Source organism: Actinoplanes sp. NPDC024001, from assembly GCF_040638955.1.
Lineage (GTDB): Bacteria > Actinomycetota > Actinomycetes > Mycobacteriales > Micromonosporaceae > Actinoplanes.
In genome coordinates this window covers 1-56,602 of the sequence record NZ_JBEZZB010000049.1, presented here as the reverse complement: position 1 = coordinate 56,602, position 56,602 = coordinate 1, and the positions used below count along the sequence as shown (strand labels likewise).

General features: G+C 71.9%; 50 protein-coding genes and 3 tRNA genes (1 of these 53 cut by a window edge). 26 read left to right on the top strand and 27 right to left on the bottom strand.

All coding sequences use genetic code 11. The annotated features are described in order from the left end of the window. Window positions 1-2,197, top strand: the end of a protein-coding gene (locus AB0F81_RS20665) for a hypothetical protein (protein ID WP_360199518.1). Its footprint begins 2,288 nt before the window's first position; the window shows 2,197 of its 4,485 coding nt (coding positions 2,289-4,485); the start codon falls outside the window, past its left edge; it ends in the stop codon at window positions 2,195-2,197. Here the strand turns inward: AB0F81_RS20665 and AB0F81_RS20660 are convergent. From AB0F81_RS20660 to AB0F81_RS20650, 3 genes are all read right to left on the bottom strand, one after another. After that, on the bottom strand, window positions 2,186-2,398 hold the full coding sequence (locus AB0F81_RS20660; RefSeq protein WP_360199516.1) for a hypothetical protein: 213 nt from the start codon (window positions 2,396-2,398) through the stop codon (window positions 2,186-2,188). The genes AB0F81_RS20665 and AB0F81_RS20660 overlap by 12 nt on opposite strands. Beyond that, window positions 2,395-3,057: a 4'-phosphopantetheinyl transferase superfamily protein gene (locus tag AB0F81_RS20655; RefSeq protein WP_360199514.1), complete on the bottom strand. Its 663-nt coding sequence runs from the start codon at window positions 3,055-3,057 to the stop codon at window positions 2,395-2,397. Before AB0F81_RS20655 ends, AB0F81_RS20660 begins: the two co-directional genes overlap by 4 nt. Window positions 3,058-3,119: 62 nt before the next feature. Then, the gene (locus tag AB0F81_RS20650) at window positions 3,120-3,941 is read right to left on the bottom strand and encodes a methyltransferase domain-containing protein (RefSeq protein ID WP_360199512.1); all 822 of its coding nucleotides are present in this window, start codon (window positions 3,939-3,941) and stop codon (window positions 3,120-3,122) included. Between the two features lie 100 nt (window positions 3,942-4,041). Here AB0F81_RS20650 and AB0F81_RS20645 point away from each other — a divergent pair, with 100 nt between their 5' ends. Beyond that, window positions 4,042-6,972, top strand: a complete 2,931-nt coding sequence (locus tag AB0F81_RS20645; RefSeq protein WP_360199510.1) for an AAA family ATPase — start codon at window positions 4,042-4,044, stop codon at window positions 6,970-6,972. 193 nt (window positions 6,973-7,165) lie between these two features. Beyond that, window positions 7,166-9,604 carry a glycogen/starch/alpha-glucan phosphorylase gene (locus tag AB0F81_RS20640; RefSeq protein WP_360199508.1) on the top strand — a complete coding sequence of 813 codons (2,439 nt, stop codon included), beginning with the start codon at window positions 7,166-7,168 and terminating at the stop codon, window positions 9,602-9,604. A 42-nt stretch (window positions 9,605-9,646) separates the two neighbouring features. Here the strand turns inward: AB0F81_RS20640 and AB0F81_RS20635 are convergent, their stop codons facing one another. Then, the gene (locus AB0F81_RS20635) at window positions 9,647-10,897 is read right to left on the bottom strand and encodes a hypothetical protein (protein ID WP_360199526.1); all 1,251 of its coding nucleotides are present in this window, start codon (window positions 10,895-10,897) and stop codon (window positions 9,647-9,649) included. A gap of 156 nt (window positions 10,898-11,053) precedes the next feature. Here AB0F81_RS20635 and AB0F81_RS20630 point away from each other — a divergent pair, with 156 nt between their 5' ends. Together AB0F81_RS20630 and AB0F81_RS20625 are read left to right on the top strand one after the other, a co-directional pair. Continuing rightward, complete coding sequence (locus AB0F81_RS20630; RefSeq protein WP_360199506.1) at window positions 11,054-11,560, top strand: SigE family RNA polymerase sigma factor; 507 nt, start codon at window positions 11,054-11,056, stop codon at window positions 11,558-11,560. Then, window positions 11,557-12,378: a hypothetical protein gene (locus AB0F81_RS20625; RefSeq protein ID WP_360199504.1), complete on the top strand. Its 822-nt coding sequence runs from the start codon at window positions 11,557-11,559 to the stop codon at window positions 12,376-12,378. Before AB0F81_RS20630 ends, AB0F81_RS20625 begins: the two co-directional genes overlap by 4 nt. A gap of 373 nt (window positions 12,379-12,751) precedes the next feature. On the opposite strand, the gene AB0F81_RS20620 is transcribed toward AB0F81_RS20625, so the two are convergent. From AB0F81_RS20620 to AB0F81_RS20590, 7 genes are all read right to left on the bottom strand, one after another. Then, complete coding sequence (locus tag AB0F81_RS20620; RefSeq protein ID WP_360199502.1) at window positions 12,752-13,660, bottom strand: DUF6282 family protein; 909 nt, start codon at window positions 13,658-13,660, stop codon at window positions 12,752-12,754. A gap of 24 nt (window positions 13,661-13,684) precedes the next feature. Then, a complete protein-coding gene (locus AB0F81_RS20615; protein ID WP_360199500.1) occupies window positions 13,685-15,187 on the bottom strand; it encodes a ricin-type beta-trefoil lectin domain protein in 1,503 nt (500 codons plus the stop codon). Beyond that, complete coding sequence (locus AB0F81_RS20610) at window positions 15,184-15,873, bottom strand: prepilin-type N-terminal cleavage/methylation domain-containing protein (RefSeq protein ID WP_360199498.1); 690 nt, start codon at window positions 15,871-15,873, stop codon at window positions 15,184-15,186. Before AB0F81_RS20610 ends, AB0F81_RS20615 begins: the two co-directional genes overlap by 4 nt. A 17-nt stretch (window positions 15,874-15,890) precedes the next feature. After that, entirely contained in the window at window positions 15,891-17,624 is a 1,734-nt protein-coding gene (locus AB0F81_RS20605; RefSeq protein ID WP_360199496.1) for a putative Ig domain-containing protein, read from the bottom strand. 76 nt (window positions 17,625-17,700) lie between these two features. Continuing rightward, window positions 17,701-18,612, bottom strand: a complete 912-nt coding sequence (locus tag AB0F81_RS20600; RefSeq protein WP_360199494.1) for a sensor histidine kinase — start codon at window positions 18,610-18,612, stop codon at window positions 17,701-17,703. Beyond that, window positions 18,609-19,433: an MEDS domain-containing protein gene (locus tag AB0F81_RS20595; RefSeq protein WP_360199492.1), complete on the bottom strand. Its 825-nt coding sequence runs from the start codon at window positions 19,431-19,433 to the stop codon at window positions 18,609-18,611. Before AB0F81_RS20595 ends, AB0F81_RS20600 begins: the two co-directional genes overlap by 4 nt. A 64-nt stretch (window positions 19,434-19,497) precedes the next feature. Then, on the bottom strand, window positions 19,498-20,487 hold the full coding sequence (locus AB0F81_RS20590) for a polyprenyl synthetase family protein (protein ID WP_360199490.1): 990 nt from the start codon (window positions 20,485-20,487) through the stop codon (window positions 19,498-19,500). 58 nt (window positions 20,488-20,545) lie between these two features. Between AB0F81_RS20590 and AB0F81_RS20585 the strand changes: the two genes are divergently transcribed. The 4 genes from AB0F81_RS20585 (at window position 20,546) to AB0F81_RS20570 (ending at window position 24,213) form a co-directional block, all read left to right on the top strand. Further along, on the top strand, window positions 20,546-21,010 hold the full coding sequence (locus AB0F81_RS20585) for a CoA transferase (protein ID WP_360199488.1): 465 nt from the start codon (window positions 20,546-20,548) through the stop codon (window positions 21,008-21,010). Beyond that, window positions 21,007-22,167: an acyl-CoA dehydrogenase family protein gene (locus AB0F81_RS20580; RefSeq protein WP_360199486.1), complete on the top strand. Its 1,161-nt coding sequence runs from the start codon at window positions 21,007-21,009 to the stop codon at window positions 22,165-22,167. The genes AB0F81_RS20585 and AB0F81_RS20580 overlap by 4 nt, the downstream gene beginning before the upstream one ends. Window positions 22,168-22,255: 88 nt before the next feature. After that, a complete protein-coding gene (locus AB0F81_RS20575) occupies window positions 22,256-23,467 on the top strand; it encodes a VWA domain-containing protein (RefSeq protein ID WP_360199524.1) in 1,212 nt (403 codons plus the stop codon). After that, window positions 23,437-24,213 carry a peptidase gene (locus AB0F81_RS20570; RefSeq protein ID WP_360199522.1) on the top strand — a complete coding sequence of 259 codons (777 nt, stop codon included), beginning with the start codon at window positions 23,437-23,439 and terminating at the stop codon, window positions 24,211-24,213. Before AB0F81_RS20575 ends, AB0F81_RS20570 begins: the two co-directional genes overlap by 31 nt. A gap of 101 nt (window positions 24,214-24,314) precedes the next feature. Here AB0F81_RS20570 and AB0F81_RS20565 read toward each other — a convergent pair whose 3' ends face one another. Both AB0F81_RS20565 and AB0F81_RS20560 read right to left on the bottom strand, forming a co-directional pair. Continuing rightward, window positions 24,315-26,273 (bottom strand): DUF6596 domain-containing protein, encoded by a 1,959-nt coding sequence (locus tag AB0F81_RS20565; RefSeq protein WP_360199484.1) that lies wholly within the window; start codon window positions 26,271-26,273, stop codon window positions 24,315-24,317. Next, window positions 26,270-26,593, bottom strand: a complete 324-nt coding sequence (locus AB0F81_RS20560; RefSeq protein ID WP_360199482.1) for a YciI family protein — start codon at window positions 26,591-26,593, stop codon at window positions 26,270-26,272. The genes AB0F81_RS20565 and AB0F81_RS20560 overlap by 4 nt, the downstream gene beginning before the upstream one ends. A 138-nt stretch (window positions 26,594-26,731) precedes the next feature. Here AB0F81_RS20560 and AB0F81_RS20555 point away from each other — a divergent pair, with 138 nt between their 5' ends. Beyond that, entirely contained in the window at window positions 26,732-27,349 is a 618-nt protein-coding gene (locus tag AB0F81_RS20555) for a DUF998 domain-containing protein (RefSeq protein WP_360199480.1), read from the top strand. 38 nt (window positions 27,350-27,387) lie between these two features. Here the strand turns inward: AB0F81_RS20555 and AB0F81_RS20550 are convergent, their stop codons facing one another. Both AB0F81_RS20550 and AB0F81_RS20545 read right to left on the bottom strand, forming a co-directional pair. Next, on the bottom strand, window positions 27,388-28,776 hold the full coding sequence (locus tag AB0F81_RS20550) for an Nramp family divalent metal transporter (protein ID WP_360199478.1): 1,389 nt from the start codon (window positions 28,774-28,776) through the stop codon (window positions 27,388-27,390). Further along, window positions 28,770-29,603, bottom strand: a complete 834-nt coding sequence (locus tag AB0F81_RS20545) for a shikimate dehydrogenase (RefSeq protein WP_360199476.1) — start codon at window positions 29,601-29,603, stop codon at window positions 28,770-28,772. The genes AB0F81_RS20550 and AB0F81_RS20545 overlap by 7 nt, the downstream gene beginning before the upstream one ends. A gap of 88 nt (window positions 29,604-29,691) precedes the next feature. On the opposite strand from AB0F81_RS20545, the gene AB0F81_RS20540 reads away from it, so the two are divergent. Then, window positions 29,692-30,345, top strand: coding sequence for a TetR/AcrR family transcriptional regulator (locus AB0F81_RS20540; RefSeq protein ID WP_360199474.1), 654 nt, complete (start codon window positions 29,692-29,694; stop codon window positions 30,343-30,345). Between the two features lie 12 nt (window positions 30,346-30,357). Continuing rightward, entirely contained in the window at window positions 30,358-32,136 is a 1,779-nt protein-coding gene (locus AB0F81_RS20535) for a TIM barrel protein (protein ID WP_360199472.1), read from the top strand. A gap of 15 nt (window positions 32,137-32,151) precedes the next feature. Here AB0F81_RS20535 and AB0F81_RS20530 read toward each other — a convergent pair whose 3' ends face one another. From AB0F81_RS20530 to AB0F81_RS20510, 5 genes are read right to left on the bottom strand one after another with little or no spacing between them, the layout of a single operon-like run. Continuing rightward, entirely contained in the window at window positions 32,152-33,225 is a 1,074-nt protein-coding gene (locus AB0F81_RS20530; RefSeq protein WP_360199470.1) for a VWA domain-containing protein, read from the bottom strand. Beyond that, complete coding sequence (locus AB0F81_RS20525) at window positions 33,225-34,190, bottom strand: VWA domain-containing protein (RefSeq protein ID WP_360199468.1); 966 nt, start codon at window positions 34,188-34,190, stop codon at window positions 33,225-33,227. The genes AB0F81_RS20530 and AB0F81_RS20525 overlap by 1 nt, the downstream gene beginning before the upstream one ends. Beyond that, a complete protein-coding gene (locus AB0F81_RS20520) occupies window positions 34,187-35,065 on the bottom strand; it encodes a DUF58 domain-containing protein (RefSeq protein WP_360199466.1) in 879 nt (292 codons plus the stop codon). The genes AB0F81_RS20525 and AB0F81_RS20520 overlap by 4 nt, the downstream gene beginning before the upstream one ends. 3 nt (window positions 35,066-35,068) lie before the next feature. Then, entirely contained in the window at window positions 35,069-36,061 is a 993-nt protein-coding gene (locus AB0F81_RS20515; RefSeq protein WP_360199464.1) for a MoxR family ATPase, read from the bottom strand. A 28-nt stretch (window positions 36,062-36,089) separates the two neighbouring features. After that, window positions 36,090-36,923, bottom strand: coding sequence for a trypsin-like peptidase domain-containing protein (locus AB0F81_RS20510; RefSeq protein WP_360199462.1), 834 nt, complete (start codon window positions 36,921-36,923; stop codon window positions 36,090-36,092). A 179-nt stretch (window positions 36,924-37,102) separates the two neighbouring features. On the opposite strand from AB0F81_RS20510, the gene AB0F81_RS20505 reads away from it, so the two are divergent. The 3 genes from AB0F81_RS20505 (at window position 37,103) to AB0F81_RS20495 (ending at window position 40,690) form a co-directional block, all read left to right on the top strand. Beyond that, on the top strand, window positions 37,103-37,681 hold the full coding sequence (locus AB0F81_RS20505; RefSeq protein WP_360199460.1) for a hypothetical protein: 579 nt from the start codon (window positions 37,103-37,105) through the stop codon (window positions 37,679-37,681). Between the two features lie 113 nt (window positions 37,682-37,794). After that, a complete protein-coding gene (locus AB0F81_RS20500) occupies window positions 37,795-39,747 on the top strand; it encodes an endo-1,4-beta-xylanase (protein ID WP_360199458.1) in 1,953 nt (650 codons plus the stop codon). 172 nt (window positions 39,748-39,919) lie between these two features. Beyond that, complete coding sequence (locus AB0F81_RS20495) at window positions 39,920-40,690, top strand: alpha/beta hydrolase-fold protein (protein WP_360199456.1); 771 nt, start codon at window positions 39,920-39,922, stop codon at window positions 40,688-40,690. Here AB0F81_RS20495 and AB0F81_RS20490 read toward each other — a convergent pair. Then, window positions 40,633-41,829 (bottom strand): oxygenase MpaB family protein, encoded by a 1,197-nt coding sequence (locus AB0F81_RS20490; RefSeq protein ID WP_360199454.1) that lies wholly within the window; start codon window positions 41,827-41,829, stop codon window positions 40,633-40,635. The two genes, AB0F81_RS20495 and AB0F81_RS20490, sit on opposite strands and share 58 nt — an antisense overlap. A gap of 156 nt (window positions 41,830-41,985) precedes the next feature. Here AB0F81_RS20490 and AB0F81_RS20485 point away from each other — a divergent pair, with 156 nt between their 5' ends. Beyond that, a complete protein-coding gene (locus tag AB0F81_RS20485; protein WP_360199452.1) occupies window positions 41,986-44,157 on the top strand; it encodes a tetratricopeptide repeat protein in 2,172 nt (723 codons plus the stop codon). A gap of 96 nt (window positions 44,158-44,253) precedes the next feature. Here AB0F81_RS20485 and AB0F81_RS20480 read toward each other — a convergent pair whose 3' ends face one another. Further along, a complete protein-coding gene (locus tag AB0F81_RS20480; protein ID WP_360199450.1) occupies window positions 44,254-45,405 on the bottom strand; it encodes an acyltransferase in 1,152 nt (383 codons plus the stop codon). Between the two features lie 233 nt (window positions 45,406-45,638). On the opposite strand from AB0F81_RS20480, the gene AB0F81_RS20475 reads away from it, so the two are divergent. Continuing rightward, window positions 45,639-47,540, top strand: a complete 1,902-nt coding sequence (locus AB0F81_RS20475; RefSeq protein WP_360199448.1) for a glycosyltransferase family 2 protein — start codon at window positions 45,639-45,641, stop codon at window positions 47,538-47,540. Window positions 47,541-47,640: 100 nt separating this feature from the next. Here the strand turns inward: AB0F81_RS20475 and AB0F81_RS20470 are convergent. The 4 genes from AB0F81_RS20470 to AB0F81_RS20455 form a co-directional block, all read right to left on the bottom strand. Next, window positions 47,641-47,715 (bottom strand) — tRNA-Val (locus tag AB0F81_RS20470). A gap of 11 nt (window positions 47,716-47,726) precedes the next feature. Further along, window positions 47,727-47,797, bottom strand: a tRNA-Cys gene (locus AB0F81_RS20465). 38 nt (window positions 47,798-47,835) lie between these two features. Next, a tRNA-Gly gene (locus AB0F81_RS20460) sits at window positions 47,836-47,908 on the bottom strand. A gap of 104 nt (window positions 47,909-48,012) precedes the next feature. After that, window positions 48,013-48,201: a hypothetical protein gene (locus AB0F81_RS20455; protein WP_360199446.1), complete on the bottom strand. Its 189-nt coding sequence runs from the start codon at window positions 48,199-48,201 to the stop codon at window positions 48,013-48,015. Window positions 48,202-48,341: 140 nt separating this feature from the next. Here AB0F81_RS20455 and AB0F81_RS20450 point away from each other — a divergent pair, with 140 nt between their 5' ends. From AB0F81_RS20450 to AB0F81_RS20440, 3 genes are read left to right on the top strand one after another with little or no spacing between them, the layout of a single operon-like run. Continuing rightward, entirely contained in the window at window positions 48,342-49,187 is an 846-nt protein-coding gene (locus tag AB0F81_RS20450; protein ID WP_360199444.1) for an alpha/beta hydrolase, read from the top strand. After that, window positions 49,184-49,813, top strand: coding sequence for a class I SAM-dependent methyltransferase (locus AB0F81_RS20445; protein ID WP_360199442.1), 630 nt, complete (start codon window positions 49,184-49,186; stop codon window positions 49,811-49,813). The genes AB0F81_RS20450 and AB0F81_RS20445 overlap by 4 nt, the downstream gene beginning before the upstream one ends. A gap of 6 nt (window positions 49,814-49,819) precedes the next feature. Then, entirely contained in the window at window positions 49,820-51,370 is a 1,551-nt protein-coding gene (locus AB0F81_RS20440; RefSeq protein ID WP_360199440.1) for an alpha/beta fold hydrolase, read from the top strand. Window positions 51,371-51,384: 14 nt separating this feature from the next. On the opposite strand, the gene AB0F81_RS20435 is transcribed toward AB0F81_RS20440, so the two are convergent. After that, window positions 51,385-51,813, bottom strand: a complete 429-nt coding sequence (locus AB0F81_RS20435) for an acyl-CoA thioesterase (protein ID WP_360199438.1) — start codon at window positions 51,811-51,813, stop codon at window positions 51,385-51,387. A gap of 106 nt (window positions 51,814-51,919) precedes the next feature. On the opposite strand from AB0F81_RS20435, the gene AB0F81_RS20430 reads away from it, so the two are divergent. The 6 genes from AB0F81_RS20430 (at window position 51,920) to AB0F81_RS20405 (ending at window position 55,748) form a co-directional block, all read left to right on the top strand. Then, entirely contained in the window at window positions 51,920-52,282 is a 363-nt protein-coding gene (locus AB0F81_RS20430; protein WP_360199436.1) for a YbaB/EbfC family nucleoid-associated protein, read from the top strand. Beyond that, window positions 52,283-52,594 (top strand): hypothetical protein, encoded by a 312-nt coding sequence (locus AB0F81_RS20425; RefSeq protein ID WP_360199434.1) that lies wholly within the window; start codon window positions 52,283-52,285, stop codon window positions 52,592-52,594. Next, window positions 52,594-53,238, top strand: a complete 645-nt coding sequence (locus AB0F81_RS20420) for a hypothetical protein (protein WP_360199432.1) — start codon at window positions 52,594-52,596, stop codon at window positions 53,236-53,238. The genes AB0F81_RS20425 and AB0F81_RS20420 overlap by 1 nt, the downstream gene beginning before the upstream one ends. Window positions 53,239-53,471: 233 nt before the next feature. After that, the gene (locus AB0F81_RS20415) at window positions 53,472-53,876 is read left to right on the top strand and encodes a hypothetical protein (protein ID WP_360199520.1); all 405 of its coding nucleotides are present in this window, start codon (window positions 53,472-53,474) and stop codon (window positions 53,874-53,876) included. A 3-nt stretch (window positions 53,877-53,879) separates the two neighbouring features. Beyond that, a complete protein-coding gene (locus tag AB0F81_RS20410) occupies window positions 53,880-54,329 on the top strand; it encodes a SitI3 family protein (protein ID WP_360199430.1) in 450 nt (149 codons plus the stop codon). A gap of 42 nt (window positions 54,330-54,371) precedes the next feature. After that, on the top strand, window positions 54,372-55,748 hold the full coding sequence (locus AB0F81_RS20405) for an MFS transporter (RefSeq protein ID WP_360199428.1): 1,377 nt from the start codon (window positions 54,372-54,374) through the stop codon (window positions 55,746-55,748). The last annotated feature ends 854 nt before the right edge of the window (window positions 55,749-56,602 follow it).

Below are 56,602 nucleotides of genomic sequence, written 5' to 3'. Positions count from 1 at the left end.
CCTGGCGGCGGGCTGGGCGGCCGCCGAGCGCGCGGAGGAGGCGAAGCGCCGCGGCACCCGGCGGCTGCGCCGGCTGGTCGCCGGGCTGGCGGTGGCGCTGCTGCTGGCGGTGGGTGGCGGAGTGTTCGCGCTGCAGCAGCAGGAGCGGGCGGAGGCGCGCGGGCGGGAGTCGCTGTCCCGGCAGTACGCGGCCGAGTCGGTGAACGCCCTGCTGTGGGACGACACGCAGGCGGTCCGGCGCGCCCTTCAGGCCTGGCAGGAGGCGCCGACCACGGAGGCTCGGGGCGCGGTGCTCTCGGCCCGGATGGTGAGCCTCCGGGGCCGGCTCGGCACCGCGAACGGCGGGTCCGCCGCGTCGGTCAGCCCGGACGGTGCGCTGATCGCCATCGGCCATCTGGACGGGACGATCCGATTGTGGGACACCGCCACGTTGCGCGAGACGGGCGAACCCCTGTACGCCGGCGACCCGTCGCTCGTGGCATCGCTGGAGTTCTCACCGGACGGCCGGTTCCTGGCGTCCGGCGTGTTCACGGCCGACGGCGTGAAGGTGTGGGACGTGGCCACACGGCGTGCGCTGCACACGTTGAAGGCGAGCGGCGCGGTCGGCTGGCTGCCCGGCACCGCCACGCTGGTGGCCAGCCGGAGCGAGCCGGCCGATGATCAGTTCCAGCTGGGTTTCTGGGACGCCGCCCGGGGCCGGCTGCTCCGGTCGATGCCCGTCGGCGACTATCTCGGCTTCGACCTGGCGATCAGCCCGGACGGCAGCCACGTGGCGATGGCCAAGGGCCGCGACACCCCGGTCCGGGTCTGGCGGCTCGCCGACAGCCGGGCGGTGACCGACGTCCCGGACACCATGAGCGTGGCGTTCGCGCCGGACGGCTCCCTGGTCGGCGTGAACCGCCACGGTCTGCTCACCCACTGGGCGATCCCGTCCGGCCGGAAACTGCGCGCGCTGAACTCCACGGCGGATCTGTCGGGTTCCGGCCGGATCACCGTCACCAGCGACGGCGTCGTCATCGGCAAGAGCGGCGCCACCACGGTGAGCCTGTGGTCCTTGACGAGCGAGACGATCGGCACGATGCAGCACGGGGAGGGCAACGTGGACGCCTCCGCGGCTTCCGCCGACGGCCAGCTCATCGTGGTGACCGGCCACAACCAGCCGACGACTGTCTTCCGGCGCGGAACGAACTGGCTGCGGAACGAGAGCAAGGTCCGCGACGTGGCCTTCTCGCCGGACGGCCGCCGGCTGGCCGCGGCCGGGGACGACGGCCGGGTTCGCGTCTGGGACGCCAGATCCCGGCGGTTGATCAGCTCGTTCGAGACCGGCGGGACACCGCGCGCGCTGGGCTACACGCCGGACAGCATGCTGATCGTGGCGACCGGCAGCAGCCAGGACGGCACCGGTTCGCGGGCCGTGCAACTGCGCGAGCCCGACGGGCGGCTGACCGCCACCGTGCCCCTGACCGGTGATCCCACGGACCTGGCGATCTCCCCCGACGGGACCGTGCTCGCCGTGCCGACCGGGGAAGGCATGGCGGATCTCCTCGCCGACCGGACCGGTATCCCGGAGGAACTCGTGGTCTACGACCTGCGGCAGCGCCGGATGATCAAGAAGATCCGGTTGCCGCACAGTGCCTTCGCGGTGGCCTTCTCCGCGGACGGGGCCACAGTGCTGGCCGCGCTCACGAGAGTCGACACCGCCCGGTCCGAGTTGTGGTCGTGGCGTACCGCGGACCTGGCCCCGGCCGGCCGGCACGACCTCGGCGAGCACCAGGTCCTCGACCTCGCGACCGCCCCGGACGGCCGGTTCCTCGCGGTCGCCGGGACGAGCCGGGCCGTCGACGTACGCACCCCGGACGGCGCCCGCTCGCTGTGGTCCACTCCGGCCCAGCTCGGCAAGATCGACCGGATCGCCTTCGCGCCGGACGGGCGCACGATCGCCGCGACCGCCACCGGCGGGCCGGTCCAGCTGTGGGACGTCGGCACCCACGAGTTGACGGCGGTGCTGAGCGGGCACGCCGACAGCTCGATCAGCGTCGCCTTCTCGCCGGACGGCCGGCTGCTGGCCAGTTCCGGCAGCGACGAGACGACCGCGGTGTGGCAGCTGGACACCGGTGCGGCGGTCCGGGAGCTCTGCGTTCTGGCCGAGCTGGCGAGCCGGCAGGACAGTGTCGCGCCGCCCGAGCTATGCCGCTGACCGCAGCAGGCCGGCCAGGGCGTCGCCGAGCCGTTCCCGCCGGCAGAGCCGGTCGTGCCCGCCGGCGAACTCGGCGTAGGTGAGCGGACAGCCCCGCGCGGTCAGCACGTCGCGCAGGTGCCGGTTGGGGCGCAGGGTCACGGGACTGTCCACGATCACCGGTGGGACGGTGCGCGGGGTCCGCGGCGGAACGGAGGTCACCGGCACGGTACCCATACCGCGGTTACCACCAGACCGCGTTCGACGAGGTAGCGGCCGTGCAGGGCGGTGAGCGGCGGCCCGCCGTCGATCCGGGCGCCGTCGACGCGCAGCCGCGCGGTGAACGCGCCGGCCGCCGGATCGACGGTCAGGTTCGCCTCGTCGAAGCCGAGCCATCGCCGGGTCAGCGGGTACCAGGCCTTGTAGACGGCCTCCTTGGCGCTGAAGAGCAGCCGGTCCCAGTGCACGGCCGGTTCGGCGCGCGACAGGCGCGCCAGGTGCTCGGCGTCGCCCGGCGCGGTCACCGCGCCCAGCACGCGCGGCGGCAGCGGTGCGTGCGGCTCGGCGTCGATGCCCACGCTCGCCACCTCTTCGGTACGGGTGACAGCCGCCGCCCGGTATCCGGCGCAGTGGGTGATGCTCCCCGCCAGACCGGCCGGCCAGACCGGTTCACGGCGTGGTCCGGGCCGGATCGCCACCGGCGGATGCCCGAGCCCGGCCAGGGCCTCCCGCGCACAGCGCCGCGCGGTGACGAACTCGCGCCGCCGCCCCGGTGCCGCGGTCGCGACCAGGTCCTCCTCGCCGGGGAAGGATCCTTCGGCCTCGTCGTCCGCGAACGCCTCGGCGGTGACCACCGACGACGGCAGCAACGAGCCCAGCACCGGCTTCCCTCCCCCTCCCGCGGGTCGGTCCCACGGGAAGAGGAGTGTCCCACCCGCCTCGGCTATCGACGAGCCTTGGCCCGGTAGGCGCCGATCATCAACGGCCACATCGCGGTGTGCCCGCCCTGCTCCACCACGGCCCGCTCCATGTCGGTCAGCCAGGCGTCACGCTGCGCCTCGGTGGCCACGCCGAGCGAGATCGCGGCCGGCGCCACACTGCGGTAGGTGGCGGTGAGCATCCCGCCGGCCCGCGCCAGGGGTTCCATCCGGCCGGCCACCTCGATCCCGTCCGGCTCACCGATCCCGGCCTCGGCGAACAGCGCCGGCAACCGGTGGCCCATCCGGATCTCCCGGCCGGCCGTGGTGAACGTGCCGAGGAAGACCCGCCGCCACTCGTCGACCAGCGGCAGATCCGGGTAGACGCCGACGGTGCGCAGGTCGTAGTCCTGCACGACGAGGTGCCCGCCGGGCGCGGTCCACTCCCACATCCGGCGCAGCACGGTCACCGGGTCGGTGACGTGCATCAGCAGTAACCGTGCGAAGACCAGGTCGTATCCGCCGGGCGGCGGCTCGTCGCGGATCGCGTCGCCGGCCACGAACCGGCACTGCCGGTGGCCCGCGTCGTGCAGCATCCGCACCGCGGCCGTGCCGAGCGTCGCGTCGACGTCCATCCCGGTGACCGTGCCGCCCGGGCCGGTCCGCTCGGCCATCAGCCGCATCGTCTCGCCCGGCCCGCAGCCGACGTCCAGGCAGCGGGCCCCGGCGCTGAGCCCGGCCCGGTCGAACAGCGTCGCGGTCGCGTCCTGCCAGATCCTCGCCTGGACGCGTAGTCGCTCGTACTCGGCATCGGTGCGCCCGAGCACGTACGCATCGGTGGTGGTCATCGTCGCCTCCCGGCTGTCGTGTTGTGTTCGCCAGGCTGGCGCGTGGCGCCGCGCGGGCTCATCGTGGAACGACTACTGAGGTTTCACCGGGAGCAGGACGATGACCGGGACGCCATGGGGGCGTGAGGCGGAGCTGTCGGTGCTGGCCGGCGGCCTGGCCGCCGCCGCGTCCGGCGCCGGCCGGCTGCTGGTCGTCGAGGGGCCGGCCGGGATCGGCAAGACCACGCTGCTCGACGCCGCCGCGGCCCGGGCCGCGGATCACGGCATGACCGTGCTGCGGGCCCGCGGTAATCCGCTGGAGCAGGACTTCGCCTTCGGCATCGCCCGGCAGGTGTTCGCGCCGGTCCGCGCCACCGACGGCTGGGCGGCGATCTGTCGCGGGCCGGCCGAGCCGGCCGACCGGGTGCTCACCGCCGATCCGCCGGTGACCGGCCACGACGTGGAGGCGATGTACGCGGCGGCGCACGGCCTGTTCTGGCTCACCGCCCACCACGCCGGCCGGACCCCGGCGGTGCTCTGCGTCGACGACGTGCATTGGGCGGACGCGCCGTCCCTGCGCTGGCTGGTGGGCCTGGCCCGGCGGATCGACGAGCTTCCGATCGTGGCCATCCTGGCCGCCAGCACCGGTGAGCCGGCCGCCGATCCGCGGATCCTCGGCGAGCTGACCGCGACCGCCACCCCGGTCCGCCCGCGACCCCTCGATCCGGCCTCGGCGGCCCGGTTGATCGGCTCGGCACTGCCCGGCGCGACGCCGGGCTTCGCCCGCGCCTGTCACGCCGCCACCGGCGGCAATCCCTTCCTGTTGTCGGTCCTGCTCAGCGAGGTACGAGCGAACGGCGCCACCCCGGACGACGACGGCGTGACGGCTCTCGGCACCGGCCCGGACCGGGTGCACCGCTGGGTGGAGCAGCACCTGCGGCGGTTCCCCGGCGGCGCCGTGGACCTGGCCCGGGCGCTCGCCGTTCTCGGTCCGGCCGCCACCCTGCGGCACGCGGCCGCGCTCGCCGGCCTGCCGGTGGACCGCGCGGCCGTCCTGACCGACGCGATGCGCGCGTCCGGGCTGCTCAGCGCGGACGCGGCGCCGGTGCTGGCCCATCCGATCGTCGCCACCGCCCTCTACGACGGGATGGGTCCCGGCCTGCGTGGCGTCCTGCACTCCCGGGCCGCCCGGCTGCTGGCCGCCACAAACGCCGGCGACCCCGAGCGGGCCGCCCTGCACCTGCTGCACGCCGAACCCGTCGGCGACGACTTCGCCATCGGCCTGCTGCGCGCCGCGGCCCGCCACGCCACCTCCCGGGGCGCGCCGGAGGTCGCCGTGACGTTCCTGCGCCGGGCCCTGAACGAACCACCCGCCGAGCGCCACACCGAGACCGCGATCCGGCTCGACCTGGCCCTGGCCCTGGCGGCCGGACGGCAGGCCGGCGCGAACGAGCTGGCCCGCCGGCTGGTGGCCGGCATCGACGCGCCGGCCGACCGGGCGGACGCGGCCCTGCGCTGCGGGCGGGCCCTGGCGCTGACCGGCGACCAGCCGGCGGCGATCGACCTGTACCGGCTGGTCCTGGACCGTCCCGCCGGTGTTCCCCCGGACACCCTGGCCCGGATCGAGGCGGAGTGGGCCGCCAACGCCTGGACCGACAGCCGCACCCGGCCGGCGGCCGGCGCCCTCGCCCGCGCCCGCCTGGCCACCCGGTCGCCGGCCGCCCCGGCCCGGCCCGCCGCGGAGACACCGGCCGCCCGCGCGGCCGCGGAAACACCGGCCACCTTTGCCGCCCGCCCGGCCGCGGAGATCTCACCTGCCGCGCGGGCCTGGCAGGTCGACGGGCCGCCGGAGCTCTGGCGGGTTGCCGCCGTCGCCGAGGCCACCTTCGCCGGCTGGCCGCCGGGCGAGTGTCTCGCCCTGCTCGCGCCCCTGCTCGACACCGGCGCGCTGGCCGCCGAGACCGACTCGCTGCTGCCCACGGCCGCCGCCGTCATGCTCACCGCCGGCGGTCACCTGGACCGGGCGCTGGCGCTGGCCGACGGAATGATCGCCGACGGCCGGGCGCGGGGTTGGCCGAGCACGGTCGCGCACGGCGGCTTCCTGCGGGCGCTCGCCCTGCTCCCGGCCGGCGCGGTCAGCGAGGCCGCCACCGAGGCACGCGCCGCCCTGGACTTCAAGATCGCCACTGGCACCACACCGGCGGCCGCGATGCTGTGGGCCCTGACGCCGCTCATCGAGGCGCTGGTCGAGGCCGACCGGGCCGCCGGGGCCGAGACGGTGATCGCCTCGGCCGGTCTCGGGGAGCCGCCGGCGCACGCGCTCACCGCTCCGATGTTCCTGCAGAGCCGGGCCCGGTTGCGGATGGCACAGGGGCGGCCGGGACCCGCGCTGGACGATCTGCTCGACGCCGCCGCCCGCTGGGCGGAACTCGACATCAGCCACCCGGTGCTGGTCTGCTGGCCGGCCGGGGCGGTCCGGGCGTACCTCGCGATGAACCGGCCGGACCGGGCACGCCGCACCGCCGAGACATACCTCGAGTCGGCCCTGCGGACCGGCGCGCCGGAGGCGATCGGCGCGGCACTGCGGGCGTCCGCCCTGGTCAGTGCGGGAGCCGACCGCATCGCCCTGCTCGAACGCGCGGTCCAGGCGACCGGCGACGGCCCGGGCCGCCTGCAGTACGCGTACGCCTTGCATGATCTTGGTGGGGCGCTGCGCCGGGCCAACCGGCGCGGCGAGGCGCGCGAGCCGCTGCGCGCCGCGCTGGAGATCGCGGACGCCGGCGGCGCGGCCCGGCTGGCCGGGCGTGCCCTGGCCGAGCTGCGCGCGGCCGGCGCCCGGCCGCGGCGAACCGCCCGGCACGGGATGGACGCGCTCACCGACGCGGAACGTGCGGTGGTCGGCCTCGCCACCCGCGGGCTCACCAACCGGCAGATCTCCGAACAGCTGACCCTGAGCCGGCGCACCGTGGAGACCCACCTGGCGCACGCCTACCAGAAGCTGGAAATCCACTCCCGCGCCGAGCTGGCCGGCGTCACGGCCTCGCCGCGATGATCCCTTTCGGTCCACGGTGGACCCGGTTCCGACGAGCGGCCGACCCGGCCCGGCGAATGCGGAGATGACCCTGCCGAACGGCGCAACCGGACATCCGGAGGAACCGGTCAGATCTCGGACTTTGGGCGCGACTTCGCCGTGCTGAAGCGGGAACGGCAGTCATCGGAAACGTACGGCGGGCACAATGGGCCGCATGGATCTTCGCCAGGGCATCGGTCTGCGCCGTCTCGGCAAGACCGCCGATGAGTTCCAGCAGGACCTGTTGAGCACGCTCTACTACCGGCGTGGCACCACGGTGGAGTCGGCCAGCGCCCGGGACGCGTACGAGACGTTGTCCCTGACCGTGCGCGACCGGCTCGCTGAACGCCGGGCCCGCACCGCGGCCGCGCACTTCGCCACCAACCCACGCTGGGTGTACTACCTTTCCGCGGAGTACCTGCTGGGCGCGCAGCTCGAACAGAACCTGCTCTATTCCGGCACCGGCGAGCTGGCGGCCGAGGCGGTCAAGACACTCGGCTTCACCCTCGAGGAGCTCGAGGACCTCGACGTCGAGCCCGGCCTGGGCAACGGCGGCCTGGGCCGGCTCGCCGCCTGCCTGGTCGACGCGATGGCCACCCGGGACATCCCGGCGGTCGGCTACGGCATCCGGTACGACTTCGGCATCTTCAAACAGTCCCTGGCCGGCGGCGCCCAGGCGGAAGGCCCGGACGACTGGGCGTTCCAGGGCAACCCGTGGGAGTTCCCGGCGCCGGACGACCGGCAGACCGTCGGCTTCTACGGCCACACCGAGCCGATCCCCGGTTCGCAGACCCGCAAGCGCTGGGTGCCCGGGGAGATCGTGCTCGGCGAGCCCAGCCACATGCTGGTCCCCGGTTACGGCACCGAGACGGTCAACATCGTCCGGCTGTGGCGGGCCCGCGGCAGTGAGGCCTCGTTCGACCTGTCCCGGTTCTCCGCGGGGCAGTACGCGGAGGCGGTCCAGGAAGCGGTCCGCGCCGAGAACATCAGCAAGGTCCTCTACCCCGACGACAGCACCGAGCTCGGCCGTGAGCTGCGGCTCAAGCAGCAGTACTTCCTCTGCTCGTGCTCGCTGCGCGACATCATCCGGCGCTTCAAGATCCGCAACGAGAACTGGGACGACTTCGCCGACAAGACCGTCATCCAGCTCAACGACACGCACCCGACGATCGCCATCGCCGAGCTGATGCGGCTGCTCGTCGACGAGTACGAGCTGGAGTGGGAGCAGGCCTGGTCGATCACCCGGCGCACGTTCGCCTACACCTGTCACACCCTGCTGCCGGAGGCGCTGGAGACCTGGCCGGTGCACGTCTTCGAGCGGCTGCTCCCCCGGCACCTGGAGATCATCTACCTGATCAACATGCTGTTCCTGCGCGAGGTCGAGGAGCGGTTCCCGGGCGACACCGACCGGCTCCGGCGGATGTCGATCATCCAGGAGGAGCCGGAGCGCCGGGTCCGCATGGCGCACCTCGCGGTGGTCGGCACCGAAGCCGTCAACGGCGTCGCCGAGCTGCACTCCAAGCTGCTGCGGGAGACCGTGCTCAACGACTTCGCCGACCTGTGGCCGGCCAAGTTCCAGAACGTCACGAACGGCATCTCCCCGCGCCGCTTCATCAAGATCGCCAATCCGCGGCTCTCCGATCTGATCACCGAGGGCCTGGGTGGCGACGGCTGGCTCAGCGACCTGGATCGGCTGGCCGGGCTGGAGGCGCTCGCCGGCGACGCGTCGTTCCTGGAACGGTGGCGGGCGATCAAGCGGGCCAACAAGGTCGACCTGGCCGCGGGCGACCCGGACTCGCTCACCGACGTGATGATCAAGCGGTTCCACGAGTACAAGCGGCAGCAACTCAAGCTGCTGCACATCATCACGCTCTACCACCGGATCCGGAACGACCCGGGCGCCGACTGGGTGCCGCGGACCGTGCTGTTCGCCGGGAAGGCGGCGCCGGCGTACCACGCGGCGAAGGACATCATCCGGCTGATCAACGCGGTGGGGGCCACCATCGCGGCGGATCCGGTGGTCTCGCCGTACCTGAAGGTGGTTTTCGCCGAGAACTACAACGTGACGCTCGCCGAGCGGATCATTCCGGCGGCCGACCTGAGCGAGCAGATCTCGCTCGCCGGCAAGGAGGCGTCCGGCACCGGCAACATGAAGCTGGCCCTCAACGGCGCGCTCACCATCGGCACGCTGGACGGCGCGAACATCGAGATCCGGGCCCGGGTCGGCGAGGAGAACTTCTTCCTCTTCGGGCTGGACGCCTTCCAGGCCGCCGACCTGCGCTACAGCGGATACCGGGCGCGCGACCACTACGAGAACGACGCCGAACTGCGGGCCGCGATCGACGCCATCCAGTCCGGCGCGTTCGGCGGGGTCGGGCACGAGGTGGCCGGTTCGCTGCTCGGCTGGGACGAATACCTGACGCTGGCCGACTACCGCTCCTACGTGGACTGCCAGGACCAGGTCGAACGGGTGTGGCGCGACCAGGCCACCTGGGACCGCATGTCGGTGATGAACACGGCCCGCAGCGGCTTCTTCTCCGCCGACCGGACGGTCGCCGACTATGCGGCGCGCATCTGGCGGGTCGCCCCGGTCCCCGTCCCGCGCGAGGAGTGACAGTGGGGAGTTCGGGTGTGTGTCGCACCCGAACTCCCACACTCAGCCGACCCTCACGGTTCCGTCCGGCTCGCGTACGCAGTTGACCTTGCGGGCCGCGGTGGCGGCGGCACCGGTCAGGCACCTGCCGAGGACGCCGTGCCCGGCCGCGTTCGGGTGCCACGACTCCTGGCACGTCTGGAAATAGGTGACGCACGTGTTGGCGAACCGCTGGATGGCGATCTTGTCGTAGCCGGCCAGGTCGGTGAGGAAGACGCCGGACGTGCCGTCCTGCACCCGGATCGGGGTCGCCAGCGCGCCCGCCGGGTCGGTGGTCGCCTCGCAGAGCCGGGCCCCGTCGAAGGCGCGCTGCACGTTCAGATGCACCAGCTGCGGGAACTGCGGTGACAGCTGGGCGTGCACCGATCCGACCAGGTCACCGAGCGCGGCCGAGAAGGCGTGCCCGGCCGGCAGGCTGGCCCGGTGGATCGGGCAGCCGGCCCGGTAGCGTTCCGCGCCGAGCGCCCGGAACTTGTCCCGGTCGTCCTGGCGGCCGTCCTCCTCGACGAGGCTGGGCAGCACGTCGGTGGGGAGCGGGTTGGTGTAGTCCTGCAGCACCACCCGGTGCTGCCCGTCGGCGTCGATCTCGTCGAGAACGGTCAGCAGGGTGCGTACGGCCTGGACCGTCTCCGCCGTGGCCGCCGACAGCTGGGCGGCGGTCGCCAGGTCGTCCGCGGCGCACGGCTCCTGCGGCACCGGCCCGTTGAGGTACGCCCAGAACTCCCACCACCCGGTCCAGGCGTCCGCGATGAACCGGTTCGCGCACTTCACCGCCACGTCGCCGAAGGTGAAGGAGCTGTTGTTGGAGCCCAGCCCGAGCAGCACCAGGTCGATGTCGTGGGTCCGCGCCACTGTCCGCAATTGATCCACCTGTGCGGCGACCTGCCGCCCGCTCGCTCGGCTGCTCGACGCCGCCGCGATGTCATGCGGCTGCCCGCCCGAGCAGGCGAGGTTGAACCGGGCCGCGACACCGGGCAGGTCGGCCCGGAAGATCGAGGCGTTCGCCGACCGGTGACAGAAGTAGGCGTTCGAGTTCGGCGCTGACCAGCCGGGGAAACCCTGAGCCGCGCCGTTGACGTCGGCGACCGGCTGATAGGCGCCGGCGCCCTCACCGCTGATGAAGCTGTCACCCAGCGCCACCGCAGCGGTCAGCAGCGCGGCCCGGGCCGGCACGGCCGGCGTGAGCGGGAGGAGGATCGAAACGACGGCGACGGTCAGGACATGGACGACGAGCGATCTCCGAGCCATGCGCAATCTGATCATCAAATGTGAATGAACGTCAATGTTTGCCGGCGTGTGACAACGCCGTTTCGGCGTCGCCGTGGTGATATTCGCGTCTCGCCCTTGCCCAACCCGCACCGCGATCTCTAACGTCTCCCGGTCCGGACCAGAACAGGAGGTGGTGTGCCGATGCGCGACGACGCGTTCCGCGCGTATTTCGAGCGGCATCACGCCTCGCTGTCCCGTTTGGCCTATCTGATGACCGGCGAGTCCGAGGCCGCCGACGATCTGGCCGCCGACGCGCTGACCGAGGTGTGGCGGCACTGGGACCGGGTGACCGCCGCCGACGACCCGGCCGCCTACGGCCACGGCATCGTGATGAACCTGGCCCGCAACTGGGTGCGCCGCCGCGGGCGGGAGCGGCTGCTGTCGTTCGAGGGGTTCCGGCGTACCCGGGAGAGCGACGTCCCGGCCGTCCTGGACGTGCGCGGCGCCCTGCGCCGGCTCCCGCACCGCCGGCGGGCGTGCGTGGTCCTGCGGTACGCGTTCGACCTGCCGGAGAAGGACGTCGCCGCGATCCTCGGCATCTCGGTCGGCGCGGTGAAGAGCGCAACCTCTCGCGGGGCGCGACAACTCGCCGAACTGTTGGGTGACAGCCACGTGAGCCGGATCGACGGTTGGGAGGCGGCACGGTGAGGCTCTCCGACGACGAACTGCGCTCGGCCCTGCGCGCCGAGGCCGCGGCACACCGCCCGGACCGCGAGGCGATGCTCGACCGGATCACCCAGACCGCGATGAATCCGGCGCGCCCCGCACAGCGGCGCGGCTCCCGCACCCGGATGGCCGCCGCGGCCGCCGCCGTGGTCGCGGTCCTGGCCGGTGGCGGTGTCGCCAACTGGGCGCTGGCCGGCGACGCCGACCCGGACCAGGCGGTGCCCACCCCGGCGCCCACCACGACCGCTCCCGCACCGAGCCCGGTCGCGTCCGCGCCGTCGCCGAGTGCGCTCCCGAGCTCGCCGGCTGCTTCGCTGGCGGCGTCACAGTCAGCGCCGCAGTCGGCACCGCAGTCGCCGTCCGCGCCGCCGTCGAAGCCCGCCACCAGCCGGCCCGCGTCGAAGCCGGCCACCGCCACCCCGCCCTCCGTCGCGCAGGGCCCGCTCTGGTCCGACGGCTCGGTCGCCCCGGACGGCGGCGCCAGCGTGATCACCCTGAAGACGACCGAGCAACTCACCGCCCTGGAGGTGGTGATCCGGGTGGCCCGCACCGAAGGCCTGGCGTCCCGCGGCGGCACCAAGCAGACCCCCGGCGCCAGCGTCACCACCTCGGTCACCGAGGAACCGGACGCGCTGCTCTACCGTTTCGTCCTGTCGTCCGCGGACACTCTCGCCCCCGGCACGTACACCTTCACCGCGAAATACACCCACCCGGCCGGCAGCCGCGACGCCGGCGCCGACACCTACCAGGCCACCGCCACCGCGGCCTCCGGCCCGATCAAGGTCAACGGCACCTTTTAGTACGGGCTACCCCGCCCGCCGAGCTACTCCTCCCGTGGCTATGCGCGATCATCAGCCCACTCCAGGCCGCCCGGCGACCGCCGGGCTGAAGCACAACTCACCCCGCCGCCGCGCCATCGCCCCCGCCGGCTCTCCGCCTCCTCCGGCCACCGACCCCGCCCCACACGCCAGCCACGCCAACCGGCTGTCCCGCAGGGTCGCCTCAACGCGCCAAACCCAGCACTGCACGACAGCCAAGCCACACAGCTGACCCGCAGGGTCGGCTCAGCGTGTCAGAGCGAGCACTGCACGACAGCCGGGTCAGATGGCTGACCCGCAGGCTCGGCTCGGCGCGCTAGAAGGAGCACTGGCGGTCAGCCGGGGAAGTCGCTGCTCAGGCGGCGGCTAGCAGGCGGGTGTTGGTCACCGCCATGGTGCGCACCTCGTGCTCGGTGAAGCCGGCGGCGAGCAGGCGGTCGGCGAAGAGGGCGAGCCCGTCCTCGACCGGCGGATTGAAGGGCTGGCCGAGATCGCTGGAGAGCACCGAATGCTCCGGCCCGACCGCGCGGATGGCGGCGAACAGGTCGTCCCAGGTGACCTTGCCGGTGTGCGGGGTGGTGAAGCAGCGTTCCAGCAGGGCGCCCATCTCGGCGAGCACGCGCTGGTCGGCCACCGGCAGCCGCTGCGAGGTGAACTCGGGATGGGTGACCACGATCCGGCGCACCCCCTCGTCGCGGGCGGCCCGGACCACCGCGATGATCTCCGCGGCGGCCAGGTGGCCGGTCGCCAGCACCATGTCGTGCCGGGCGACGACCCGCAGCACCTGGCGCACGTCGTCGCGGACCGCGCCGGACGGGTCGACCACCTCGACGGCGTCCGGCACGATGCCCTGCGCGTGCAGGTCGGCCTGCAGCGCGCCCCACATGGCCGGTTTCGCACCGGGAAGGTCACCGGCGGTGCTGGTGCGCTGATTGCGCGAGTCCACGGTGGGCATCCAGACGATCCGCGCCCCGAGCCGACCGGCAATCTCGACGGCCGCCGGATTCATCCCGCCCATCGACCCGTTCAGAGTGATCGCGCCGAGCACGTCGACGCCGGGCACGGCCTTGCGCACGACGGCGGCCCGCTCGGCGGTGGTCACGTAGTGCGACTTGAGCACAAAACCGGCCAGGCCCACCGCGGCGAAGCGGTGGGCCAGGTCCAGGTCGTCGATGCGCCGCTCCATCACATCCGGGGCGACGTGCACGTGGGTGTCGTACGCCCCGGCGACGAGGGCGCGGGCGGCAGCCGACGGAGCTGACATGCCGCCCATGCTGTCACAGCCGGCTCAGTTCTCCTTGATGCCGCCGAGCGGGCTCTTCTGGGTCAGGTTCGCCGGGGCGTTCCATTTCTGCAGCTCGGAGCTGTTGCAGGTCGCCACCATGATCCGGCTGGTGCCGTCGGTGTGGGTGGTGTCCTTGGTCGCCTTGGTCAGATCGGTGGGCTGCAGGCAGAGTCCGCCGTTGTCCTCGATCCGGAAGCTGGTGGTGTAGCTGCCGGTGTCGTAGCGCACGTTCCAGACGAGTTCCTTGGGCAGCGCGGTGACCGCGAGGGTCGCGACGTTCGCCGGGCACTGCACCACCGTCACCCAGCTGCTGGCGGTCGCCTTCTCCGGCGACTTCAGGCAGTACTTCACGTTGCTCTTGGTGACGACGATCGGACCCTTCTTCTCGCTCGCCGGAGCGACCGGTTGTGGGTGCACCCAGATCTGGTTCCAGTCGACCTTGCCCTTCGGGTCCTGCTTGCAGAACCACGCGATCATGTACGCGTAGGTGACGCTCTGGTTGGTGACGTCCAGGCAGCGGCTGAACTGCGCGTAGTTGACCAGCTGGAAGGTCTGCGCACCCGCCATGCCGGCACCGACGCCGTAGTCGAACCGCCAGACCATCAGCGTTCCGGTGGCGGCGCAGGTCGCCAGCTTGAGCCCCACGTCGGTCTTGTTGGCGGTCTTGAGGCTGATGCAGAGACCCTCCACGACCTGGGAGGAGCTGGTGGAACGCAGCAGGCTGCTGCCGTCCAGGCTCCACTGGTAGACGGGCGCGATGGCGCCGGTTGGGCACGGCCGCAGCACGACGTCGTTGTTGGCGAGGTGCGAGTCACCCGCGTGCACGCACATGCCGTCCGGTGCGGCGGTCGTCTCCGAGTTGACCAGGTGCAGGTACAGCTCCTTGGTGTACTGGAACTGCTGCGTGCTGCTGCCGTTGCAGAGCTGCATCTTGACCGCCGCGCCCGACACCGGTGTCTTCGAGCCGCTGTCCATGCAGACCTTGCCGGCCGTGGAGGAGCTGATCCAGATCGGACCGCCGTCGATGTTCTCGTTGTTGAGTTCGAGCGTGTAGGTGGCATTGAGGGTCCGGCTGCTGTAGCTCGGGCTGTCCGTGGTGCCCGCGTTGAGAGCACCGGAACCCTTCGAGGTCAGCTTCGCGGTCTTCGGCGGCTTGGTGAGCGGGCACGTCATGACTTCGGCGTTCTCGTCGTAGTACTCGATGGTGACCTCGTACTCGAGCTTCTCGTCGCCCACCCCGGCGTCACCCTTGACCGTGCAGGGGGGCAGGTCCTCCACCCGGCCGTCCTTGTCCAAGGCCGCCGCCGCGATCTGGGCCATCACGACGTCGAGGCCGATCCGGGCCCCGGACAGCGCGGTGTTGCGGTCCACCAGGGTCCGCGTGCTGGTGACCTGCCGGACGATCAGCGGCAGGAACGCGATCGAGAGGACCACCCCGACGGTGACGATCATCATTGCCAGGGGCAGCGATCCGCGGTCGTCACCGGTACGGCGATGCAACATCATTTGGGCCTTCCTTCGCCGCACTTCTTGTCGGCTTCCGCAGCCTTGTCCCCGACGTTCACGGCGGTGATGTTCTGGGAAGTGAAAACGCTGTCAAAGGGCAGCAGGACCGTGCCGTCCTGAACCTCGAACCGGATACGGACCATCTCGAAGTAGTTGCTGAACTCGGTGCCTACTCCAGCGTTAACCGCATTCGCGCCGGTGTACGGAGCCTTGTTCGGCAGCTGAAGGGTGAACGGGTCGGCGCCGCCGTCGAGCTTCGCCTTGGCAGCGAGGGTGACCGGCGGTCCGGGCTTCGTGCTGGGCAGGTCCCAGCTGGCGAGGCGTAACGCGCCGTTCGCCGTGTCGAAGATGAGCTGCCGGCAGCGGACCGGAGGCTCCGTGGTCTCACCCTGCTTCTTCTCCCGCGGCGGGAGCGTGTACTCCAGGTAGTAGCTGGATCCGAACACACCGGGCGTGCTGATCCAGGTCGCATACCGCAGTTCACGGTCCACCCGGCGGAAGCTGTTGTCGAGCTGGTCACGAGCGAAGGAGACCTGATCGATCTGCTTGCTGCCGGAGTAGATCTGGACGGTGGCGGTCAGTACCGCCACCAGCACGACCGACATGATTCCGGTAGTGACCAGGACCTCCATCAGGCTGTAGCCCTGGTCACCGGCGGGCGGCCGGCGGCGCATCCGCCGTCGCACTCGGGTCTCCCTCCGGCTCATTTGACGATCCAGGTGAAGGAGTAGAGGCTGGTCTGCAGCGGGTTGCTGCTGGAGACCGACAACGTGATCACGTAGGTGCCGGCAACCGTCGGCGTACCGCTGATCGTGTCCTTCCCGTTGTTCCACTTCAGTCCCGGCGGCAGAAGTCCGACCACGCTGACCTGGGTTCCCTTCGCTCCGATCATGTCCGCGTTCGTGGTGACCGGCAGGGTCACCTCCTGGCCCCGGGACGACGTCACCTGGCTGGCCGGCGAGGTGACGCCCAGGGCAGGCGTGGTGCTGGTCACGACCAGCTCGAACGTGACGGTCACCGTCTTGCCGAGACCGTCCGTCACGCTCACCGTCGGCAGGAACGTGGCCGGGATGAGGACCGGGCCTCCGGAGATCACACCGGTAGCGGGATCGATGGTCACGGTGGCCGGCAGACCGGTGGCGGCATAGGTGTACTTTCCGTCGCCGCCCATGGCGACCGTGGGGATGCTGACCGTCGACAGGATCGGAACGCTCTGGTTGGCGATCGGCTGCACGGTGAGCGGTTCGTAGACCTTATGGGTGTAGGTCTTCGGCGCACCCGTCACACCGTTCCCGTCGGTCACCGCGACGCTGACGCTGAAGTCCGCGAGTGCGGTTCCCTGGATCACCCCGGTGGTCTTGTCGAAGGTGAAGCCCATCGGCAGATTCGACTTCAGCGTGTAGGCGGTGTAACCACCCTCGCCTCCGGTGGGAACCGGAACGAGTTTCACCGGGTCGCCGACGTAGCTCGCCGCCACACCGGGGTAAGTGAGGCTCGGCTGCTCGACCACCTTCCAGGTGAGGCTGCCCATCGTGTCGGTGAGCTGCTTGCCGTCCTCGCGCTTGCTCTCGCGCACCGAAACCGCGCCGTTGGGGTAGAGACCCGCGGTCGTCGGCGTTCCGCCGACCACCCCGGTCACGCTGTCGATCGCCAGACCGGGCGGCAGGCCGGTGGCGCTCCAGGTGTAGGGCTGCTGGCCCTTATAGGCCTTCATCGGGACGGTGATCTGGTTGAGGCCGACGTAGAAGGTCTCCAGGACCGGCGCGGCGATGTACAGCGTGCCCAGCTTGTTGCTGTACTGGTTCTCGTCCTTGACCCGGGAGATCAACGTGGAGGCGACGTAACCGCACTCGCCGCCGGTCGCCGTGCAGCTCTTGTGCGGCCAGGTGATCAGAACGGTCACCCGGAAGTACTTCAAGATCGTGGCAAGGTTGGTCGGGCGCTTGGGGTCGCCCTCAGGCAGGGGAAGGACACAATCGTCGTTACGGAGCACGTAGACCTCGCAACCGCCGACGAAGACGGTCTGCTTGAAGGTCATTCCGCCGTACGAGAGGGTCCGGGTCCCGGTCGGGATCGCCGCCTCGTCACCCTGGGCGGAGTCCTTCAGGTCCCACTCGAGTTTGGTCTGCTTGAAGTACGGCGCCAGCTTGTCCTTGAAGGCGCCTTTCTCGGCTTCCGCCCGCTGCGACTTGCTCTTGGCCTCCCCGCGCCCGCTGAGCAGCGCGTACGGCTCGAGAGCGCGCACCTGCTCCAGCGTGTTGGCCGCGAGCTGCGCCGCCGCACGCTGGTCACGCTGCTGCGCGATGGCGAGCGAGCCGTTCACGAAGAACGCGCCCAGGCCCGCCATGGCGACGCTGACCACGGTCAACGCCACCAGCACCTCGAGGAGGGTGAAACCCTCGTCACCGGCGCGACGGCCGACCGGTTCGCTGCGCATCTCACTCCCGACTGGTCCTTGGGCAGGGGTCTGCCAAAGGCCACCATCGGCAGGCCGCCGCGGGAGTGGAGGTTTCTCAGCGCGCCATGTGCAGGCGGATCGTGGTGCCGTCGCGGCGGGCGTGCACGCGCACCAGGTCGCAGAGATCGTTGACCAGGATCAGGCCGCGGCCGTCCTCGCGGTCCGGGCCGGGCGGGATCCGGCCGGCCATCGGGTCGGCGAGGTCGCCGCGGTCGTCGACCTGGGCGTACACGTAGTCGGGCGAGTCCCAGACGGTGACCGTCCCGCCGCCGCCGGTGTGCTGGAGGGTGTTGATCGCCAGCTCGTTCACGGCCAGGACCAGGTCGCCGAGGCGTTCGGCGCCCAGACCGGCGGACCGGGTGACGAACCGCCGCACCTCCCGCAGGTCGGCCGGTCCGGCGTAGTTCATGGTCACGGCGCCGGCCGGCACCGGCGGCAGCGGCTCGTTGTGCCGGGCCACGGTGACCAGCGGGTCGGCGTACCAGTGACTCTCCCGCCGGACCTCGTCGACGATCATGACCGGGTGGGTACGCAGCGCGTCGTCGAGGCGTTCGCGGTGCAGCCGCCTCGCGTCGTACGGGCAGAGCACCACCGCGTCCCGCCCGCAGAACGCGGTGTTGGTCAGCGCCTCGTGGGTGACGCACGCCGGGTATTCGACCGCGGACCGGGCCGGCCAGACCTGCTCGCCGAGGATCGACACCCGCCGGCCCGGGTGGGCCGCCGCGAAGGCCAGCAGCACGCCGGGGATGATCCGGCCCGGGTTCCGCCCGGCCACCGCCATGTCGGCGAAGGTGACCTTGCCGGTCAGGTCGGCCAGGGCGTCCCGCAGCAGGGTCAGGTTGGCGCCGGGCACCGCGACCAGGACGGCGTCGCCGGCTGCCACCGCCGAGCGGACGAAACCGGTCGTGCCGTGCAGGTACTGCTCGACGTCCCGGTAGAAGAGAGCCGGGTGCTCGAAGGTGATCACGCGACGTACTCCACTGCCTGGCCGGCGCTGTGGAACGTCAGCAACCGCCGCAACGAGCGGGAGCAGCCCACGAGCCGCAGCTGCCGGCCGTCCGCGACGCGCAGCAGGTTGCGCGCGGCCGCCGAGTCGGCGAATCGCAGGCCGCCGACGTCGACCGTCAGCGTCGCCGCGCCGTCCTCGAGGAGGTGCTCGATCACCGCGTTCAGGGCGTGCCGGTTCGACAGGTCGGCCTCGCCCTCCAGCCTGATGCCGGGCGGGTCGCTGATCCGGACCGCCCGGAACAGCGGGACGGCCCGCGGGTCGGTCTCCTCGGTGACCGTGGCCGGATGCGAGCGGGTCACCCAGCGCAGCCGGTCGGCGCTGAACAGCCGCCGGTTGTAGAGGCAGACCCCCATCGCGAAGCCCTCCGCGAAGATCCGGTTCACGCGGGACTCGTACCAGGTCAATCGATCGTCCTGGATGCGCGCCCAGGACATGTCGCCGACCGCCCGCAGGCCGCGGTAGCCGGCCGCGGCGGCCTGGCGGGCCGCCGCCCGCCAGCTCTCGATGGTCGCCTCCGGATCGAACGTCGCGCCGCTCAGGTGTTCCCCGCCGATCCGCAACTGACCCCGGGCGTACGCGGTACCCACGTCGACGCCCTGAGCGGTCAACTCCGCCTCGACCCGATCGCCGCCCGGTCCGTGATAGAGGATGCGGTGGTGATCGCGCAGGCCCGCCCGGATGTAGGCGGCGACGCTGCGGGTACGTAGCGGCTCATCGTCGAAGATGAGGCACACGTGGTCGCCCGGAGTGAGCCGATCGAGCAGACTCGCCTCGGTCATGACACCCCCTCGGGGGGCCACGCTACTTTCCCGGCTGCGACGCGCGGTATCGCTGAAACGGGGGTCAGCCGGTCCGGTCAGCGATGTAGTGACAGAGCGCTTCGAGGGTGCGGCGGGGCGGCCCGTCGGGCAGGGTCCGGGCGAGCCGGCGGGCGTCGTCCGCGTACCCGTGCACGGTTTCCCGGGCCTGCTTGAGCCCGGCCGATCCGCGCAGCAGCGCGAGTGCCTCGGCGTGCTCGGCGTCGTCGGTGAGCGGCCCCTTCGACAGCAGGGCGGTCAGGCGCGGGTCCTCGTCACCGGCGAGCGCGTAGAGCACCGGCAGCGTCGGCACACCCTCGCGCAGGTCGGTCCCCGGGGTCTTGCCGGACTGCTCCGACTCGGAGGCGATGTCGAGCAGGTCGTCGGAGAGCTGGAAGGCGAAACCGAACGCGGTGCCGAAGTCGGCGAGGGTCTCGACGTGCTCCGGCGCCAGCCCGGCGACCATGCCGCCGAAGCGGGCCGAGGTGGCGATCAGCGAGGCGGTCTTGTCCTCGATGACGCGCAGGTGGTGCTGGATCGGGTCGCCACCGCGCGGGCCGACCGTCTCGGCCAGCTGACCGCGGACGAGCTGGGCGAGGGTCCGCGACTGCAGCCGCACCGCGTCCTCGCCGAGGCCGGCGGCGATCCCGGCGGCGCGCGCCAGCAGGTAGTCGCCGACGAAGACCGCGATCGAGTTGGTCCAGCGCGAGTTGGCGCTGGCCGCGCCGCGCCGCAGCGGCGCCTCGTCCATCACGTCGTCGTGGTAGAGGGTGGCCAGGTGGGTCAGTTCCATGAGCACCGCGGCGGGCACCAGGCCGGGCCGGCCGGGGTCGCCGAACTGGGCGCCGAGCGCGACCACCAGCGGGCGGAACCGTTTGCCGCCGGCCTCGGCGAGATGGGTGGCGACCTCGGTGACGAGCGGGTCCGGGCTGGCGACCGCGGCACGCAGCTCGATCTCCACCGCGTCCAGGAAACCGGCGACCGACTCCCGGACGTCCGGGTCGATGAAATCGCTGAGTCCCGCCGAGCCGATCATGTTCGGAAGGCTAGATCACCTCGCTGAGAGGACCCTGAGCCGGGCAGAATCTCGGGGTATGACCGACACCGGGCCGCTCGCCGGCGTGCTGATCCAGGCGGTCGGCGGCCTGATGAGCGTGACCGGCGAATCCGGCGGCCCACCGCGCGAGGTGTTCCCGGCGGCCGACGGTGAGATCGTGGTGGCGGTCGGCAACGACGGGCAGTTCGCCGCCCTCGGCGAGGTTCTCGGCCTGCCACCCGATCCGCGCTTCGCCCGCAATGCCGACCGGGTCGCGCACCGCGACGAGCTGGCCGCGGAGATCAGCGCCAGGCTGCGGACCGGACCGGTGAATCACTGGATACCGCTGCTCACCGCACGAGGCGTACCGTGCGGTCCGGTGAACGACCTGGCGGCGGCCTTCGGCCTCGCCGCCGATCTCGGGCTCGAGCCGATCGTCCCCCCGATCACACTTTTGCGTACGCCGGTGCGCTACGACCGGCGCCCACCGAAACTGGCCGAACACACCTTGGAGGATCGATGACCGACCCGACCGACCTGATCGACATCGCCGGGCTGCTCAGCGACGAGGAGCGGCAGATCCAGGAGACGGTGGGCCGGTTCGTTGCCGATCGTGTCCGCCCGCACGTCGCCGGCTGGTTCGAGGAGGGCACCTTCCCCCGTGAGCTCGCCCCCGAGCTGGGCAAGCTGGGCCTGCTCGGCATGCACCTGGAGGGCTACGGGTGTGCCGGGACCAGCGCGGTCGCGTACGGTCTGGCCTGCCTCGAACTGGAGGCCGGCGACTCGGGCCTGCGCAGCTTCGTCTCCGTGCAGGGCTCGCTCGCCATGTTCTCGATCTGGAAATACGGATCCGAGGAGCAGAAGCAGGAGTGGCTGCCCCGGATGGCGGCCGGCGAGGCGATCGGCTGCTTCGGCCTGACCGAGCCGGACTTCGGCAGCGACCCGGCCAACATGCGCACCCGGGCCGTCCGCGACGGCGACGACTGGATCCTCACCGGCACCAAGATGTGGATCACCAACGGCAGCATCGCCGACATCGCCACGGTCTGGGCGCAGACCGAGGACGGCATCCGCGGTTTCCTCGTGCCCCAGGGCACCCCGGGCTTCACCACCCGCACCATCAAGCAGAAGCTGTCGCTGCGCGCCTCGATCACCGGTGAGCTGATCCTCGACGAGGTGCGTCTGCCCGACTCCGCCCGCCTGCCGCTCGCCCGCGGCCTCGGCGCCCCGCTCAGCTGCCTGAGCGAGGCCCGGTTCGGCATCGTCTTCGGCTCCACCGGCGCCGGCCGCGACGCCCTGCGGGCCGCCCTCGACTACGCGAACTCGCGCATCCAGTTCGGCAAGCCGATCGCCGCCTTCCAGCTCACCCAGGAGAAGCTGGCGAACATGGCGGTCGACCTGAACACCGCGATGCTGCTCGCCCTGCACCTCGGCCGGCTCAAGGACGCCGGCGCGATCAAGCCGCACCAGATCAGCGTCGGCAAGCTGAACAACGTCCGCACGGCGCTCGCCATCGCCCGCGAGTGCCGCACCATCCTCGGCGGCAGCGGCATCACCCTGGAGTACTCGCCGCTGCGGCACGCCAACAACCTGGAGTCGGTCCTCACCTACGAGGGGACCTCGGAGATCCACACGCTGGTCATCGGCCAGACCCTGACCGGTCACGCCGCCTATCGATAGAAAACCCCCCAGACCGTACGACCCGAAGGAGTGTTTATGATCTTGGCGCGTGATCCATAGGAGACTGTCCATAGTGGCGGCGGCAGGTCTGGTCCTGCTCGGCGCCGTCCCCGCTCACGCCGACGAGACCGAGACCGCCGAACCGCCCCGGGTGGAGCTGGTCCTCGACGTCAGCGGCTCGATGCGGGCGGCCGACATCGACGGCGCGACCCGGATCTCGGTCGCGAAGCAGGCCTTCAACGACGTGGTCGACGCGCTGCCGGAGACCACCCAGCTCGGCATCCGGGTGCTCGGCGCCACCTACGGCGGCAAGAACAAGAAGGTCGGCTGCAGGGACACCCAGCAGATCGTCCCGGTCGGCCCGGTGAACCGGGTCGCCGCCAAGAACGCCATCGCGACGCTGAAACCGACCGGCTTCACCCCGATCGGCCTGGCGTTGCGGGAGGCGGCCGCCGACCTGGGTGAGACCGAGTCGGCCCGGCGGATCGTGCTGATCACCGACGGCGAGGACACCTGCACACCACCCGACCCGTGCACGGTGGCCCGGGAACTGGCCGCCCAGGGCACCAGCCTGGTGGTGGACACGCTCGGCCTGACGCCGGACGAGAAGACCCGCAAACAGCTGGTCTGCATCTCGCAGGCGACCGGTGGCACGTACGCCGCCGCGCAGAGCGAGGAGGAGCTGACCGACCGGATCAAGCAGCTGGTGGACCGGGCCGCGCTGCCGCCACCGGTCACCCCGGCCGAGGTCACCGGCGCGAAGGACTGCGCCGGGGCGCCGATGCTCTCCGGCGGTGTCTACAGTGACCGCGAGCTGATCGGTGAGCACCGGTACTACCGGGTCGCCGTGCAGCCCGGACAGGAGCTGCGCGCCTCGGTCAGCATCGCCCTGGACCGCCCGCTCAACCGCGACTACGGCGTGCTCCTCAAGGCCACCCACCTGGACGGCCGGGAACTGGTCCGCGGCGTGGACGCGGGCAGCGGCCGCGCCGACGTGCTCTCCACCGGTCTGCGCTGGTCGGCGGGTGAGGAACGCGAGGAACCCGAGGAGGAGAGCGAAGCGCCGACCGACGTCTGTCTGATCGTCAGCAACTCGTTCGCCTCGGCGACCGCCGCCGGAGCCCCCGGCATGCCCCTGGAACTCAGCCTCGACCTGGTCGACGCGTCGCAGGCCCCGGACGCGCCCGGGCTCGGCCGCGGATTCCTGCTGCTCTTCGTGCTCGCCGTCGCCGGTCTGATCGCCGGGGTGCTGGCCGGCTGGCTGACCCGCTGGTGGGTCGCCACCTGGAGGGAGAACTGATCATGCTGGCCACCTATCTGGCGGTCGCCGCCCTGGCCGCCGCGACGCCCTCCCCCGCCCCGAACGTCAGCAGCGCGGGCACCTCCTTTCTCACCGCCGTCGGCATCGCCGCGGACCGCCCGGTGCAGGTGGACGCGGTCACCGGCGACTACCTCTACTGGTCGTTCCCGGCGGAGGCCGGACAGCGGCCGGATCTCACGGCGACGATCGCGCTGCCGCCCGCGGCCGACCGGACCGGCGAACAGTCCTGGACCGTCGAGGTCTTCGACGGCCTGCGCCGGCGTCAGGCGTGCGTGGCCGGCCAGCAGAACCCGGTCGCGGCGGCGAACGACACCGAGGTGACGCTCAGCTGCCGGCTGCGGCAGGTCCGGTCCTGGGCCGAGCCGTGGGACGGTGATCCGCTGCCCGGCACGTACTACGTGCGGCTGTCCACGACCGCACTGCCGGAGGAGGACCTGGGCCTGCCGGTCGAGGTGAACCTGACGCTCACCGCGCCGACCGGGGACACCGGCGCCGACCAGGGCGAACTGGCCGCACCGCTGGTGCCGGACAACCGCCCCGGCAGGGTGCAGCCGACGGCGGCGCCGGCGGTCGAGCCGTCCGCCGCGCCGGAGGAGAGCTCGTTCTCCGCCGGCTGGCTGCCGGACTTCTCGTCCCGCTGGTTCTGGACCGCCGGCGGCGGCGCGCTGGCCGCGGTCACCGGCCTGATCGGCTTCTCCTGGACCCGCCGGCGCCGCCCCGCCTGACCGTCGCGTGGGGAGTTCGGGCGCGCTCCGCACCCGAACTCCCCACAGCCGAAGCAGCGTGTGCATCTCGGGCGCGCTCCGCGCCCGAGTTGCACACGGCTCTAGGTGTGGCGCAGGCGGTCGAGGCTGCGACCGGTCGCCCGCTTGCAGAGGTACTCGGCGCGCTCATACGAGAGGCGCCGCCGTCCCGACTCCGGGCAGAGATCGACCTCGGCGACCGGGCGGCCCGGTCCGGGCCGCCGGTCGGCCAGGAAGAGCGGGCCCCGGGTACGCCCGGCGATCAGTTCCGGGAGCAGCCGGGCGGTTCCGGAGCGCCAGACGATCGCGCCGTTCCGGGCACTGCGGTCGGCGAGGTCCAGATCCTCCACATTGAGCGCCAGGACCGCGCCGATCTTGGCGGCCGACTCCCGCAGCAGGGACCAGAGCACCCGCTCGCGCAGCGCCGGCTCGGGCCCTGACGTTCTGCTCACCGGCTCGACCTCCACCGGCCGCGGCTCGATGCCGGCAGCGAGGTGCGGCGCGGCTTCCACCGGCCGCGGCTCGGCCCCGGCGGCGAAGTGCGGCGCGGCCTCCACCGGCCGCGGCTCGATGCCGGCAGCGAGGTGCGGCGTGCCGGCCCAGGCGGCGAAGGAGCGGACCGCGGCCACGTGCCGGTTCCAGCTGCGCGGCGCCACCTTCGCCCAGCTCATCGCGAAGATCTCGGCGATCCGTTCGCCGGGCAGCTCGGCCACCGGGACGCGGTCGCCGGCGATGCGGGTAAGGCGGTGCAGGGTCTGCCCGTAGGCGCGTGCGGTGGCCGGCCGCAGCGGCCCGAGGAACGCGGCCACTGCCGGGCCGAGCAGCATCCCCCGCTCCCGCGGCACGTCCAGTGCGGCCGCCCGGCGCAGCAGGAGCTCCCGCTCGGCGGCGTTGCGGGCGGACGACGCCGCCCGTTCGAGCTCGCGCCGGCCCTCCGCAGCACGGCCGAGCCGCACCAGCAGGTCACCGAGGACGGTCGGCAACAGGTGGTAGCCCGCCATCTTCGGGTCGGCCCGCAACTCGTCGAGCAGGTCCAGCCCGGCCTGCGGCCCGGCGGCGAAACCGACCGCGACGGCCCGGTTCAGCCGCACCACCGGCGACGGAAGCAGCCTCTCCAGGGCCTCGTAGAGGGTCGCGATGCGCGGCCAGTCCGTCTCCTCGGCGGTGCGGGCCTGCGCGTGGCAGACCGCGATCGCCGCCTGCAACACATAGGGCCCCGGTGGCCCACCGGCCTCGCGGGCCCGCAGCATCGCGGCGAACCCGCGGCGGATCAGCAGCTGGTCCCAACGGCCCCGGTTCTGCTCGTGCAGCGGGATCGGCTCACCGCCGGACCCGGTTCGCGCCGCCGACCGCGACTGCTGGATCTCCATCAGCGCCACCAGACCGTGCACCTCGGCCTCATCCGGCGCGAGCACGGCAAGCAGCCGGCCGAGCCGCAGCGCCTCCAGGCACAGGTCGGTGCGGATCAGGTCGGCGCCGGAGCTCGCCGAGTACCCCTCGTTGAAGATCAGGTAGACGACCTCGAGCACCGACGACAGCTGCCCGGCCGGCTCGTAGGCGACGCCCGCCTCGGCGAGCGTGCGCTTGGCGGCGGCGATCCGCTGCACGATCACCTGCTCACCGACCAGGAAACCCCGGGCGATCTCGGCGGGGCTCAAGCCGGCGATCACGCGCAGGGTGAGTGCCACACGGGCTTCCGGCGGGAGTACGGGGTGACAGGACGTGAACATCAACCGGAGCACGTCGTCGTCACCCGGTTCGCCGTCGCTCTCCGCCAGCCGGGCGAGGTCGGGAGCGAGCCGCTCGTGCGTACGCGACCGTCTGATGTGGTCGACGGCCCGCCGTTTGGCGACGGTCATCAGCCAGGCGCCAGGGTTCTCCGGGATCCCGGCGGCCGGCCACTGCTCCAGGGCCGCGACCAGCGCGTCCTGCGCGATCTCCTCGGCCAGGCCGACGTCGCGGACCATCCGCAGGAGCCCGGCGACGATCCGCGCGGACTCCTGCTTCCCGGCGACGGCGACCGCGGCCGGGACGTCGGTCACGGACCGAAGACCTCATGGATGAGGCTCTCCCCGTCACCGACGATCTTGCGGAACCGGCGGCCCAGTTCGAGAGCTTCCTCCCGGGACCGGACCTCGATCAGGGCGAACCCGGCGATCGCCTCCTTGGCCTCGGTGAACGGCCCGTCGGTCACGGTGATCTCGTCACCGTTCGACGTCATCTTGAAGCCGACCGGGTCCAGGCCGCCGGTGGCGAGCAGGACACCGGAGGCGGTCAGCTCCTCGACGAAGGCGGCCATGTCGGCGTAGAGCTTCGCGTCCGGCTCGGCGCCCCCGGCCGTCTGCATCATCAGGTATCGCATCGTCTTCTCCGTTCGTCGGGCTTGCGGTTCGCATCGACGTCGAACCAGCCCGTGTAACAGGTAATTCAAGCATTACCTGTCACATCGCCGGATCGACGCTGAGGCAGATCCGACGATGCGAACACCGAGGAGCCTGAGATGACCACGAGCACCGCTGTCACCCGTACCGTTGCCGTCCCGTCCCGCCGGGTGACGCTTGCCGCCGCCGGACCGCTGTGGGCGACCGTCGCACTGGCCCAGGCCTTCACCCGGGACGGGTTCGACCTCACCCGGCACCCGCTCAGCCTGCTCAGCACCGGCTCGCTCGGCTGGCTGCAGATCGCCAACTTCGTGGTGGCCGGCCTGCTCATGGTGGTGGGCGCGGGCACCCTGGAGGGGACGTGGGCGCCGCGGCTGACCCGGATCGCCGGCGTCGGCATGATCGCCGCCGGGGTGCTGGTGATGGATCCGGGCAGCGGCTTCCCGGCCGGCACCCCGGACACCGTGCCCACGACGATGAGCTGGCACGCGATCGGTCACATGGCGGCCGGCACGGTCACGTTCACCGCGCTGATCGCCGCCTGTTACGTGCTGGCCCGCCGGTTCGCCGCGCGGGGTGCCCGCGGCGCGGCGGTCACCGCGGCCGTCGCCGGAACCGCGCTGCTCGCCGGGGATCTGTGGGCGATGTCCGGTGGCACCGCCGGCACGCTGACCCTCGCCGTCGGCGCGATCACCGCGATGCTCTTCATCTCCCTGACCGCTCACCGCACCGTGTGACGTTCGGGTGCGCAGCGCACCCGAACGTCACACCGCGGTCAGAGGCGCTGGAGCTGGGTGACCACCATGGCGATCGCGAAGAAGCCGTAGAAACCGATGGCGATCAGCATCCCGCCGAGCCGCCACCCGCCCAGCTTCACCGCCGCCGGCAGTTCGCGCGTGTTGAGGCGGATCAGCAGGATCGAGTAGAGCAGCGTGACCACCGACGCCGCGCAGGTGGAGACGATCAGCAGGCCGAGCGGCTGATCGAAACCGGCCAGCAGGATGGCCGAGCCGAGCACGATCTCAGCCCAGATCACGGTCAGGTAGAGGCGCGGCTCGGTCCAGCGGGTCGAGCCGGTCAGGTAGTTGCGGCGCAGGAAGTCGGAGGCGAGCCGGCCGATGATGTCGAGCAGGCCCATCGCCGCCGCCCAGAGCGAGACCACGGCGACCGACAGGAAGAGGATCCGGAGCCAGCCGCCCACCTCGTCGGCGAAGATGTCGCCCTGGATCTGCAGGAACGACGGGTCCGACTTGAGGTCGTCCCGGCCGAACAGGGTTTCGTAGGCGAGCAGGCTCATCACGCTGATCGTCACGAAGCAGACCGCGACGAAGGTGGCGAGGTGCTCGATGTTGGCCCGCTTCCACCACACCTTCCACCGGGCCATCGAGCTGTCGTCGATCGGGAAGGTGTACCGGTCGGTGCCGGCCGCCTCCACCTGGCCGGTGATCGGGGAGACCAGCTGGGGCACGTGCGCGCCCATGCCGTACCGCTTGTCGCGGATCCAGTTGCTCAGCACCAGGTTGTGCACACCGCCGGCGCCGGCCGCGCCGATCGCGCTGAGGATCAGGGTGAACGTGATGCCCTCCGGGATCTGCCCGAACTCGGTGACCGTGGCCTTGGCGCCCTCCCCCCAGGTGCCCAGCGAGATCACGAAGATCACCACGATCAGCAGGAAGAACAGGGTGAGGCCGACCTTGACGATCTCGACCTTCTCCACGGTGTTGTAGATGACCTTCGAGAACGAGAGCAGCAGCCCGACGACGACCAGGGTGGCCACGGTGATCCAGACCGGATCGCCGCCGCCGACCAGGTAGGTCAGGACGGTCGAGCCGCTCGTCGCCCAGCCGGGCCAGACGTACTGGAACGCGCCGGCCAGGCAGATGATGATGCCCCACCCCTTCCACCAGCGGGAGAAACCGACGAGGGCGGTCTGCCCGGTGGCCAGGGTGTAGCGCTCGATCTCCATGTTGATGACGAACTGCACGGCCAGCGTGGTGAACGCCAGCCAGAGCAGGCCGAAACCGCCGATCGCGGTCAGGTACGGCCAGAGGATGATCTCACCGGCCGCCATGCCGATGCCGACGGCGACGACGCCGGGACCGACCATCCGGCGTAGGGGGAGCGGTTCGGGGAGGTCGCGGGTGGTTGTCTTCTCTGTCAGCATCTCGCGCTCCAGGAAGGACGGGCGGCCAGCAGCGCATCGACGTGGCGCAGCATCCGCGCGGTGTCAGGGGGAAGTCCGGTGAACAGCTGGAACGCGGCGGCGGCCTGGTAGGCACACATCGCCGTGCCGCCGACCGCCCGCGCCCCAGCGGCACGGGCGGCACGCAGCAGCTCCGTCACCACCGGCATGTAGACGATGTCGACGACCCACAGGTCGCGGTGGAGCGACTCCGCGGGCAGCGGCATTCCCGGGTGGTGGTGCATGCCGATCGGGCTGGCGTTGACCAGCCCGTCGGCGCCGGCCAGCAGCTCCGGCGTGGCGGCTGCCGTGTGTGCCGCGCCGAGCCGGCCGGCCAGCTCCACGCCCCGGGTGGCGTCCGGGTCGACGATGGTGAGCCGTTCGGCGCCGAGCCCGAGCAGGGCGTGGGCACAGGCGGCTCCGGCACCGCCGGCACCCAGTTGCACGACATGACCGGTACGGGCGCCCGGCAGTTTCGCCCGGAACGCCTCGGTGAACCCGTACGCATCGGTGTTGTGGCCGTGCCGCTTGCCGTCGCGGAAGACCACCGTGTTGACCGCGCCGATGGCGCGGGCCTGGGGGGAAAGGTCGTCGAGCTGGTCGATGACCTGCTGTTTGAAGGGATGGGTGATGTTGAGACCGGCGAAGCCGTCACGCTCGGCGTCGTCGAGCTCACGGCCGAGCCGGTCCACGTCGAACAGGGTGTAACTGAGGTCGAGGCCCTGGTGGCGGCCCTCCGCCTCATGCAGTGCCGGGGACAGCGACGCGCCGATCCCCGCGCCCACCAAGCCGCAACGGAGAACCGCCATGCCACGCTCCCGGGCTAATGTACGAACTGGTACGTTAGTTATCGGGTGTGACGGCCACCACTGTCAAGGCCCACGGCAGACTTGCCTCATGACGCAGGAGAAATCGATGTCGGCACTGACCGGAGAGCGACGGCGCGACGCCGAGCGCACCCGTGCCGACTTGCTCGACGTGGCCACCGACGAATTCGCCGAGCGCGGTTACAGCGGCGCCCGGGTGGACGAGATCGCCGCCCGCACCCGCACCACGAAACGGATGATCTATTACTACTTCGGCGGCAAGGAGCAGCTCTACCTGGCCGTGCTGGAGCGGGCCTATGCGGAGATCCGCGCCGCCGAGCGCACCGTCGACGTCGATCATCTGGAGCCGGTCGCCGCGCTCCGCCGGCTGGCCGAGGTCACCTTCGACCACCACGAGGCGCACCCCGCGTTCATCAAGCTGGTCGGCGCGGAGAACGCCCAGCACGCCAAGCACATGAACCAGGTGGCCCGGCTGGTCGACCTGAACAGCTCGGCCGTCGACCTGCTGCACAACGTGCTGGAGCGGGGCCGCCGCGAGGGCACGTTCCGCAACGGTGTCGATGCCCTCGACGTGCACATGCTGATCAGCTCGTTCTGCTTCTTCCGGGTCGCCAACCGGCACACGTTCGGCGCGCTCTTCGACCGGGACCTGCTGGCCCCCGACCGGCGGGAGCACTACCGCACCATGCTCGGCGACCTGATCACCGGTTATCTGACAATCTGAACAGGAGGCTCGATGCGCCGATCGATCGCGACAGTCTGTGTTTCCGGCACGCTGGACGACAAGCTCACGGCGGCTGCCGCCGCCGGATTCGACGGCATCGAGCTGTTCGAGAACGATCTGGTGGTCTCACCCTGGTCACCGCGACAGATCCGTACGCGCTGCGCGGAGCTCGGTCTCAGCATCGACCTCTACCAGCCGTTCCGTGACTTCGAGGCGGTGCCCGACACGCTTCTGCGAGCGAACCTGGACCGCGCCGAGCGCAAGTTCGACGTGATGGCCGACCTCGGCGTGGACACCATGCTGGTGTGCTCCTCGGTCTCGCCGGCGTCGGCCGACGACGACGAACTGGCCGCCGCGCAACTGTCCATGCTGGCCGATCGCGCCGCGGCACGCGGCATGCGGATCGCCTACGAGGCGCTGGCGTGGGGCCGGCACGTCTCCACCTGGGACCACTCGTGGCGGATCGTGCAGCGCGCCGACCATCCGGCGCTCGGCCTCTGCCTCGACTCCTTCCACGTGCTGTCGCGCTCCACGGAGCTGGACGACATCGCGAAGATCACTCCCGGCAAGATCTTCTTTCTGCAGCTCGCCGACGCGCCCCACCTGCGGATGGACGTGCTCCAGTGGAGCCGGCACCACCGGCTCTTCCCCGGACAGGGCGCCTTCGACCTGCCGGAATTCGTCAGGCTGGTGCTCGCCGCCGGATACGACGGGCCGCTCTCGCTCGAAGTCTTCAACGACGTCTTCCGCCAGTCCGACCCGGCGCGCACCGCGGTCGACGCGATGCGCTCGCTGATCGCCCTGGAGGGCCGGTTACCCGCAGCGCCCGACCTGACCGGCCACGCGTTCACCGAGTTCGCCGTCGACGGCCACTCCGGCCCGCAGCTGCGCGCCGCGCTGCGGGGCCTCGGCTTCACGCACACCGGCCAGCACCGCACCAAACCGGTCGAGCTGTGGGAGCAGAACTCCTGCCGGATCGTGCTCAACAGCGCTGTCACCAGCCCCGGCGCCGCGGCGATCAACGCCTTCGCGGTCGCCTCGGCCGATCCGCAACGGTCCCTGCAGCGGGCCGAGGCGCTGCTGGCGCCGGCCCACCCGAACGTGCGGGAACCCGGCGAGGCCGAACTGGCCGCGATCACCGCCCCGGACGGCACCAGCATCTTCGTCACCGGGCCGGACGTCGGCTGGCGCGCCGACTTCCTGTCCACCGGGGTCACGCCGGCGACCGGGACCGGCCTGCTCGTGACCGACCATCTCGGACTGGCGCAGCCGTTCGACCACTTCGACGAGGCCGGCCTGTTCTACCACTCGGTGCTCGACCTGGAGCATCTCGCCACGGAGGAGTACGCCGCGCCGTTCGGCCTGATGCGCTCCCGCGCCGTGGCCAACCCGGACCGGACGGTGCGCCTGGCGCTGACCGTCGCGCTGCTGCGCCGCGGCGAGTGGGCGCCGGCTGTCGCCGACCCGCAGCATGTCGCGTTCCGCACCGACGACATCGTGGCGACCGCCGCGGCGCTCTCGGTGGCGCGCCTGCCGGTGCCGGAGAACTACTACGCCGATCTGACGGCGCGGTTCGCCCTGCCGGAAGACTTCGTGGCCGTCCTGCGCCGGCACGGCATCCTCTACGACCGTGATCCGGAGGGTGGTGAGCTGCTCCACCTCTACACGCCGGTGCTGGGCGGCCGGGTCTTCTTCGAGATCGTCGAACGGCGTGGCGGTTACGACCGGTTCGGCGAGGCGAACGCGCCGGTGCGGATGGCCGCCCAGCGCCACCGCCGGCTGAGCGGGTAGGGAGCGCGCACGAAGCTATCGGCGGGGCAGGCTGGGGCCTCGGTTCCACCACATCGACAGGCCCACGCCGCTGAAGGCGAGCAGCACACCGAGCAGCACGAACCACACCGTGACCTCGACCTTCTGGCGGGTCAGACCGAACTCGCCCGGCAGGTCGGCGAGCACGTCGGTGAGCTGTTCGGCGTCCTGCGCCTTGAAGTAGCGGCCGCCGGTCAGGTCGGCCACCTGGGTCAGCGCCTCCTCGTCGATCTCCCGGGCGCCGCCCCGGCCGCCGCCGCCGAACCCGCCGCCCCAGTTGCGGCCGCCGCCGAAGGCGGAGTCGCCGCTGATCTGGTCGGCGGTGCAGACCAGCTGCTGCGGCTCGGTGGTGCCGAACCCGATGGTGTAGACCCGCAGCCGGCGCGCCGCGGCCTGTTCGGCGGCGGTGACCGGGTCGACGCCGGTGGTGTTGGAACCGTCGGTGAGCACCACGATGGTGTCCGGCTCGTAGTCGCCCGCGGCACCCGGCGGCACCTCCGGCAGCTCGACACCGGTCGCGGCGACGTCCGGGTTCTTCTCGGCGATCGCGTCGATCGAGGTGAGGATGGCCTGGCCGATCGCCGTGCCGCGGCCGGTCCGCAGGGTGTCGATCGCGTCGAGCAGCGGGTCCTTGTCGGTGGTGGGCGCGACCAGCAGCCCGGCGATCCCGGAGAAGGCCACCAGCCCGATCCGGGTTTCGCCGTCCTGCGCCTCGATGAAGTCGCGGGCCGCGTCGGCGGCGACGGCGAGCCGGTTGGGGGCGATGTCGGTGTTGCACATCGACCCGGAGACGTCGACCGCCAGCAGGATCGTGGTGTTGTGCGACGGCACCGACATCGTCGCCTGCGGCCGGGTCACCGCCCCGGCCAGCGCGAGCAGCCCGGCCAGGAAGAGGGCCACCGGGATGCGCCGGCGCCAGGCGGTCCGCCCGGGCAGCGCGGCGCGGATCAGCGCCACGCTGGAGACCGTGACCGCGGCCCGCTTGCGGCGCCGGTTCAGCCACCAGCGCGCGGCCAGCAGCAGCGGGACGGTCAACAGCGCGAGCAGTGCCCACGGCCAGCTCAGCGACATCAGACGATCCTTCCGTGCCAGCGGGTGCTCAGCAGAGCGCCGAGCGTCAGGAGCAGCAGGGCCGCGGCCGCGAACGGCGCGGTCAGCTCGATCGGCTCCTTCTCGGTGGTCAGGCGCAGGTCGATCGCGCTGGTCGCCTCGGTCAGCGCGTCCGCGTCGCCGGCCGGACGGTACGAACCCCCGGTGGTCTGCGCGATCGCGGTGAGGGTCTTCTCGTCCAGTGCGGTGCCCAGCTGGAAGCCGTCCACCTCGACGGTGCCGCCCTGTGTGGTGCCCACGCCGACGGTCTGGATCCGCACCCCGGCGGCGGCCGCGAGCTCGGCGGCGGCCTGCACGTCCGGTCCGCCGGTCTCCTCGCCGTCGGAGAAGACCACGATCGTCGCCGACGGCCAGTAGCCGAGGTCCTGCGTGGTCGGCGCCGTACCGTCCTCGGGCAGGCCGACCGGCTTGCCGACGATGGTGCCGAGCCCGACCAGGATCGCCTGCCCGAGCGAGGTGCCGCCGCTCGTCTTGACCCGCTTGATCGCCGCGACCGCGGCGGCGTGGTCGTCGGTCGGCGCCTGAGTCAGCAGCGCCTGGCTGCCGAAGGCCAGCACGCCGACGTCGACCGTGTCCGGCTGCGCCTCGACGAACCGGGTGGCGGCGGCCTGCGCGGCGACCAGGCGGCTCGGCTCCACGTCGGTGGCCGACATGCTGTTGGAGATGTCGAAGGCGAGCAGGACCGTGCCGGAGACCCGGGGCACCGCCACCTCGGCCTGCGGCCGGGCCAGGCCGACCAGCAGGATCGGCAGGGCGGCGAGCAACAGTACGTACGGCAGGTGCCGTCGCACCCGCCCCTGCCGGTCGGCGAAGCCCGCCGCGGCCAGCGCAGCCGACCGGCGGCGCTGCATCGCCGTGTACGCGAAGACCACCGCCCCGGTCACCACCACGGCGACCACGAGCAGCAGCGGGTGCAGGAAGCTCATCGTCCGGACCGCCTGACCATGTCGACCAGCACCGCGAGCAGGTCCTGGTCGGTGGTGACCCGGTGCGGGCGCACCCCGGCCCGGCGCATGCCCTCGGCCAGCGCGTCCTCCCGGGCGCCGACCTGGTCGGCGAGCCGGCCGCGCAGCAGCGGGTCGCTGGTGTCGACCAGCACGGTCTCGCCGGTCTCCGCGTCCTCCACCAGGATCAGGCCCAGGTCGGGCAGGTCCAGCTCGGCCGGGTCGACCACCCGGACCACCACCACCTCGTGCCGGTGGGTGAGCATGGCCAGCGAGCGGTCCCAGCCCGGATCGCCGATGAAGTCCGACATCACGAAGATCAGACTGCGGCGCTGGGTGGTGGTGAGGGCGGCCAGGCGCAGCATGGCGGCCAGGTCGGTGGTCTTCCGGTCCGGCTGTCCTTTCGGCCGGGACGTCAGCTCCCGTGCGATGCGCAGGATCTGGTCCCGCCCGCCGCGCGGGGGGATGACCTGCTGCGACGTGTTGTCGAAGAGGATCGCCCCGACCCGGTTGCCGCCCTGCGCGACCAGCCGGGCCAGGCCGATCGCGAGTTCGGTGGCGACCGACTCCTTGCCGGCCTCCCGCCCGAAGCGCATCGACGCCGACCGGTCCACCACGAACCACGCGGTCATCTCGCGGTCCTCGGTGTACTGCCGCACGTACGGCTCGTCGAGGCGGGCGGTGACGTTCCAGTCGATGTGCCGGACGTCGTCCTCCGCGGTGTACGACCGCAGGTCGGTGAAGTCGAGGCCGGCGCCGTGCCACACGGTGCGGTAGGCGCCCTGCAGGCGCCCGTCGAGGCGGCGCCCGAGTTTCCACTCGAGGCGCCGCAGCAACCGGTCAGGAGCCGTGTTCATGGCTCAGCGTCCCCGGCCCTTCGGTTCCGGGAAGGACAGGTTCGCCAGGATCTTGGAGAGGATCAGGTCGGGGGTCACCTCGTCGGAGAGCGCCTCGTAGGAGAGCACCAGCCGGTGCCGCAGCACGTCCAGGGCGAGGTCGCTGAGGTCTTCCGGCACCACGTATTCCCGGCCGCGAATGTAGGCGAGCGCCCGGGCCGCCAGCACCAGGCTGATCGAGGAGCGCGGGCTGGCGCCGTACGTCACGTAGCGCGCGAGGTCGGTGAGCCCGGCCCGGGACGGCTCGCGGGTGGCGTGCGCCAGGTTCACCGCGAACTCGATCAGCGACGGGTCCACGTACACCCGGTCGGTCTCCTGCTGGAGGGTGACCAGCGTGGCCGGGTCGATGATCCGCTGGATCACCGCGGCGGGGGCGAGCGCCCGCTCGACCACCACGAACTCCTCGGTGACGCTCGGGTAGCCGACGACCACCTTCATCATGAACCGGTCGACCTGCGCCTCGGGCAGCGGATAGACGCCCTCGTTCTCGATCGGGTTCTGGGTGGCCATCACCAGGAACGGGTTGGGCAGCTGGTGCGTCTCCCGGCCGATGGTGACCTGCCGCTCCTGCATGGTCTCCAGCAGCGCGGACTGCACCTTGGCCGGCGCCCGGTTGATCTCGTCGGCGAGCAGCAGGTTGGTGAAGACCGGGCCCAGCTGCACCTGGAACTCGCCGGTCGGCTGGTGGTAGATCCGGGTGCCGACGATGTCCGCGGGCACCAGGTCGGGGGTGAACTGGACCCGGTGGAAGTCACCGCCGATCGCCTCGGCGAGGGACTTCACCGCGAGCGTCTTGGCCAGGCCGGGCACGCCCTCGACCAGGATGTGGCCGCGGGCCAGCAACGCCACGATCAGCCGCTCCAGCAGGAGGTCCTGGCCGACGATGGTCTTCTTGACCTCGTACAGGACCTTCTCGATCGGTCCGGCGGTGGCCGGCGGTGCGTCGGTCCAGCTCATCTATCCGTCCTTCGGTCGTTGCTGCCGGTCATAGCGGCGGCGCCTGCCCGTCGCCCTGGTCGCCGCTGCCGAGCGCCGCGCCGATCGGGACGGCGAAGCCGATCCCGATGAACGTGCCGGCGTCGGTCGGGTTGGCCAGCGCCACGACGATGCCGATCACCTGGCCCCGCGTGTTGATCAGCGGCCCGCCGGAGTTGCCGGGGTTCACCGCCGCGTCGAACTGGATCAGTCCCTCGATGGCGCTGCGGTCGTCGCGGTCCAGCCGCCGGTCCAGCCCGGAGACCACACCGCTGCTGGTGCTCCAGGTCAGCCCGAGCGGGTTGCCGATCGCCACCACGTCGTCGCCGACCGCGACACCGCCGCCCATCACCGCCGGCACCAGAGTCTCCGGCAGTTTCTGCGGGGTGATCATGGCGATGTCCTGCTCCGGGTCCGCGCTGGCGATCACCGCGCCGGACTTGGTGCCGTCGGCATAGGTGAGCTGGATGGATCCGGCGCCCTCGACCACGTGCAGCGCGGTCAGGATCGAGCCGTCCGCGTTCGCGATCACCCCGGTCCCGGTGCCGGCGTCGGTCTGGCCGGTGGTCTGGATCAGCACCACCGAGGGCGAGAGCGCCTGGTAGACCTCGGCGACGGTGAGCGGCGCGGCCGAGGCGGACGGCGAGGCCGACGGGGCGCCACCGGCCGGCGCGTCATTTCCACCCCCATCGCGTACGACGACGAGCGCGGTGATCGCGACTGCCCACAGGGCGACGGTTCCGATCAGAAGTTTTCTGCGCAGGTCAGCGGGTTTCCACCGGCTCTTCCGCTCCTCCGGAGGGGGTTCCGGCGCGTCGGCGCCCTCCGTGCGGAGCACCGTCATCACGGCACGACCGCCACACTTCGCATTTCTCGACCCTAGAAGCGAATCCTAGGAATTGGCCGTGAGTCGTCTGACGGTTTCCGGTACGCAAGATCCCCCTTCTCGGTGCTTATCCTGCCTAAAGCCCCGTTACTCTCCGGGGGCGGAACCGTTCCGCTGCGCGGGGCGTCCGATCAGTCATGAAGCGTGTCATCACCGCGGCCGGCATGCTGCTGGTGACCGGGATCGCCGTCGGCTGCCAGGGCCCCTCGTCGCCGACCGCCGCCACGTCCGCGTCAGCCGCGCCGGCGCCGGTTGCCGGCTCGTCCCCGCCGGCTCCGCTGCCGGTCTCGTCCCCGCCGGCTCCGCTGCCGGACTCCTCCCCGCCGGCTCCGCTGCCTGATTCCTTCGCGGAGGGCACCCAGCCGTCGAACGGGCCGCTCGTCTTCATCAAGGTGATCGACTGGCTCGGCGAGCAGGAGGTCTCGCACACCGGCGTCACGTTCCATCTGACCGAGCACTGCGCCTACCTGTACTCCCCGCCCGACAAGCCGGTCCTGCTCGTCTGGCCGGACGGGCTGGCCTGGGTCGATCCCGCGTCGCCGTCGACCGTCCACTTCCGGCAGCCGATGACCGGCAAGCTGGTCCGCCTCACCGACGGCCAGCGGGTCAATCTGGGCGGCTACCTGATCGGCGGCCAGAGCTACACCTACGATCCGCCGCCGCACTCCTCATGCCCTACCGGTGGCACCGACTTCGCCATCCAGGAGGTCCGATAGCCCGCCGGCCCGCGGGGGATTTCGGCCCCCGGGCTGATTGTTCTGGGAGCGCTCCCATGTAACGATGTCTGTCTCTTCCGTCCGCGTACCCCCATCACGCGAAGGACCAGCAGATGCGCGCTCTCGCGCGGCTGGCCGCGGCCACCCTCATGGTCGCGGCTCCCCTGGCCGCAGTCACCCTTGCCCCGACCGCGAACGCGGCCGAGGACCCCGCCCCCATCACCGTGGTGACCAGCGACTTCGAGGACGGCACCGTCCAGGGCTGGACGGGCCGCTCGGCCGAGACGCTCGCGGTCAGCACGGCCGTCGCGCACAGTGGGACCGGCAGCCTGGAGGTCACCGGGCGCACCGCCTCGTGGCAGGGGCCGTCGCTGGACGTGCTGGGCGTCTTCGAGAAGGGCACCGCCTACACGATCTCGGCGTGGGTGCGGATGGCGAGCGGGTCGGACAACGCCCGGCTCAGCGTGGAGCGCCGCACCGGGGGCGTGGCCGCCTACGACCAGGTGGTCGGCAACACGGCGGTGACCGCGGACGGCTGGGTGAACCTGACCGGGCGGTACACGGTGGCGACCGATGTGGACCTCCTGCGGATCTACATCGAGACGTCGTCCGGCACCGGGTCGTTCCACCTCGACGACGTGAGCGCCGGCTACGTGCCGGCGCTGCCGAACCAGACCGGCATCCCGTCGGTGCGCGACGTGGTGACCGAGTTCCCGGTGGGTGCGGCGATCACCGGCGCGGAGATCGTCACCGAGCACGGGCAGCTGCTCGACAAGCACTTCAACTCGGTGACGCCGGGCAACGCGCTGAAGTGGGACGCCACCGAGCCGAGTGAGAACACCTTCACCTACGCCCAGGCCGACCCGCTGATGGCGTGGGCCAAGGCGCACGGCAAGGCGGTCCGCGGGCACACGCTGGTGTGGCACAACCAGACGCCGTCCTGGGTCTTCACCGGCGCGGACGGGCAGCCGATGACCGCCACCGCCGAGGACAAGGAACTGCTGCTCGCCCGGCTGGAGAACCACATCCGCAACGTGGCCGGGCATTACGGCGCCGACATCGGCGTCTGGGACGTGGTCAACGAGGTGATCGACGAGAACGAGGTGGACGGGCTGCGGCGCAGCACCTGGTACACGGTCGCCGGGCTGGACTACATCCGGACCGCGTTCCGGGTGGCCCGCGAGGTGGTGCCGGACGCGAAGCTGTACATCAACGACTACAACACCAACGTCCCGGCCAAGCGCGACAAGCTCTACTCCCTGGTGGCGCAGCTCAGGGCGGAGGGTGTGCCGATCGACGGGGTCGGCCACCAGATGCACATCAACGTGAACTGGCCGTCGGTCGCCGAGACCGAGGCGATGATCCAGAAGTTCGTTCCGCTCGGGGTGGAGCAGCAGATCACCGAGATGGACGTGAGCATCTACACCAGCAACAGCGAGACCTTCCCGGCGCCGCCGGCCGACCGGCTGCTCAAGCAGGCGTACGTCTACCGCGACATGCTCGCGCTGTTCCGCCGGTACGCCTCGGAGATCACCTCGGTGACGCTGTGGGGCCTGGCCGACGACAACACCTGGCTGGACACCTTCCCGGTGACCCGCAAGGACGCGCCGCTGCTGTTCGACACCCGGCTGCAGGCGAAGTCCGCGTACTGGGGTGTGGTCGACCCGTCGAAGATCGACCCGTCGCCGAGCCCGAGCGTCTCGTCGTCCAGCGCGTCCCCCTCGCCCAGCCAGAGTTCCGGCACTGCGGGATGCGCGGTCACCTACCGGGTGACCGGCAGCTGGCCGGGCGGCTTCCAGGGCGACGTGAAGGTCACCAACACCGGCCCGGCGCCGATCGCCGGCTGGTCGCTGACCTGGCAGTACACCGGCGGGCAGAAGATCGCCCAGCTGTGGAACGGCGCGCTCACCCAGAACGGCGCCGCGGTCACGGTCACCAACGCCTCCTGGAACGGCACGCTCGCCCCCGGCGGTTCGGCGTCGTTCGGTTTCCTCGGCAGCTGGACCGGCGCCAACCCCGCCCCGGCCGTCTTCACCCTGAACGGCAGCGCCTGCGCTGTCCCCTGATCGGCGCCGGCCGGCCGGTGGCTCTGGGGGGCACGCCGACCGGCCGGCGTCTCCACCGCACATTTCCCGGCGGTCGCGCTGGGGCCCGGCCGCGTGCCTGATCGCGCTTGGCCACGGGAGTGGTGGTTCGGCGGGCGGCGTAGCCCGTACCGATCAGAAGCGTTGTCCTGGTGTGCGAAGAAGGACCTTGCTGGCGGGCGCGGGTGTCGCCGCGGTGGCGGCGGTGGCCGGCGTGCGGATGCGCGCGAGCGGCGGAACGCCGCTGGTGCTGCCGTCCGCGCCGCCGGGTGTGGAGCGGGTGGAGCGGCGGTTCTCGGCGGCGCGCGGCCGGGAGGTGGATTTCTACACGGCGGTGCCGGAGGGGCACGGTGCCGGGCGCGGACTGCCGGTGTGCCTGGTGCTGCACGGCGGATCGAAGCGGCCGGGTGACTTCGCCGGGGTCGGGCTGGGCCGGTTCCTGACCGACGCGGTTCGCCGGGGCAGCGAGCCGTTCGTGCTGGCCGGGGCCACCGGCGACCGGCTGGCCTGGCAGCCGGACGGTGCCGACGACCCGCAGCGGATGGTGCGCGAGGAGCTGCCGGCCTGGTGCGCCGAGCGCGGTTTCGACAGCGACCGGCTCGCCGCGTGGGGCTGGTCGATGGGCGGGTACGGCGCGCTGCTGCTGGCCGAGACGTTCCCCGGGTTCGTCCGTTCGGTGGCCGCCTTCTCCCCCGCGGTGCGACCCGGCGACGCGGTCTTCAACGGTGTGGCGAAGCTGGCCGGCACCCCGGTCGGGTTGTGGTGCGGGCGCGACGACAGCCTGTACCGCAACGTCCGCGACCTGCACGAGGCGCTGCCGAGCGAGCCGTCCGCCGGCGGTTACCGGGACGGTGATCACCACTTCGGTTACTGGGGCACCGAGATCCCGGACGCGTTCGACTTCGTCGCGGGCACGCTCAGCTGATCCGCCATGCCCCAGCGGGCGAACTGGGCGCGCGCCTGCCGCTCGCCCCGGGCCAGCAGCATCCGGCGGCCGCCGGGGAGCCGGCCGAGACCCTGGCTGATCAGCAGGTTCGCGGCGACGCGGGACAGGCCGTACCAGGGCAGCCGGTAGGGCAGGCCGAGATCGCGCATGGCGGCCCGGCCGAGCAGCCAGGAACTCACCGAGAGCGCCCGTTCCCGCTCGTAGCGCTGCCGGCCGCGGCCGATCGCCACCTCGTCGGTCATCTCGATCAGGGCCCGGGCCAGCGCGACGCTGTTCGCGTCCGGCGGCGGGTCGTGCGACAGGAAGTGATAGAGCAGGCGGCGGCCGCGGCGCTCGGTGTGCGGCAGCCACCGCTCGTCGACGCCCATCAGCCAGCCGATGTAGGACCACAGGTGCATGACCGCCCGACCGTCCGCACCGGACACCCGCACGCCGAGCAGCCGCAGGTGCAGCAGGAAGCTGGTGCTGAACACGCCCAGGGTGCTGGCCTGGTCGTACTGGTTGATCGGCACGCCGCGCTCGGCCCACGGCCAGCCGGGATCGGCCTCCAGCCGGGCGTTGACCAGCGCGTGCATGACCCGCACGTGCACGCAGAGCCGGAATCCCTCGCCGTCCGGGGCCAGTCCGCCGGGCGCGGTCACCGCCCGCCACCAGATCGAGGTCTCCTGGATCCGGCGCAGCGTCTCCCCACCGGCGAGCCGGCCGGTGCGCACCAGCGGCTCCAGCGCGGCAGCCGTACGGTACCCGCCGAGCAGCGAACCGTAGGCCAGCACCAGCCCGGCGTCCATCCCGAAGGCCCGGCACGCCTCGGCGCCCCGGGCGAGCAGGTCGTCGTCCACCCACGACGGCCGGTCCAGCACCGCGGTGAAGAACGCGCGGACCGGTTCCGGCGCTGTGGCGGACGGGCCGGCGGCGAGGGCGCGATGAAGGTCCCGTGGTTTCATCGCGGCGACCAGCGCGGCGGCCACCTCGTCGCGACGGGTCAGGCCGTCCCGCAACGCCGCCAGTTCCTCATCCGTCGGCTCCGCGCCGGAACCGGCGACCAGCCGCAGCGGCCGGGCCGCCCGCTCACCCCAGTGGAGATCGGCGCCGAACCGGCTGGGCACGATCGTCGTCATGACCCGACGATAGAGCTGATCCGGCGACTTCCGCTCGGGCCGCCACTCGAGCGGAAGCCGTCCCCCCGTACCACCCCTGTGACATCGATCCTGGTCGACCGGGCTGCGGCAGAACAGGCAGAAGACCGGCAGCTTGACACGTGCGACCATCAATGCGTGATCGGGCAGCACATGCGGGTGCACCGGGGCCGTCTCGGCCTGACCCAGGAGGAGCTCGCCGAGTGCTCCGGGGTGAGCGTGCGCAGCATCCGAGACCTGGAGGCCGGCCGGGTGGCCAGGCCACGCCGGGCCACCGTCGAACTGCTCGCCGAGGTTTTCGGCGTGCCACCGGAGGAGCTGCTGGACACCGGGCCGATCCCCGGCTCCGGCTGGCCACGGCCCGCGCAGCTGCCGGCCGCGCCCGCCGGCTTCGCCGGGCGCGCCGACATCGTGGTCCGGCTCGACGCCTCCACCCGGCTGGCGGTCGTCTCCGGTACGGCCGGCGTCGGCAAGACCGCCATCGCCCTGCACTGGGGTCACCGGGTCGCGGACCGGTTCCCGGACGGCCAGCTCTACGTCAACCTGAACGGGTTCGGCCCGTCCGGCCGGCCGGTCGAGCCGGCGACCGCGCTGCGCGGCTTCCTGGAAGCACTCGGCGTGGCGGCCCAGCGGATGCCCGCCGACCTGGACGGCCTGGCCGCGCTCTACCGCAGCCTGCTGGCCGGCCGCCGGGTGCTGACCGTCCTCGACAACGCGCGCGACGCCGAGCAGGTCCGCCCGCTGCTGCCCGCCGCCGCGGCCTGCCGCACCGTCGTCACCAGCCGCGACGCCCTGGTCGGGCTCTGCGCCAGCGACGGCGCCGACCTGATCGCCCTCTCGCCGCTGAGCGACGACGAGGCCACCGCGCTGCTCGCCCACCGGCTCGGCGACCGGCGGCTCGCCGCGGAACCGGCGGCGGTGCGCGACATCGTGCACCGCTGCGTCCGGCTGCCGCTGCCGCTGACCGTGATCGCCGCCCGCGCGGTGAGCCGTCCCGGGTTGCGCCTCACCGAGCTGGCCGGGGAACTCGGGGACAGCCGGCGGCGGCTCGACCTGATCGACGCCGGGGACCCGGCCACCGACCTGCGGTCGATCTTCTCGTGGTCGTACCGGGCGCTCAGCCCCGCCGCGGCCCGGCTGTTCCGGCTGCTCGGGCAGCATCCCGGGCCGGACATCGGCACGGCCGCGGCGAGCGCCCTGGCCGGCGACGACGCCCGCGGCCCGCTCGCCGAACTCACCGCGGCCCACCTGATCGTCGAGGATCGGCCCGGCCGCTACGGGTTCCACGACCTGCTCCGCGCCTACGCCCAGGAGTTGCCGGACCCGGACGCTGCCACCGCGGTGTCCCGGATGCTCGATCACTATCTGCACACCGCGTACCGGGCGGCGACCCTGCTCGACCCGGAACGGGACCGCATCACCCTGCCGCCGCCGGCGCCCGGCGCCCGCCCGGAGACTCTGGCCGACACGGAGACCGCCCGCATCTGGTTCGCCGCCGAGACCCCCACGCTGCTGGCCACCCTGCGCGCCTGCGCGCAGCAGGACCTTCCCCGGTACGTCTGGCAGCTGGCCTGGTGCGTCTCCGACGTGCTGCGCCGCGCCGGGCGCTGGACCGAGCAGTTCCAGGCGCAGGAAGCCGGCCTGCGGGCGGCCACCGAGGTCGGCGACGACGACGCCCAGGCCCGGATGCACCGCAACCTGGGCCGGCTGCACATCCGGCTGCGGCGGTTCGACGAAGCGGACCAGCACTTCACCGCCGCGCTGGCGGTCCACGAACGACACGGCGACCGGGTCGGCGCGGCCCACAGCCGGCTCCAGCTCAGCGACGTGAACAGCAAGCGGGGCCGGCACCGGGAGGCGCTCGGCCACGCCCGCCAGGCGATGGCCGACTACCAGGCGGCCGGCCGGCACGGCTGGGCCGGCGACGCCCTGGACGTGATCGGCTGGGAACACGCGCTGCTCGGCGAGTACCGGGAGACGTTGACCCACTGCACGCGGGCCCTCGAGCTGCAGCAGCAGGCCGGCGACCGGTACGGCCAGGCCAGCACCTGGCACAGCCTCGGCTACGCCCACCGCCACCTGGGCGACCACCCGGCGGCGATCACCTGCCTGCGCACGTCCGTCGAGCTGTACGAGGAGTTCGGCGACCTCTACAACCAGGCGCGCGGGCTGCGCGAACTGGGTGAGGCGCACCGTGCCGCGGGCGATGAGGAGGCGGCGAGGAAGGCCTGGGAGGAGGCGCTGACCATCCTCACCGAGCTGGCCCCCGCCGAGGCCGACGAGCTCCGGCGGCTGGCCACCCGGCCATGACGGGCGACGGCGGTCAGGCGGGGTCCGGAAGGCGGACCAGCCGCTCCAGCATTTCCCGGTCAGACATCGCGATCTCCCTCTCTGCGCCGTGGTGGATCATGCTCGGACAGGAGGCGATTCAATCCGGCGGAACAGCACGCAGAGGGCGGCCAGGGCGACCGCGACGACCGGTAACCAGAGCAGCCGGTGCACGATCCAGCCGGCCGAATCCGGCGGGCCGATCAGGCCGCCGGGCGCGACCGCCAGAGCATGGCCGAGCACGGCGACGCCGAGCAGGGCGCTCTGGTGCCACAGGAAGATCGTCATCGCGGTCAGGTTGAGCCCGGCCACGGCCGCCCACCAGCCGGGACGGCGCAGCCACCGGTCCAGGCGCGCCCACAGCAGCAGCGCGAGACCGATCTGCACCGCCGACAGCGCGGCGGTGAGCAGCGACGGCGGGTCCAGGTTCGAGCGGCCGTCGCCCGGAACACCGACCAGGCTCGCCGGATAGCCGGCCGCGATCAGCAGGGCGCCGCCGGTCAGGCCGGCCAGCAGCAGGCCGCGGCCCCAGCGCGGTCCGGCGAGCCGGCCCCGCGCCACGGCCACCCCGAGCACGTACGGCACCAGCCAGGCGGTCACACAGTTGAGGTACGCGGGCCAGCCCGGCATCCCGCTCCACAGCAGGTACCGCACCGCGTCCATCGCGATCAGCGCGCCGAGCGGAAGCAACGCCGCCGCGGCGCCGAACCGGTCGACCGCCCCCAGCACCGGCGGGGTGAGCGGCAGCAGCAGGGCGAGCACCAGAACGAACCAGAGCGGGCTGACCGCGATCGTGCCGGCCGTGTGCAGGGTCCACGGGTCGGCGGCGGTGTGCCGGAGCGCGGTGAGGATCAGCAGCCACACACCGCCGAACACGATGATCGGCGGCAGCAGCCGGCGTGCCCGCCCGGCCAGCCAGGACCGGGCCGGCACCCCGCGCCGCCGGGCCCGGGTCAGCCCGCGGGCCGCGGCATAGCCGGAGACGAAGAAGAACAGGCCGAGCGTCTGCAGCACCCAGCTCAGCGGGGCGAGGCCGGGCATGGCGCTGAGCGGGCTGGCCTGGTGCAGTCCCCCGCCGGCGCCGACGGTCAGGCCGGTCACGAGCCAGTGCCCGGCCACCACCCCGAGCATGGCGATCGCACGCAGCCCGTCGACCACCCGCTCCCGGTCCGGCGGGGTGGCGGCGGCGACCTGGTCCGCCCACCCGGGCATGAACTGCCTCACCGTCATCACCACGACTCCTCCGCCCTCCTCCGAGAAGGACGAAGGTAGGCGCGGAGTGGATCGTTGTCGTCCCTCCGCAGGGGGTGCGGGCGCGTAGTACCTCAGAGCTAGGGGAGGCCCCCGCTGGCCGCGGCTCGGTCACAGCTCCTCGCTCCAGCCGCTGAACCGGAAGCGGATTTCATCGGATCGCCAACCGCCTCGCCGATAAGGGGACGACCGGCAACAGCGAAGGCGGGCACATGGCGGACATCAGCGTCGACCGAAGGGTGCCCGGCGCCCTGTACGGGCGAACAGCGACGGACCTGACGGGTCCCCCGCAACCGACGATGGAACGGGTCGCCTACCGGCCCGCGTACAGTCGCCGTGCCGAGTGGACACTGCGCTCGCTCGGCGTGCTGCACGTGGTCGCCGCCGTGGCGCTCGCGGCGTTCCTGCTGATGCCGGATCACCTGCCGGTGCTGGAGTCGCTGCACCCGGTCGCCGCCGTCCTCACCGTGGCCGGCCTCGTCGTCATGGTGGTCATGCAGATCATCGTGGCGCTGCGGACGCTGGTGCTGACGTTCTTCGCGGCCCGGGCCCGTGACCCGATCCCGATGGTGCCACCGCCCGGTCTGCGGGTGGCGGTGCTGACCACGATCGTGCCCGGCAAGGAGCCGGTCGAGCTGGTCATGGCGACGCTGCGGGCGATGCGCCGGATCCGGCACGACGGGGTCCTCGACGTGTGGCTGCTCGACGAGGGCGACGACCCGGAAGTGCGGCGCCGGTGCGAGCGGCTGGGCGTACGCCACTTCAGCCGCAAGGGCCACCCCGAGTGGAATCAGGCGTCGGGGCCGTTCAAGGCCCGCACCAAGCACGGCAACCACAACGCCTGGCGGTCGGCGTACGAGAACGAGTACGACGTGATCGCGCAGATGGACCCGGATCACGTCCCGTATCCGAACTTCCTGGAACGCACCCTCGGCTACTTCGCCGACCCGGACACCGCATTCGTGGTGGCCCCGCAGGTGTACGCGAACCTGACCGAGTCGTTCGTGGCCCGCGGCGCCGCCGAGCTGGCGTACCTGTTCCACGGGGTGATCCAGCGCGGCGGCAATGGTCGCGGCGCCCCGCTGCTCATCGGCACGAACCACCTGTACCGGCCCGCGGCCTTCCGCCAGATCGGCGGCTACCAGGACTCGATCATCGAGGACCACCTCACGTCCATGGTCGTCTTCAGCGCGGTCAATCCGGCGACGGGCAACGCGTGGCGCGGTGTCTACACCCCCGACGTGGTGGCGGTCGGCGAGGGCCCGGCGACGTACTCCGACTTCTTCAGCCAGCAGAAGCGCTGGGCGTACGGGATCTGGCAGATCGCCCGCAGCCATTCCCCCTCGGTCCTGGGCCGTCTCCCGCTGGTCAGCCAGCGGCTGACGTTCGCGGCACTCCAGGCCCACTACCCCACCACCGCGATCTCCTGGGTCGGCGGCATCTTCCTGACCGGCCTCTACCTGGTCGGCGGCATCACCATCAGCCGGCTGCCGAGCCTGATCTGGGCTGCCCTGTTCGCGCTGAACCTGCTGGTAGGCCTCGCGTTCGTCCAGTTCACCCGCCGCTTCAACCTGGTGGCGCACGAGCGCCGCTCCTGGGGCCTGAGCGGCATGCTGCTGGAGCTGGCCACCGCGCCCGTCTATCTGGCCGCGGCCGCGGCTCAGCTGGCCGGCCGCCCGCTCGCCTACGTGGTGACGCCGAAGGGCTCCGCCGCAACCGGCGACACGTGGCGCACGTTCCGCCCGCACCTGGCCTGGGCCGCCTTGAGCCTGTCCTTCATCGCCGCCGGGCTGGCGCTGGGTCACACGTTCGTGTCGCTCTACGTCTGGGCGGTCCTGACCATCGTCACCTGCCTGATGCCGGTCGCGCACCTCGCATGGACCCGCCGGGCGCGCACGCAGCCGGTGGCCGGGCGCCGGGTGGGCCAGGTGTTGATGGACGCCGGCCTGCTCTCCGAGGCGCAGCTGGGCAACCTGCTGGACAGCCAGCTCACCACGGACGGCCCGTGGCGCCGCCTCGGTGATCTGGCGGTGGAGGAAGGTTACGTGACGGCGGCCGAGCTGGGTGCGGCAACGGCCGGCAGCCAGGCGGCGCGGGCGGCGCGGGCGGCGTAGCGGCACCGCATCCCGGCCGGCAGAGACGACGAAGGGCTGACCCTGAGGTCAGCCCTTCGTCAAAGAACCACCGGCGGTGCGTTTCCCGCACTGCCGACTCTGGTGGGCGATACTGGGATCGAACCAGTGACCTCTTCCGTGTCAAGGAAGCGCGCTCCCGCTGCGCCAATCGCCCGCACTGTTGCGAGGTGGAGACGGGATTTGAACCCGTGTACACGGCTTTGCAGGCCGTTGCCTCGCCTCTCGGCCACTCCACCGAGTAGGCCGACGCACGGTTGCGCAGCAGCCCTCTCCGAGCGGACGACGGGATTCGAACCCGCGACCCTCACCTTGGCAAGGTGATGCGCTACCAGCTGCGCTACGTCCGCGTGCCCCCGGATTTCCCGGCGACGGATGAAACCTTAGCCGAGGTCCGCCGCCCATGCCAAAGCGGGGTCTCCCGGGCGGCCGGGCCGGGCCGCCCGGGAGCAGCTCAGCGGGCGTCGCCGAGCAGGCGGCGCACCTCGGCGACGAGCTCGGCCTGGAAAGCGGCCACGCTGCCGTCGACCACGCCGACGCGGTAGTCGGGCCCGGTCTCCGGGTGGTCGGCGCGCTCCTGGTCACGGCGACCGGCCGCGCCGTCGGTGCGACCGTCGGTATACGCCTGCAAAGAATCGTCCATCGGGGCCTCCTCGAACACGCGCGACAATCTCGCACGTTCCGGGACACCGGCGTACCGGCCCGACAGCCGGATGCCAGTGACCGGACAGCCGCCCCGGTCAGCCTTTCGATCGAAGCTCCGACGTTCGACGGGAGGACCACATGCACGGAGTGACCAAGCGTGACGGGATCCGGATCGCCTACCAGGTGACCGGCGACGGGGAACGGACGATTGTCCTGCTCCCGGCCTGGATGATCACGAATCGGCGGATGTGGGCGGCGCAGGTGGAGGCGCTGTCAGCACGATTCCGGACGGTGACGTTCGACGCACGCGGCAGCGGGGAGTCGGACCGGCCGCTGGAACCGGCCGCGTACGAGCCGGCCGAGCTGGTCCGGGACCTGACCGCGGTGCTGGACGCCACCGGAACCGGCCGGGCACTGCTGGTCGGCAACTCGTTCGGTGGCCTGCTCGGCTGCCTGGCCGCGGCCGGACAGCCGGACCGGGTGGCCGGCCTGGTCCTGATCGGGCCGACGGTCGACGTGCTGGGCGCCGCCCCGAGCCCGTTGCAGCAGGCCATGGTCCGGTTCGACGACGAACTCGGCAACGACGAGGGGTGGGCGCGCTACAACCGGCGCTCCTGGGACCGCGACTATCCGGGGTTCGTGGCGTGGTTCGTCGAGACCGCGCTCGGCGCGGACGCGACGCCGGAGATGCTGGCCGAGGGCATCGCCTGGGGTCTGGACAACACACCCGAGGTGCTGGCCGCCACGGTGGCCGCGCGTTCCGGCGCGGCGCAGATGCGCCGGGTGGCCGAGGCGATCCGCTGCCCGTCGCTGGTGCTGACCGGCGCCGAGGACGCGATCTGCCCGCCGCACCGCAGCCGGGCACTCGCCGAGGTGCTGGGCGCGCGCTATCTGGAGGTGCCGGGCGGGCACTGCCCGCACGTGACCCGGCCGGCCGGGACCGCCGAGCTGATCAGCGCGTTCGCGGCGGAGGTGTGGCGATGACGGCGGCGAATCCGGTCCGGGGACGGTTCAACTCGGGCTTGCTGCGGGCCGCCGACGGATACGGCCACTGGCTGCTGGGCGCCCGCAAGCGGGGCCTGTTCGCGGACCTGCCGGACACCGTGGTCGAGATCGGTCCGGGCACCGGCGCGAACCTGCGTTACTACCGCCCCGGCACCAAGCTGGTCGCGGTCGAGCCGAACCCGTACATGCATGCCCCGCTGCTCGCCGCCGCCCGGCGCCGCGACATCTCGGTCGATCTGCGCCCGGAGGGCGCCGATCGCATCGGGCTGCCGGACGGCAGCGCCGATGCGGTGGTGAGCACGCTGGTCCTCTGCACGGTCCCGGATCCGGCCGCGGCGATCCGCGAGATCTCGCGGATCCTGCGACCGGGCGGCCGGTTGCTCTTCGTCGAGCACGTCCGGGCCGATGACCATGCCGGGTACGCCGTGACGCAGCGACTGTCGGCCCGGCTGTGGCGATGGCTGTTCGAGGGCTGCGACGTGCTCCGCGACACCGAGTCGGAGCTGCGGGCGGCCGGGTTCCGCGAACTGCACGTGGACCGGTACCGCGCGCCCTCGCTGCTGCTGCCCATCAACCCGCAGATCGCCGGGTGGGCCGTACGGTAGACGGTCATGAGGTTCCGAGTGCTCGGGGCGGTTCAGGCGTACGCCGAGGACGGCTCGCCCGTCGCCCTGGGTGACCGGCGCCGCGCGCTGCTGGCCGCACTGCTCGCCCGGGCCGGCCGGGTGGTGCCGGCCGATCGTCTGGTGGATCTGCTGTGGCCGGTGGATCCGCCGGCCGATCCGGCCGGCTCCCTGCACAGCCAGATGTCGCGGCTGCGCCGCGCCCTGCCCGGGGTCCGGATCGACACCACCCCGCCGGGGTACGTGTTGCGCGCCGAACCCGGCGAGATCGACGCCGGCCGTTTCGACCGGCTGGTCGCCGAGGCCCGGGACCACGACAGCGCCGCCGACCTGCTGGCCGAGGCGCTGGACCTGTGGCAGGGACCCGCGTACGCCGGGTTCGCCGACACCGAGATCGCCCGGCTGGAGGCGATCCGTCTGGAAGAGGCCCGGTTGCACGCCGCCGAGGCGTGGCACCGGGCCCTGCTGGCCGCCGGCCGGCCGGACCGCGCGCTGCCCGAGCTGGAGGCCTTCGTGGTCGCGCATCCGCTGCGGGAGCAGGCCCGGGACACGCTGATGCGCACCCTGTACGCGCTCGGCCGGCACGCCGACGCCCTGGAGTGCTACCGGCAGTACGCGGCCCGGCTCGCCGACGAGCTGGGCCTCGAACCGTCCGCGACGATTCAGCAGACCCGGCTGCGCATCCTCCGGCAGGAGCTGCCGGGCACGCCCGCGCCGGTCGCTCCGCTGTCGGCGCTGCAGGCCCGCTACCTGACCGTTCCCGGTGGCCGGACCATCGCGGCCGCGTCGCTGGGTGACGGGCCGCCGCTGATCGCGGTGCCCGGCTGGGTGTCCAGCATCGACGTGATCGCCTCCGGCCTGGATCCGCGTTCGTCGCTGCTGCAGCGGCTGGTCGAGCACACCGCGGTGACGGTCTACGACCGGTTCGGGACGGGCCTGTCCCGTGGGCCGGTCGACGACTTCGGGCTGGCGGCCGCCGTCGACGAGCTGGCGGCGGTGGCCGAGCACGCCGGAGGTCCGGTGCACCTGCTGGCGATGTCCGAAGCGGGGCCGCCGGCGGTGGCACTGGCGGCGGCCCGGCCCGATCTGGTCGGGCGGCTGATCTTCTTCGGTACGTACGCCAGCGGGCCGGCCACCTTTCTCCGCCCCGACCTGAACGACGCGCTGGTGACGATGGTGCGTACGCACTGGGGTCTCGGGTCGAAGCTCTTCGCCGGGCTGTTCCGGCCGGACGCCACGGACGACGCCGCCCGGCACCTGGCCGAGGTGCTGCGCGACTCGGCCGACCGGGAGGTGGCGGCGTCCTATCTGGCCACGGCCTACGAGATGGACGTGTCCGGTCTGCTGGGTGAGGTGCGGCAGCCGGCGCTGGTCCTGCACTACCGCGGGGACCGGGTCATCCCGTTCGCCGGGGCGCGGCAGCTCGCGGCGGGGCTGCCGGACGCGCGGCTGATCGCGCTGGACGGGCCCTATCACCTGCCGGACGTCGCCGACCTCGACCGGATCGTGACCACGATCGACGAGTTCCTGCGGGACTGACAGCTGCTGCCGACCTATTTCTCCAGACCCAGGCAGGTCACGTCGGTGGCGAGGGATCGCAGCCGCTCGACCGGGTCCGGCACCAGTCGCCGCGACCGCCGATCGAGCAGACCGGCGACCCCGGTCACCCGCGCCACCGGCGTACCGTCTGCCCGGATGTAGTCCTGCTCCACCTGGAACGTCTTGCCGCCGTCCCAGAGGAACCGGCAGGTCACGTCCACCTCGTCGCCGGCCCGCAGCTCCCGCAGATAGCGGATCGTGGTCTCCAGGACCACCGGCCCCACCCCGGCCTCGACCAGCACCTCCGGGGTGAGACCCGCCGCCATGAAGCACTGCCAGCGGGCATGCTCGCCGTATTGCAGGTAGACCGCCTGGTTCACGTGCCCCTGCAGGTCGAGCTCGTAGCCGCGCACCGCGATCCGTACCTGGAACAAGTCAGCCATCGCCCGATCCTGTCATCGAAGTCATCCACAGGCAGCACCATTCCGGGCCGGCCCGCGATACGCTCGCCGTTCATTCATGGATATCTCTCGATGACACGGGGCGACGATGACGGCCGGTTTCCTCGACGCGGACGACGCCGAGAACTATCTGCACGACTGGAAAGCACGAATCGACCGCAAGGCCGCCGACACCCGGGCCATGAGCGACCGGCTCGCTGACCTGCGGGTCACCGCCGCCGACGGCAACGGCATCGCCGAGGTCACCGTCGACTCCGCGGGCGTGCTGACCGGAGTCCGGTTCACCGACCGCGTCCAGCGGGTCGCGCCGGAAGCCACCGCCCGCGCGGTGCTCGCCGCCCATCAGGCCGCCCGCCGCAAAGCCGGCGAGCACACCCGCCAGATCATCGCCGACACGATGGGCGCCGACTCGCTGGCCGGCCGCGCGATAGCCGAGCGGCTGGAGAAGTAGGTGGCGGACGGCTTCACCGCGGACCTCCACCAGATCCGCGCCCACGCCGACCGGATCGACGCGGCCCAGCACCAACTGGCCACGATCCGCGCCGCCAGCGCGGCGATCACCGAGGACCACGCGGCGTACGGCCGGCTGTGCGCCTGGATCTCCGGCGTCCTGGAGCACCGTCACGTACGGCAGGGCGAACTGCTCGCCTACGTGGAGGAGAATCTACGGCTGGCCGCCGATACCCTGATCAGCACCGGTCAGGCGTACGCATCGGCTGACGGCGCCGCAGCCGACCGCATCCGCCGAGCCGGGCAGATCTGATGTCGCTGGCCGACAGCCTGCAGGGCCTGCACCAGACCGTCAGCGGCACCGGCTGGGTCGCCCCCGCCCTGGCCGGCGGCGCCCGCGCCGCCGAGACCACCGCCACCGTGCTCGACCCGTTCGGCGCCCTGCTCGCCGGCGGCCTCGGCTGGGCGATGGAGTTCTTCGACCCGCTCCGCGAGATCCTGGACGCTTTGACCGGCATCCCCAACCGGGTATTTGCGCACGCCGCGACCTGGCAGCAGACGGCCGGCACCCTGCACACGATCGCCGCCGACCTGGACGCGTGCCTCACCCTGGACGTCCCCGACTGGCAGGGTCCGGCCGCCGACGCCTACCAGAACCTGATGGCCAGCAACGTCGACGCCCTGGGCGGCCTCAGCGTCCTGGCCGCCACGATGAGCGCCGCCACCGAAGCCGCCGGCAACCTGGTGACGCTCACCCGGGACATCGTCCGCGACCTGATAGCCGACCTGGTCGGCCGCGTCATCGCCTGGGCCGCCGAAGCCCTCCTGGTGATCACCATCCCGGTGGTGGCGGCCCAGATAGCCGCGGCGGTGGCCAAGTGGTCGTCCCGCATCCTGACCTACACCACCGCCCTGCTGACCAGCCTCACCAACCTAACCGAACTCCTGGACGGCTGATGCCGAGAAGCCGCAAGCAGCATGGACCGAGCCCGCCGGGTGGCGCCCAGTCAGTGCGGCAAGGCCAGGTACAAGTGGGCGAAGCCGCCAACGCCGGCAGCATCACGCACCAGGGCGAGAGCAATGAACAACCAGACCCGTTCATCACGAAGAAAACCGGCCTCGCAGGCGGAAAGCCCGACGGCTCACCCACCAAGGTCGAAGGAGACACACCGACCCGCCGGTCACTCGAGATGGAGAACTCAGCGGCTGCGCTGCTCGCCGACCAGGGGTATCGAATCAAGCAGAATCCCGAACCCGCGGAGGTCGCCGGAGCGCGACACGCCACAGGGGACAGCGGACTTGCCCATAAGCAACCCGACTACTTGGTGGAAGGCCGAGTCTTCGACTGTTACTCGCCGACAAGTCACGACAAACCAGTCCGTGGCATTTGGACCGAGGTCGAAAGCAAGGTTCTTGAGAGCCAGCGACAGACACAGCGTGTGGTGGTGAATCTGGAGGATTGGAGAGGCGACTTGGCTAGTCTTCGACAACAGTTCCGGGATTGGCCGATCGAGGGACTCAAGGAGCTGAAAGTCATCACCGCTGACGGCGAGACCCTTCAAATCGACCTTCCCGACCTCCAGAACGGAACGTGAACCATGTCGCTTGACTGGCGGCTGACCCTGGGCGGGAACACACCTGTCGAGCAGGTAGCTGAGCGCGCGCTACCAGATCTGGATGACCGGCCAACAGGAACACCGCCGCTCCTATCATCCGATCTCGCCGCGAAACTCGGCTTCGATCTCACGGTCCGGGCGGGCCGGAACGGATACGTGGACGCAAGCTCAGACCAAGGGTTGTTGGAGTGGGAGCCAGAAACCTACGTGTCCGTCGCCTTCCACTGGGACAAATCAGCCGACCTTGAGTGGCTGGTCCCCAACATGCTCACCATCGTCCGGAGGGTGCTGCGATCGGGCGACGAGGATGCTGCTTTCGTGTTCAACGGCGACGTTCTGCTGCTGACTCGCTTCGACGGTGTGCTGACCAAGCACCGCCGGGAAACCTGGTGGAACCACTACCCCCGAGCTAACGAGACGCTTCCGGGGTGATCGATCCGCCTTAGCGGGTATCGCCTTCATGGAGGTGATTCGATGAGCGGGAGGCGCTCCGTCGTAGGTCTGGCCTGTGCTGTGCAGTTCATCGACGTCGTCGGGGTGACGCTCCTCGTGGTCGCCCTCCCCGACATCCAGCGCGATCTCGACCTCGGCCCAGCCGCGCTCTCCTGGGTAGCCGCGATCTACGCCCTCGCCTTCGGCGGCCTGCTGGTTCTCGGCGGCCGCGCCGCCGATCTCCTGGGTCACCGCCTGATGTTCATCGCCGGCAACACCGTCGTGCTGGCCGGTTCCCTCCTGTGCGCAACCGCGGGCACCACCGCCGTGCTGCTGACCGGCCGCGCACTGCAGGGCATCGGCGCAGCCGTCTCCGTCCCTGCCGCCCTGGCCGCCATCCTCGCGGTGATCCCCGCCGGCCCGCCCCGCAACCGAGCTCTGGGCCTGTGGACCATGGCCGGCGCCGTCGGCGGTGCTTCCGGTTTCGTCCTGGGCGGCGTAGTCACCCAGGCCATCGGCTGGCGCTGGCTGTTCGCCGCGGTAGCCGTCATAGCTCTGCTCGCCGCCGCGATCGCCCCGGCGATCCTCCCGCCCAACCGCAGACCCTCGACCCGCCAGCCTCTGGACCTCTCCGGAGCCCTCCTGATCACCGGCGCCGCCGTCCTGCTCATGGTCGGTCTGCAACGCGCCGAAACCGACGGCTTCACCGCCCCTTCTTCCTGGCTACCGCTGGTCCTGACCCCATTGGCCGCCCTGGCCTTCGCAGCACGTGAACGCCGCGCCCCCGCCCCGCTGGTCCCCCCTCACCTCTGGTCCGTGCCGACCTTCCGCGTAGGCGCCGCCACCGCCTTCGTCCTGACCGCCACCACCAGCGGCGCGAGCGTCATAGGCACCCTGTTCCTGCAGGACGAGCTGAACCTCTCTCCCGCCAGCAGCGGCGCCGCCTTCCTGCTCCTCAGCGCCAGCGTCGCCGCCACCTCGACCACCGCCCCGTCGCTGATCCGCCGCCGCGGAACCGCACCCACCCTCACCATCGGCCTAGCCGTCGTGGCAGCCGCCATGCTCACCCAGGCCGTAGCCGTAGCCCTCCACCACCTCCCGCTGTTCCTGACCGGCCTGGCCCTGACCGGCGCCGGCCTGGGCCTGGCCTCCGTAGCCTCCACCACCCACGGCACCACCGGCGCCGACGATTCCACCTCAGGCGTGATCGGCGGCCTCCTCAACGCCGCCGCCCAGGTAGGCACCGCCGTAGGCATAGCCACCCTCCTGACCACAGCCACCACCTGGCCCATCCCCACCCAAGCCCCCGAGGCCGCCTTCTCCCTGGCCGCCCTAACAGCTCTAACCGCCGCCCTGACCACCCTCCTAACCACCCGACACCGCACCCCAACTACCCACACCCCCACCCGAACCCCCTGAACCCCCAGCCCTCTCCCCACCCTCTCCCCACCCCACTCCAAGCCCCGCTTCCCACAGCCCAGCCCGTAGCCGAAGCGCCCCACGCGAGGCGGGTCACCACCGTGCACTACGGCCGACCGGGCCGCGCCGTAGCCCACGCGCTCTACAAAGCGCGAAATACCAGCACAAACGACGGCTAGGCGACTCGGGCCGTAGAGGACCGCCCAGTCAACGCTGGAACCCGCCCGGCTGCCCCTCAGAGTCGCCTCAAGCCGCCCGAAGCAACTCCCAGCCGCAGCCAACCAACCCGGCTGACAATCAGTGCCAACCAGGCCCGACCGAGACAACACTCAAGCGCAGCCGGGCGGGCCGGCTGACGGTCAGTGCCAACCAGGCCCGACCGAGACAACACTCAAGCGCAGCCGGGCGGGCCGGCTGACGGTCAGTGCCAACCAGGCCCGACCGAGACAACGCTCAAGCGCAGCCGGGTGGGCCGGCTGACGGTCAGTGTCGATTCGGGTGGGCCGCGGCAACTCCCAGGCGCAGCCGGAGGCAACGGCTGGCCGCCAGGGCCTGTCCGCACGCGCCGCACAGCACTGAGAGCCAGCTGGCCAAGATCCGCGCGAAGCGGCACGCGCTCACGAGCGGACACTCACCCGTAGCCGATGCGGCCTACGCGAGGCCGTTACCGGCACCGCCTACGGCTGGGCAGGTCGTAGCCAATGCCGGCCTACGCGGCACGGCACGGCACGGCACGCCAGCACGAGCCACGGCCTAGCCGCCGACTAGTACTGCTACGGCGGTTCGTAGCTTCCGAGCGTGCTGAGTCGTTTGCGGTAGTGGGAGTCACGGGATCGTTGAAGGCAGCGGCGGCG

Bases quoted from the DNA above. Each gene is read 5' to 3' on its own strand.
- AB0F81_RS20590 (WP_360199490.1), bottom strand. From the start codon at position 20,487: ATGATCGGCTCGGCGGGACTCAGCGATTTCATCGACCCGGACGTCCGG.
- AB0F81_RS20630 (WP_360199506.1), top strand. From the start codon at position 11,054: ATGCGCGACGACGCGTTCCGCGCGTATTTCGAGCGGCATCACGCCTCG.
- AB0F81_RS20475 (WP_360199448.1), top strand. From the start codon at position 45,639: ATGGCGGACATCAGCGTCGACCGAAGGGTGCCCGGCGCCCTGTACGGG.
- AB0F81_RS20535 (WP_360199472.1), top strand. From the start codon at position 30,358: ATGCGCCGATCGATCGCGACAGTCTGTGTTTCCGGCACGCTGGACGAC.
- AB0F81_RS20585 (WP_360199488.1), top strand. From the start codon at position 20,546: ATGACCGACACCGGGCCGCTCGCCGGCGTGCTGATCCAGGCGGTCGGC.
- AB0F81_RS20645 (WP_360199510.1), top strand. From the start codon at position 4,042: ATGACCGGGACGCCATGGGGGCGTGAGGCGGAGCTGTCGGTGCTGGCC.
- AB0F81_RS20540 (WP_360199474.1), top strand. From the start codon at position 29,692: ATGACGCAGGAGAAATCGATGTCGGCACTGACCGGAGAGCGACGGCGC.
- AB0F81_RS20555 (WP_360199480.1), top strand. From the start codon at position 26,732: ATGACCACGAGCACCGCTGTCACCCGTACCGTTGCCGTCCCGTCCCGC.
- AB0F81_RS20405 (WP_360199428.1), top strand. From the start codon at position 54,372: ATGAGCGGGAGGCGCTCCGTCGTAGGTCTGGCCTGTGCTGTGCAGTTC.
- AB0F81_RS20615 (WP_360199500.1), bottom strand. From the start codon at position 15,187: ATGATGTTGCATCGCCGTACCGGTGACGACCGCGGATCGCTGCCCCTG.
- AB0F81_RS20650 (WP_360199512.1), bottom strand. From the start codon at position 3,941: ATGACCACCACCGATGCGTACGTGCTCGGGCGCACCGATGCCGAGTAC.
- AB0F81_RS20490 (WP_360199454.1), bottom strand. From the start codon at position 41,829: ATGACGACGATCGTGCCCAGCCGGTTCGGCGCCGATCTCCACTGGGGT.
- AB0F81_RS20525 (WP_360199468.1), bottom strand. From the start codon at position 34,190: ATGAGCTTCCTGCACCCGCTGCTGCTCGTGGTCGCCGTGGTGGTGACC.
- AB0F81_RS20530 (WP_360199470.1), bottom strand. From the start codon at position 33,225: ATGTCGCTGAGCTGGCCGTGGGCACTGCTCGCGCTGTTGACCGTCCCG.
- AB0F81_RS20415 (WP_360199520.1), top strand. From the start codon at position 53,472: ATGGAGAACTCAGCGGCTGCGCTGCTCGCCGACCAGGGGTATCGAATC.
- AB0F81_RS20580 (WP_360199486.1), top strand. From the start codon at position 21,007: ATGACCGACCCGACCGACCTGATCGACATCGCCGGGCTGCTCAGCGAC.
- AB0F81_RS20445 (WP_360199442.1), top strand. From the start codon at position 49,184: ATGACGGCGGCGAATCCGGTCCGGGGACGGTTCAACTCGGGCTTGCTG.
- AB0F81_RS20500 (WP_360199458.1), top strand. From the start codon at position 37,795: ATGCGCGCTCTCGCGCGGCTGGCCGCGGCCACCCTCATGGTCGCGGCT.
- AB0F81_RS20550 (WP_360199478.1), bottom strand. From the start codon at position 28,776: ATGCTGACAGAGAAGACAACCACCCGCGACCTCCCCGAACCGCTCCCC.
- AB0F81_RS20410 (WP_360199430.1), top strand. From the start codon at position 53,880: ATGTCGCTTGACTGGCGGCTGACCCTGGGCGGGAACACACCTGTCGAG.
- AB0F81_RS20430 (WP_360199436.1), top strand. From the start codon at position 51,920: ATGACGGCCGGTTTCCTCGACGCGGACGACGCCGAGAACTATCTGCAC.
- AB0F81_RS20515 (WP_360199464.1), bottom strand. From the start codon at position 36,061: ATGAGCTGGACCGACGCACCGCCGGCCACCGCCGGACCGATCGAGAAG.
- AB0F81_RS20480 (WP_360199450.1), bottom strand. From the start codon at position 45,405: ATGACGGTGAGGCAGTTCATGCCCGGGTGGGCGGACCAGGTCGCCGCC.
- AB0F81_RS20545 (WP_360199476.1), bottom strand. From the start codon at position 29,603: ATGGCGGTTCTCCGTTGCGGCTTGGTGGGCGCGGGGATCGGCGCGTCG.
- AB0F81_RS20510 (WP_360199462.1), bottom strand. From the start codon at position 36,923: ATGACGGTGCTCCGCACGGAGGGCGCCGACGCGCCGGAACCCCCTCCG.
- AB0F81_RS20560 (WP_360199482.1), bottom strand. From the start codon at position 26,593: ATGCGATACCTGATGATGCAGACGGCCGGGGGCGCCGAGCCGGACGCG.
- AB0F81_RS20605 (WP_360199496.1), bottom strand. From the start codon at position 17,624: ATGCGCAGCGAACCGGTCGGCCGTCGCGCCGGTGACGAGGGTTTCACC.
- AB0F81_RS20455 (WP_360199446.1), bottom strand. From the start codon at position 48,201: ATGGACGATTCTTTGCAGGCGTATACCGACGGTCGCACCGACGGCGCG.
- AB0F81_RS20450 (WP_360199444.1), top strand. From the start codon at position 48,342: ATGCACGGAGTGACCAAGCGTGACGGGATCCGGATCGCCTACCAGGTG.
- AB0F81_RS20595 (WP_360199492.1), bottom strand. From the start codon at position 19,433: ATGACCGAGGCGAGTCTGCTCGATCGGCTCACTCCGGGCGACCACGTG.
- AB0F81_RS20520 (WP_360199466.1), bottom strand. From the start codon at position 35,065: ATGAACACGGCTCCTGACCGGTTGCTGCGGCGCCTCGAGTGGAAACTC.
- AB0F81_RS20505 (WP_360199460.1), top strand. From the start codon at position 37,103: ATGAAGCGTGTCATCACCGCGGCCGGCATGCTGCTGGTGACCGGGATC.
- AB0F81_RS20435 (WP_360199438.1), bottom strand. From the start codon at position 51,813: ATGGCTGACTTGTTCCAGGTACGGATCGCGGTGCGCGGCTACGAGCTC.
- AB0F81_RS20440 (WP_360199440.1), top strand. From the start codon at position 49,820: ATGAGGTTCCGAGTGCTCGGGGCGGTTCAGGCGTACGCCGAGGACGGC.
- AB0F81_RS20620 (WP_360199502.1), bottom strand. From the start codon at position 13,660: ATGTCAGCTCCGTCGGCTGCCGCCCGCGCCCTCGTCGCCGGGGCGTAC.
- AB0F81_RS20640 (WP_360199508.1), top strand. From the start codon at position 7,166: ATGGATCTTCGCCAGGGCATCGGTCTGCGCCGTCTCGGCAAGACCGCC.
- AB0F81_RS20420 (WP_360199432.1), top strand. From the start codon at position 52,594: ATGTCGCTGGCCGACAGCCTGCAGGGCCTGCACCAGACCGTCAGCGGC.